50 protein-coding genes (1 of these 50 cut by a window edge) are annotated in these 57,521 nt (G+C 58.9%); 24 read left to right on the top strand and 26 right to left on the bottom strand.

All coding sequences use genetic code 11. The features are described 5' to 3' along the window. Nucleotides 1–119: 119 nt before the first annotated feature. The gene (gene rsmI / locus FKG94_RS11105; RefSeq protein WP_142904431.1) at nucleotides 120–980 is read right to left on the bottom strand and encodes a 16S rRNA (cytidine(1402)-2'-O)-methyltransferase; all 861 of its coding nucleotides are present in this window, start codon (nucleotides 978–980) and stop codon (nucleotides 120–122) included. Nucleotides 981–1,070: 90 nt separating this feature from the next. On the opposite strand from rsmI, the gene FKG94_RS11100 reads away from it, so the two are divergent. The 4 genes from FKG94_RS11100 (at nucleotide 1,071) to FKG94_RS11085 (ending at nucleotide 4,907) form a co-directional block, all read left to right on the top strand. After that, nucleotides 1,071–2,978, top strand: a complete 1,908-nt coding sequence (locus FKG94_RS11100; protein ID WP_142904302.1) for a penicillin-binding protein activator — start codon at nucleotides 1,071–1,073, stop codon at nucleotides 2,976–2,978. Between the two features lie 115 nt (nucleotides 2,979–3,093). Beyond that, nucleotides 3,094–3,567: a YraN family protein gene (locus FKG94_RS11095; RefSeq protein ID WP_142904301.1), complete on the top strand. Its 474-nt coding sequence runs from the start codon at nucleotides 3,094–3,096 to the stop codon at nucleotides 3,565–3,567. 177 nt (nucleotides 3,568–3,744) lie between these two features. Beyond that, nucleotides 3,745–4,335: an SIS domain-containing protein gene (locus FKG94_RS11090; RefSeq protein ID WP_142904300.1), complete on the top strand. Its 591-nt coding sequence runs from the start codon at nucleotides 3,745–3,747 to the stop codon at nucleotides 4,333–4,335. Continuing rightward, nucleotides 4,332–4,907 (top strand): BON domain-containing protein, encoded by a 576-nt coding sequence (locus FKG94_RS11085; RefSeq protein ID WP_142904299.1) that lies wholly within the window; start codon nucleotides 4,332–4,334, stop codon nucleotides 4,905–4,907. The genes FKG94_RS11090 and FKG94_RS11085 overlap by 4 nt, the downstream gene beginning before the upstream one ends. 118 nt (nucleotides 4,908–5,025) lie before the next feature. On the opposite strand, the gene FKG94_RS11080 is transcribed toward FKG94_RS11085, so the two are convergent. Together FKG94_RS11080 and FKG94_RS11075 are read right to left on the bottom strand one after the other, a co-directional pair. Beyond that, on the bottom strand, nucleotides 5,026–6,204 hold the full coding sequence (locus FKG94_RS11080; RefSeq protein WP_142904298.1) for an acetyl-CoA C-acyltransferase: 1,179 nt from the start codon (nucleotides 6,202–6,204) through the stop codon (nucleotides 5,026–5,028). A gap of 541 nt (nucleotides 6,205–6,745) precedes the next feature. Beyond that, nucleotides 6,746–9,571 carry a TonB-dependent receptor plug domain-containing protein gene (locus tag FKG94_RS11075; protein WP_142904297.1) on the bottom strand — a complete coding sequence of 942 codons (2,826 nt, stop codon included), beginning with the start codon at nucleotides 9,569–9,571 and terminating at the stop codon, nucleotides 6,746–6,748. Between the two features lie 657 nt (nucleotides 9,572–10,228). On the opposite strand from FKG94_RS11075, the gene FKG94_RS11070 reads away from it, so the two are divergent. The 3 genes from FKG94_RS11070 to FKG94_RS11060 all read left to right on the top strand — a co-directional run bounded on the left by FKG94_RS11070 (nucleotide 10,229) and on the right by FKG94_RS11060 (nucleotide 13,883). Beyond that, on the top strand, nucleotides 10,229–11,119 hold the full coding sequence (locus FKG94_RS11070; RefSeq protein ID WP_142904296.1) for a LysR family transcriptional regulator: 891 nt from the start codon (nucleotides 10,229–10,231) through the stop codon (nucleotides 11,117–11,119). Between the two features lie 90 nt (nucleotides 11,120–11,209). Next, the gene (locus FKG94_RS11065) at nucleotides 11,210–11,806 is read left to right on the top strand and encodes a LemA family protein (protein WP_142904295.1); all 597 of its coding nucleotides are present in this window, start codon (nucleotides 11,210–11,212) and stop codon (nucleotides 11,804–11,806) included. Between the two features lie 88 nt (nucleotides 11,807–11,894). Continuing rightward, nucleotides 11,895–13,883 (top strand): M48 family metallopeptidase, encoded by a 1,989-nt coding sequence (locus FKG94_RS11060; RefSeq protein WP_142904294.1) that lies wholly within the window; start codon nucleotides 11,895–11,897, stop codon nucleotides 13,881–13,883. Here FKG94_RS11060 and FKG94_RS11055 read toward each other — a convergent pair. From FKG94_RS11055 to FKG94_RS11010, 10 genes are all read right to left on the bottom strand, one after another. Further along, nucleotides 13,868–15,070: an alkane 1-monooxygenase gene (locus tag FKG94_RS11055; protein WP_142904293.1), complete on the bottom strand. Its 1,203-nt coding sequence runs from the start codon at nucleotides 15,068–15,070 to the stop codon at nucleotides 13,868–13,870. The two genes, FKG94_RS11060 and FKG94_RS11055, sit on opposite strands and share 16 nt — an antisense overlap. A 249-nt stretch (nucleotides 15,071–15,319) precedes the next feature. Then, nucleotides 15,320–15,937, bottom strand: coding sequence for a Yip1 family protein (locus tag FKG94_RS11050; protein ID WP_142904292.1), 618 nt, complete (start codon nucleotides 15,935–15,937; stop codon nucleotides 15,320–15,322). Between the two features lie 146 nt (nucleotides 15,938–16,083). After that, nucleotides 16,084–16,476: a ClpXP protease specificity-enhancing factor gene (locus FKG94_RS11045; RefSeq protein ID WP_142904291.1), complete on the bottom strand. Its 393-nt coding sequence runs from the start codon at nucleotides 16,474–16,476 to the stop codon at nucleotides 16,084–16,086. An 85-nt stretch (nucleotides 16,477–16,561) separates the two neighbouring features. After that, on the bottom strand, nucleotides 16,562–17,194 hold the full coding sequence (locus tag FKG94_RS11040) for a glutathione S-transferase N-terminal domain-containing protein (protein WP_142904290.1): 633 nt from the start codon (nucleotides 17,192–17,194) through the stop codon (nucleotides 16,562–16,564). A 115-nt stretch (nucleotides 17,195–17,309) separates the two neighbouring features. Then, the gene (locus FKG94_RS11035; RefSeq protein WP_142904289.1) at nucleotides 17,310–19,364 is read right to left on the bottom strand and encodes a ubiquinol-cytochrome c reductase; all 2,055 of its coding nucleotides are present in this window, start codon (nucleotides 19,362–19,364) and stop codon (nucleotides 17,310–17,312) included. Between the two features lie 2 nt (nucleotides 19,365–19,366). After that, a complete protein-coding gene (petA, locus tag FKG94_RS11030) occupies nucleotides 19,367–19,960 on the bottom strand; it encodes a ubiquinol-cytochrome c reductase iron-sulfur subunit (RefSeq protein ID WP_142904288.1) in 594 nt (197 codons plus the stop codon). Nucleotides 19,961–20,337: 377 nt separating this feature from the next. Further along, complete coding sequence (gene rpsI / locus FKG94_RS11025; RefSeq protein ID WP_142904287.1) at nucleotides 20,338–20,730, bottom strand: 30S ribosomal protein S9; 393 nt, start codon at nucleotides 20,728–20,730, stop codon at nucleotides 20,338–20,340. 13 nt (nucleotides 20,731–20,743) lie between these two features. Then, nucleotides 20,744–21,172, bottom strand: coding sequence for a 50S ribosomal protein L13 (gene rplM, locus FKG94_RS11020; RefSeq protein ID WP_142904286.1), 429 nt, complete (start codon nucleotides 21,170–21,172; stop codon nucleotides 20,744–20,746). 220 nt (nucleotides 21,173–21,392) lie between these two features. Beyond that, nucleotides 21,393–22,508, bottom strand: a complete 1,116-nt coding sequence (zapE, locus tag FKG94_RS11015; RefSeq protein WP_142904285.1) for a cell division protein ZapE — start codon at nucleotides 22,506–22,508, stop codon at nucleotides 21,393–21,395. 73 nt (nucleotides 22,509–22,581) lie between these two features. Next, complete coding sequence (locus tag FKG94_RS11010; RefSeq protein WP_246125081.1) at nucleotides 22,582–23,334, bottom strand: alpha/beta hydrolase; 753 nt, start codon at nucleotides 23,332–23,334, stop codon at nucleotides 22,582–22,584. Between the two features lie 69 nt (nucleotides 23,335–23,403). Between FKG94_RS11010 and FKG94_RS11005 the strand changes: the two genes are divergently transcribed. Beyond that, on the top strand, nucleotides 23,404–23,877 hold the full coding sequence (locus tag FKG94_RS11005; RefSeq protein ID WP_179957596.1) for a Z-ring associated ZapG family protein: 474 nt from the start codon (nucleotides 23,404–23,406) through the stop codon (nucleotides 23,875–23,877). A gap of 498 nt (nucleotides 23,878–24,375) precedes the next feature. Then, nucleotides 24,376–25,572, top strand: coding sequence for a trypsin-like peptidase domain-containing protein (locus FKG94_RS11000; protein WP_218943501.1), 1,197 nt, complete (start codon nucleotides 24,376–24,378; stop codon nucleotides 25,570–25,572). A 1-nt stretch (nucleotide 25,573) separates the two neighbouring features. On the opposite strand, the gene hisD is transcribed toward FKG94_RS11000, so the two are convergent. From hisD to FKG94_RS10975, 5 genes are all read right to left on the bottom strand, one after another. Then, nucleotides 25,574–26,884: a histidinol dehydrogenase gene (hisD, locus tag FKG94_RS10995; RefSeq protein WP_142904283.1), complete on the bottom strand. Its 1,311-nt coding sequence runs from the start codon at nucleotides 26,882–26,884 to the stop codon at nucleotides 25,574–25,576. Between the two features lie 44 nt (nucleotides 26,885–26,928). Next, the gene (gene hisG / locus FKG94_RS10990; RefSeq protein ID WP_142904282.1) at nucleotides 26,929–27,621 is read right to left on the bottom strand and encodes an ATP phosphoribosyltransferase; all 693 of its coding nucleotides are present in this window, start codon (nucleotides 27,619–27,621) and stop codon (nucleotides 26,929–26,931) included. Nucleotides 27,622–27,655: 34 nt separating this feature from the next. After that, nucleotides 27,656–28,918, bottom strand: a complete 1,263-nt coding sequence (gene murA, locus FKG94_RS10985; protein ID WP_142904281.1) for a UDP-N-acetylglucosamine 1-carboxyvinyltransferase — start codon at nucleotides 28,916–28,918, stop codon at nucleotides 27,656–27,658. A gap of 35 nt (nucleotides 28,919–28,953) precedes the next feature. After that, nucleotides 28,954–29,202 carry a BolA family protein gene (locus FKG94_RS10980; protein WP_142904280.1) on the bottom strand — a complete coding sequence of 83 codons (249 nt, stop codon included), beginning with the start codon at nucleotides 29,200–29,202 and terminating at the stop codon, nucleotides 28,954–28,956. A gap of 96 nt (nucleotides 29,203–29,298) precedes the next feature. Further along, nucleotides 29,299–30,078, bottom strand: coding sequence for an MlaC/ttg2D family ABC transporter substrate-binding protein (locus FKG94_RS10975; protein WP_179957595.1), 780 nt, complete (start codon nucleotides 30,076–30,078; stop codon nucleotides 29,299–29,301). A 468-nt stretch (nucleotides 30,079–30,546) separates the two neighbouring features. Here FKG94_RS10975 and FKG94_RS10970 point away from each other — a divergent pair, with 468 nt between their 5' ends. The 14 genes from FKG94_RS10970 to FKG94_RS10905 all read left to right on the top strand — a co-directional run bounded on the left by FKG94_RS10970 (nucleotide 30,547) and on the right by FKG94_RS10905 (nucleotide 45,935). Continuing rightward, nucleotides 30,547–31,533, top strand: a complete 987-nt coding sequence (locus FKG94_RS10970; RefSeq protein WP_142904278.1) for a calcium/sodium antiporter — start codon at nucleotides 30,547–30,549, stop codon at nucleotides 31,531–31,533. A gap of 118 nt (nucleotides 31,534–31,651) precedes the next feature. After that, a complete protein-coding gene (locus tag FKG94_RS10965; protein WP_142904277.1) occupies nucleotides 31,652–32,623 on the top strand; it encodes a KpsF/GutQ family sugar-phosphate isomerase in 972 nt (323 codons plus the stop codon). Between the two features lie 119 nt (nucleotides 32,624–32,742). Beyond that, entirely contained in the window at nucleotides 32,743–33,303 is a 561-nt protein-coding gene (gene kdsC, locus FKG94_RS10960) for a 3-deoxy-manno-octulosonate-8-phosphatase KdsC (RefSeq protein ID WP_142904276.1), read from the top strand. 2 nt (nucleotides 33,304–33,305) lie between these two features. Beyond that, nucleotides 33,306–33,896 (top strand): LPS export ABC transporter periplasmic protein LptC, encoded by a 591-nt coding sequence (lptC, locus tag FKG94_RS10955; protein WP_142904275.1) that lies wholly within the window; start codon nucleotides 33,306–33,308, stop codon nucleotides 33,894–33,896. After that, nucleotides 33,883–34,446, top strand: coding sequence for a lipopolysaccharide transport periplasmic protein LptA (gene lptA, locus FKG94_RS10950; RefSeq protein ID WP_142904274.1), 564 nt, complete (start codon nucleotides 33,883–33,885; stop codon nucleotides 34,444–34,446). Before lptC ends, lptA begins: the two co-directional genes overlap by 14 nt. Before the next feature lie 101 nt (nucleotides 34,447–34,547). Continuing rightward, on the top strand, nucleotides 34,548–35,273 hold the full coding sequence (lptB, locus tag FKG94_RS10945) for an LPS export ABC transporter ATP-binding protein (protein ID WP_142904426.1): 726 nt from the start codon (nucleotides 34,548–34,550) through the stop codon (nucleotides 35,271–35,273). A gap of 413 nt (nucleotides 35,274–35,686) precedes the next feature. Then, nucleotides 35,687–37,231 carry an RNA polymerase factor sigma-54 gene (locus FKG94_RS10940; protein WP_142904273.1) on the top strand — a complete coding sequence of 515 codons (1,545 nt, stop codon included), beginning with the start codon at nucleotides 35,687–35,689 and terminating at the stop codon, nucleotides 37,229–37,231. A 73-nt stretch (nucleotides 37,232–37,304) separates the two neighbouring features. Continuing rightward, the gene (hpf, locus tag FKG94_RS10935) at nucleotides 37,305–37,595 is read left to right on the top strand and encodes a ribosome hibernation-promoting factor, HPF/YfiA family (RefSeq protein WP_142904272.1); all 291 of its coding nucleotides are present in this window, start codon (nucleotides 37,305–37,307) and stop codon (nucleotides 37,593–37,595) included. 33 nt (nucleotides 37,596–37,628) lie between these two features. Next, nucleotides 37,629–38,081 (top strand): PTS IIA-like nitrogen regulatory protein PtsN, encoded by a 453-nt coding sequence (gene ptsN / locus FKG94_RS10930; protein ID WP_142904271.1) that lies wholly within the window; start codon nucleotides 37,629–37,631, stop codon nucleotides 38,079–38,081. A gap of 198 nt (nucleotides 38,082–38,279) precedes the next feature. Further along, nucleotides 38,280–39,146 carry an RNase adapter RapZ gene (rapZ, locus tag FKG94_RS10925; RefSeq protein ID WP_142904270.1) on the top strand — a complete coding sequence of 289 codons (867 nt, stop codon included), beginning with the start codon at nucleotides 38,280–38,282 and terminating at the stop codon, nucleotides 39,144–39,146. A 181-nt stretch (nucleotides 39,147–39,327) separates the two neighbouring features. Then, nucleotides 39,328–39,597, top strand: a complete 270-nt coding sequence (locus FKG94_RS10920; protein WP_142904269.1) for an HPr family phosphocarrier protein — start codon at nucleotides 39,328–39,330, stop codon at nucleotides 39,595–39,597. A 76-nt stretch (nucleotides 39,598–39,673) separates the two neighbouring features. Then, nucleotides 39,674–41,038, top strand: a complete 1,365-nt coding sequence (mgtE, locus tag FKG94_RS10915; protein ID WP_142904268.1) for a magnesium transporter — start codon at nucleotides 39,674–39,676, stop codon at nucleotides 41,036–41,038. A gap of 96 nt (nucleotides 41,039–41,134) precedes the next feature. After that, nucleotides 41,135–41,653 (top strand): ribosome biogenesis factor YjgA, encoded by a 519-nt coding sequence (gene yjgA, locus FKG94_RS10910; protein ID WP_142904267.1) that lies wholly within the window; start codon nucleotides 41,135–41,137, stop codon nucleotides 41,651–41,653. Between the two features lie 343 nt (nucleotides 41,654–41,996). Further along, the gene (locus FKG94_RS10905; RefSeq protein WP_142904266.1) at nucleotides 41,997–45,935 is read left to right on the top strand and encodes a leucine-rich repeat domain-containing protein; all 3,939 of its coding nucleotides are present in this window, start codon (nucleotides 41,997–41,999) and stop codon (nucleotides 45,933–45,935) included. A 55-nt stretch (nucleotides 45,936–45,990) separates the two neighbouring features. Here the strand turns inward: FKG94_RS10905 and msrB are convergent, their stop codons facing one another. The 8 genes from msrB to FKG94_RS10865 all read right to left on the bottom strand — a co-directional run bounded on the left by msrB (nucleotide 45,991) and on the right by FKG94_RS10865 (nucleotide 56,872). Then, nucleotides 45,991–46,524 (bottom strand): peptide-methionine (R)-S-oxide reductase MsrB, encoded by a 534-nt coding sequence (gene msrB, locus FKG94_RS10900; protein ID WP_142904265.1) that lies wholly within the window; start codon nucleotides 46,522–46,524, stop codon nucleotides 45,991–45,993. A 570-nt stretch (nucleotides 46,525–47,094) separates the two neighbouring features. Further along, on the bottom strand, nucleotides 47,095–47,934 hold the full coding sequence (locus tag FKG94_RS10895) for a carbon-nitrogen hydrolase family protein (protein ID WP_142904264.1): 840 nt from the start codon (nucleotides 47,932–47,934) through the stop codon (nucleotides 47,095–47,097). Further along, nucleotides 47,934–51,986, bottom strand: a complete 4,053-nt coding sequence (locus FKG94_RS10890; RefSeq protein ID WP_142904263.1) for a YhdP family protein — start codon at nucleotides 51,984–51,986, stop codon at nucleotides 47,934–47,936. Before FKG94_RS10890 ends, FKG94_RS10895 begins: the two co-directional genes overlap by 1 nt. 109 nt (nucleotides 51,987–52,095) lie before the next feature. Continuing rightward, entirely contained in the window at nucleotides 52,096–53,574 is a 1,479-nt protein-coding gene (rng, locus tag FKG94_RS10885; RefSeq protein ID WP_142904262.1) for a ribonuclease G, read from the bottom strand. Between the two features lie 52 nt (nucleotides 53,575–53,626). Next, nucleotides 53,627–54,223, bottom strand: a complete 597-nt coding sequence (locus FKG94_RS10880; RefSeq protein WP_142904261.1) for a Maf family protein — start codon at nucleotides 54,221–54,223, stop codon at nucleotides 53,627–53,629. Continuing rightward, nucleotides 54,220–54,699, bottom strand: coding sequence for a rod shape-determining protein MreD (mreD, locus tag FKG94_RS10875; protein ID WP_142904260.1), 480 nt, complete (start codon nucleotides 54,697–54,699; stop codon nucleotides 54,220–54,222). Before mreD ends, FKG94_RS10880 begins: the two co-directional genes overlap by 4 nt. 8 nt (nucleotides 54,700–54,707) lie before the next feature. Next, the gene (gene mreC, locus FKG94_RS10870; RefSeq protein WP_218943500.1) at nucleotides 54,708–55,526 is read right to left on the bottom strand and encodes a rod shape-determining protein MreC; all 819 of its coding nucleotides are present in this window, start codon (nucleotides 55,524–55,526) and stop codon (nucleotides 54,708–54,710) included. Nucleotides 55,527–55,837: 311 nt separating this feature from the next. Further along, on the bottom strand, nucleotides 55,838–56,872 hold the full coding sequence (locus FKG94_RS10865) for a rod shape-determining protein (RefSeq protein ID WP_142904422.1): 1,035 nt from the start codon (nucleotides 56,870–56,872) through the stop codon (nucleotides 55,838–55,840). A gap of 398 nt (nucleotides 56,873–57,270) precedes the next feature. On the opposite strand from FKG94_RS10865, the gene gatC reads away from it, so the two are divergent. After that, nucleotides 57,271–57,521 carry the 5' portion of an Asp-tRNA(Asn)/Glu-tRNA(Gln) amidotransferase subunit GatC gene (gene gatC, locus FKG94_RS10860; RefSeq protein WP_142904259.1) on the top strand. It continues 58 nt past the right edge of the window, so 251 of the gene's 309 nt are visible here — the first part of the coding sequence; the start codon lies at nucleotides 57,271–57,273; its stop codon lies beyond the right edge, outside the window.

Here is a 57,521-nt window from a genome sequence, read left to right as displayed (position 1 = left end):
GTTTTTGGTTTTGTTTTTTTTTTATTTTTTACCTCACACACTCTAATAAAAAAACCACCCCCCCCCCCGACCCCATACCGATACCGACCCCACACCGGACCACCCGTACCGGACCCCACTCAATCGTTACCACCTTGTGCCAGCGCCCACTGATACAGCACCTTTTTCTTTGTCCCGGTAATCTCTGCCCCCAGCGCCGCCGCCTGCTTGACCGACAACTCCGCCAGCAGCACTTCCATCACCCGTTGCGCTTCGGCATCCAGTGACTCCGGCTCGCGCTTGTAGCCTCGTACCAACAGGACAATCTCACCACGCTGCTGGTCGCGGTCGGCACCGACAAACGCAACCAACTCCGCCAGCGTGCCAGTACGGATAGTTTCATAGGTCTTGGTTAACTCCCGCGCCACCGCCGCCTCGCGCCCGGCACCGAAGCTCGCGGCCATATCCTCCAGGCAGGCCAGCACCCGGTGCGGCGCCTCGTAAAAAATCAGCGTACGCGGCTCCTGCGCCAGAGCCTGCAGCCGGTTGCGACGCTGGCCCGGCTTCGCCGGCAGAAAGCCCTCGAAGGCAAACCGGTCACAGGGCAGACCGACGGCGCTCAGGGCGGCCACCAGGGCGCAGGCCCCGGGAATCGGCACCACCGGCACCCCCGCCGCCTGCGCACCCCGCACCAGGCGAAAACCGGGGTCCGACACCAGCGGCGTGCCGGCATCGGCAATCAGTGCCAGCGTCTCCCCGTTGCGCAGCCGCTCGAGCAGCCGCTCCACCTGGCTTTCATCACTGTGATCGTGGTAGGCCAGCATCGGTGTGGATATGTGAAAATGTTCCAGCAGGCGAGCGCTGTGACGGGTATCCTCAGCAGCGATAAGATCCACCGTTTGAAGAGTTTCCACCGCTCGCGGTACCATATCCGCCAAATTGCCTATCGGGGTCGCCACCACATAGAGCACACCGCGCCGGTGCGTGGCGGTACCGGACATCGCTGTGGCACTCAAATTTGTCTTGGTCCTTGTCCCGGTCATAGACACAACCCTGTTGCTGGCGGTGGAAGCTGGTTTAGGAGACGATTTATGGACATCGCTATTCACTCTTTACGCCCGCAGCCGGCCCCTGAGCGGTCGCGCGCCACCCGGGCACTGGCGGCGGCCGCGCTCTGCCTCGCCGTCATCATCAGCGGCTGCGGCACCTCACCGCCGCAACCGGACGGCGAGCAACCGCCGATCTCCCAGGCCAGCCTCGAGGAAATCCGGCAAATGCTCGAGCAGGCGCAAAATAGCACTTCTCCGCAAAAAGAACAGATTTTTCTGCAGGCCGCCGAGCTGCTCCACAGCCTGGGCGAGACAGACTGGGCCCGCAACCTGCTCGGCTCCCTGGACGCCGGAGCCCTCGGCGACGCCGACTTTATCCTGTACACCCTGCTCTACAGCGATACCGCCATGGCCGGCGACGCCTACTTCCTGGCCCAGCGTATTTTGAAAAACCCGCGCCTGGAGCAACTGTGGCCAACCCTGGAAACAGAGGCGGCATTGACCCTGCGCCACCGCCGCGCCGACCTGTTTGCTCTGTTGGGCGAGGCCGCCGCCAGCGTGCGCGAGCGCCTGGCACTGGCAGAGCTGCTGGTCGACACCGAAGCCGGTGACAATAATCAGGACGCCATCTGGCGCACCCTGATGACCCTGCCCCTGGAACAATTACAGTACCTGAGCAGCAAAGAACACGATTCACTGCTGAAAGGCTGGTATAACCTCGCCGCACTCAGCAAGAACAACCAGACCGATCTGGAGCGCCAGTTGCTGCAGGTGGATCAGTGGATTGCCCTGTGGCCGGAACACCCGGCCAGCCTGCGCCTGCCCGGCGATCTGCAACTGTTGCGCCAACTGATCAACGAGCGGCCGCTGCAGGTGGCACTGTTACTGCCCACCGAAGGCAGATGGGGCGCTGCCGGCAAGGCGATCCGCGACGGTTTTTTTGCCGCCTACTACCAGGCCCACGGGCGCCAGAGCCAGACGCCGACGATTAGGCTCTACGACACCAGTCAGGGCGATATCAATACTATCTATGACCGCGCCGTCGCCGAGGGCGCCGAAATGGTGGTGGGTCCGCTGGTGAAAGACAACCTCGAGCAACTCAATCAACGCGAAGCGCTGCCGGTACCGACCCTGGCCATGAACCATATCGACAGCGAGGGCGTATTCGCGCTCGGGCTCTATCAGTTCGGCCTGGCGATTGAGGATGAAGCACGCCAGGCCGCCCGCCGCGCCTGGCTCGAGGGGCACCGGCAGGCAATGATCCTCGCCCCCGCCAGCCATCTGGGCGATCGCGGCGCCATGGCCTTCAACGATGAGTGGCTGCAGCTCGGGGGGCTGGTGGTGGAGGACAGCCGCTTCGCCAACCAGGCCAGCTATATCCAGGTGATCAAAAACGGCCTGCATGTCGAACAGAGCAGCCAGCGGGCCAAGCGTCTGCGCCGGCGTCTGGGTGTGGGTATACCGCTGGAATTCGAGGAGCGCCGGCGCCAGGACGTCGATATGATCTTTATGGTCGCCAACCCGCCCGAGGCACGCCAGTTGAAACCGACCCTGGCCTACTATTTCGCCGGTGACCTGCCGGTGTACGCCACCCGTCATATCTATGCCGGGGTTGCCGATAAAAAAAGCGATGGCGACCTGGAGGGCATCAAGTTCAGCACCCTGCCCTGGGTCTTTGAAACCGCGAGCCCCGAAAAGCGTGTCGTCAACCGGGCCGCCAAGCCCGCGCCCGCGTTCCAGAACCTGTACGCCATGGGCGTCGACGCCTACCGCCTCTACCCGCGCCTGAAACAGCTCGACCAGGTACCGCAGACACGCTTCTACGGCGCCACCGGCGCGCTGCGGCTGCTGGCCAACAAGAAAATAGAGCGGGAGCAAATCTGGGCGCAGATGCGCAAAGGGCTGGCCCGCCCCCTGCCGGTGGTGGTATCGGGCAACTACGTCAATTAGCACTGCCGGCAACAATTAGTATCGCGACGGCGGGCGGGAAAGGTATTCGTTGATGTTCAAACCCACTAGTTAAACGCTATCTCTAAAACAAACAACCAGGGACGGTTAACCAAAAATGTCTACCAAGCGCGACAAAGCGACCGCCGGTATGCGCGGCGACCGGGCCGAACAGCGGGCCCAGGCTTACCTTATATCCCAGGGCCTGCAACCGGTAACCCGTAACTATCGTTGTAAAGCGGGCGAAATCGATTTGATTATGCGAGACGGGGAGGTGCTGGTTTTTGTCGAGGTGCGCTTGCGGTCGGCATCGCGCTTCGGCGCGGCGGCAGCAACGGTGACGGCCAAAAAGCAGCAGAAAATCATTCGCACCGCCGCGTTTTTCCTGCAGGCTCACCGACTGACCGAAACTACCCGCTGTCGCTTCGACGTCATTGCCTTCGATGTCGTTGACTCTGCCGGCAGTCATGCCGACCAAGCCGCCCCTGACAACACCACCTGCGATCGGGACCCAATGCCAAAGGCCGAGGCGGGTATTGCGGACAGCGAGGAAACCCACTGGTTTCGCGATGCCTTCAGCGCTTACAATTAACGCCGATGCGCCGCCGCCGGCTCGTTTTTGGTATGCTGGCCTATTTCACAGTGTGGTGATGCGGTTTTCGATGCGACGGCTTGGTTAAGCGGCTTGTTTTCAACAACTCGGTTTTAACGCCGTGTGCGATTTAATACTCAGTTTTTCGGTGAATGTATGTCGGTGGAAGCAGTGACTATGAACCAGCGTGTAATTACATTGTTTCACGAGAGCATTGAGGCCAAGATGCAGGTCGGCGAAGGGCTGGCGCCCCTGATTGAGGAAGCCAGCCGCATGATCGTGCACGCCCTGCTCGACGGTAAAAAACTGCTTATCTGCGGCAATGGGGTCTCCGCCGCCAACGGCCAGGTGTTTACCTCCAGCCTGGTCAACCGGTTTGAGCAGGAGCGGCCCAGTTTACCCGCCGTGGCGCTGGGCAACGATGTTACGACTCAGACCTCGATCGCCAACGACTACAGCTTTAACGAAATCTACGCAAAACAAATTCGGGCTCTCGGGCAGGCCGGGGACCTGCTGGTAATCCTCAGCGGCAGCGGCAACCCGAGCAATCTGGTGCCGGCCATCGGTGCCGCCCACGACCGGGAAATGGCAATCATAGCTCTCACCGGTCGCGACAGTGGGAACATATCCGCACTTTTGGATGTCAACGACATTGAACTGCACGTACCCGTGGATTCACTGGCGCGCATTCACGAAATTCATCTGCTTATCATTTTTTGTTTGTGTGACTTGATTGATCACCAATTATTCGGAGTACAGGAGTCATGACCAGAACGCTATTGACCTGGGGAATAATCACCACCTGCCTGCTCGGCAGCGGCTGTGTGTCGGTGATCAACGCCACCTCGAAGGACCCCATCAAACCCGATCCGGGCAAGCGCACATTTGGCACCATGATCGATGACCAGCGGCTCGAAACCATTGCCGCAGTCAATATCAAAAAAGCGCATCCGGCGTTGAACAACGCCCATATCAACGTGACCAGCTACAACGGTGTGCTCTTGCTGACCGGGCAGGTGAAGTCGGCAGAGCTGCGCACCCTGGCCAGCGAGACGGCGGCTAAAATTCCAAAAGTCCGGCAGGTGTACAACGAGCTGCAGGTACAGGGCAAACTCTCGATTCTGGCGCGCACCAATGACAGTTGGCTCACCACCAAAGTAAAGACTAAATTGATGGCGCACCGGGATATCAGCAGCAATCGTATCAAGGTGGTTACCGAAAACGGGACGGTGTTCCTGATGGGACTGCTGTCTCACGCCGAAGCCGACCGGGCCGCCGAGGTGGCCCGCACCACCGGCGGTGTGCAGAAAGTGGTGAAAGCGATTGAATACCTTAACTGAAGTTTTGCTATTGGCACCACCTCCGGCGGCACGATGCGGGGTCGGCACGATGCGGGGTCGGCACCCCGACCCCTTCGAGGGGGCCCACTCCCCTCAGCGATGGCACCTGTATCGGAGCCTAGACCCTCTCAATCGCAATCGCAGTAGCTTCCCCACCACCAATACACAAACTTGCCATACCAGTCTTCTTACCATGGGTTTCCAGCGCGGCCAGCAGGGTGACGATAATTCGCGCCCCCGAGGCGCCCAGCGGATGACCCAGGGCGCAGGCACCACCGTGCACATTCACCTTGGCATGGGGAATATCCAACTCTTTCATCGCCGCCATAGGCACATTGGCAAACGCTTCGTTAATCTCGAACAGGTCGATATCGTTAACGGTCCAACTCACTTTATCCAGCAGTGTTTTCAACGCACCCACCGGCGCTGTGGTAAACCACTGCGGTTCATGGGCGTGCTGGGACTGGCCGCGAATCACCGCCAGCGGTTTGAGGCCGCGCTTTTGCGCCTCCGACTCACGCATCAATACCAGCGCGGCGGCGCCATCGGAAATTGAGCTGGCGTTCGCTGCCGTCACGGTGCCGTCTTTCGCAAACGCCGGTCGCAACTGCGGAATCTTGTCCGGGCGGGCATTGCCGGGCTGTTCATCGGTATCGACGGTGACCTCACCCTTGCGGGTCTTGATTGCCACCGGGGTTATCTCGCGCTTGAAGTTGCCGCCCTCAATGGCCGCCTTGGCCCGTGTCAGCGACTCTATGGCGTACTCGTCCTGGGCCTCACGGCTGAAGTCGTATTTTTTGGCGGTCGCATCGGCAAAAGTGCCCATCAAGCCGCCCTCATAGGCATCCTGGAGACCATCGAAGAACATATGGTCAACCACCTCGCCGTGGCCGAGACGGTACCCGGCTCTGGCTTTGGGCAGCATATAAGGCGCGTTGCTCATGCTCTCCATACCACCGGCGACAATCACATCCCCGTGGCCCAGCGCCAGCGCGTCGCAGGCCATCATTACGGTTTTCATCCCGGAACCGCAGACCTTGTTGACGGTGGTGCACGGGACGCTCTCCGGCAGCCCCGCCCCAAGCGCTGCCTGGCGCGCCGGCGCCTGGCCGGTGCCGGCCGGCAGCACACACCCCATCAGTACCTCATCCACATCCTGTGGCTGCACCCCGGCATCTGCCAGTGCCGCCTTGATGGCCGCAGCGCCCAGTTGCGGTGCACTCAACCCACTCAGATCACCCTGCATGCCGCCCATGGCGGTGCGGGCAATGCCTACAATTACAATCGCGTCAGTCATAGTCAGACTCCAAATACCCAATTTGTTGGCCACACCGCCGCTAAACCCACTGGACGATCCGGCCGATTATCCACTCTCTGCTGCTCGACGGCCGATAGAAGTCGACACCCGCGCTTGTTATTGTTGTGCTGAACTGGCAACTCTTCGCGTCACCGAAGCCGCGATTAACGACCGCCGGTGCTACATAATAAGAGGTTACGGTGTACGTTAACCTCGGCCGCCAAGTATACGCGAGGCAGATAACCCTTGAAACACTGCCCGCTGTAATTTCAGTGCAGACTTACGGCACCGAACCAGCACCCACAACAAATGCAGCAACAAAATCGTCCGGCTTTGCCCCAAAGCCCAACCCACCTTCCTTTGACCTTTCCTTGGACTTTTTCCCTAAGCCCTTCCCCAAACATTTCGAAGCGATAGTCATGCCAGAACGACACTGGTGCCAAACCTTACCATAGAAACAAAAAAGGCCACCCGGGGGTGGCCTGTCGCTGTGGCCTCGCACCAAGTTGGTGGGTCGGCCTCACCATATCAGTGCAGTTAATTAGAGCCTGTGCTTGAAACCTACCTTGATCATACGCCCGAAAGCATTGTGGGTCTGTGCGTCGTAGCGGAGATCGGCACGGACCTCGGGCGGGTCCTCGTCGGACAGATTTATGACCGAGGCTGAAAGAACAGTGTCGTCCTCGTTGAAGGTGAAGGTGTAGAAAAGATCGTAGGTCACATGGGAGTCGATTTCTCGATTGAAGATCGCATCCTCAAAGACCGTGCCGAGCAGCACATCACTGGCATTGTCGGTGTAGCTGTCAATATAGGACGTAATGAAACGGACGTTATGATTTTCCATATTGAAATTGACATTAAAAGCCCCTTTTAACTCGGGAATGGGCCTGACAAAAGTCGCCGCATTCAGGGAGCCGGCTGCATCAAAGCTTCCCCGGCCCTGGAACGGATCGACCTCGTATTCATTCACGTAGGTCAAGTCCAAGCCGAATGTCCAATACTCCGCAAGATTATAGACGGCGGATAAATCAATACCGTTGGTTTCGATATCAGGTCCGTTGACAAAATTGGTGGTAATCCGCGCGATACGTCCCAAACCGTCGCACTCGATCTGATCACTGAAGCCGCAGATATTACCCTCATTCTGCGCCGCTACATCAGTAATCAAGGCATTCGGATCTTCCCGCACAATCGGATCGCTGAAACTGAAGCTCCAATAATCCAGGGTTATTTCAGAAAAATCCGACGGTCTGATAATCGCACCGACATTAAAGGTGACGGCCTCTTCTGGATCCAAATCTGGGTTGCCGATGCGGTCGACGGCCTTGAATGCCAGCTCACGACCATTAAACTCAAGCGCTGTCGACTGCCCGGTGTTCTGGTTCAATGACGGCGCACGGAAGGTGGTGCTGGCCGATCCCCGCAGGGTTAACATCTCGTTGATATCCCAGCGCAGGGCAACCTTCGGATCAATGCTGTCACCGATATTACCGCCGTAGTCCTCGTACCGGAGGGCCAGTTGCAGATCGAGATTCTCCGCCAGCGGGACAGCAAGCTCGCCAAACAGGGCATATACGTCCTGATCCACGGTTGAATCGGTGCCGCCTCTAACAAAGGTGAATACACCCGGACGACCGCCACTCAACGGATTCACCACACCGGGATTCTCATCGATATCGCCCAATCCCTTGAAATCAACATCCAGCTCTTCGTCCCGGTACTGCAGGCCCACCGCATAACCAAGCGGCTCGCCATTGAACTCGCCGACCTGGCCCGTAAACACCGCTTCAAAAACCAGCAGCGAACTGGTATTGGTCTGGTCTACTTCATCGACCAGCCACTCCAATAACTCCGGCGAATTTGCCAGGGCAGCATCGAAGTTTGGCGAACCGGGTATGGCAGAACTAAACGGGTTGTAATACAAACAGCCGTTTTCGCCCGGTGTTGTGCCCGTGCAATCCGGTCCACCCAATCCGGCCAGGGCCTCAGAGTAACGGGACGTTACTGTGTCGATGGCAGTCCCATTAAATTCATTTTCGGAATACATCAAAGACGTGTTGTAGGTCATACCATTGGCAAATTCACCTTCCAGTCCGGCCAGAAACCGATAGGTCGTCTGCTCCCGGGTGCCCTCCTCAGCCGGGCCGGTCACGCCGATCGGACGGCCCAGGAAAACGGCGCCACCGCTAAAATCTGCGGTGAGAGGCGGGAGACCTGCATTAGGAGCACCGCCGGTCATAATCCCCGGATTTTCGCTGAGAAAACGCACCAACCCCGGATGATCCGGGGCAATATATCTCGACGGGTCCGTCTCTACCGCCGGCGGAAAAGAGGGCGAAGTTTTAAAATTGGGAATATCAGTGTTAGCGTAAAGGACTTCACCGTAAAAAGTCGTTGTATCCGATAGGCTATACCTCAACTCGGAGAATAACTGCAGCCGCTCCTCATCTTCGATAAGGTTGCTGAAAGGCACAAAATTGAAACCACAGCGATTTGAGGTTGAGACTACGCCACCTGCAGCTTCACAATTCGGATCCCTGACCAGCCCAGCCCTAAGACCCGGGTTAAAGCCGCGAGTCGTAGATAGAAAAGCATCCAGTTCACTGACACCATCGGCTGCGGCTGCGGCAGAAATAGGGATAAAAGAGCCCGGGTTCCCCGTCGAAGACTGCCCGAACAAGGTCAGTCCCGCCGGAGCGCCGACGGCAAAGGTGACCGGTGTCGGCAACGTATCAACTCGCGGGGTAATAATATCAAGGCGTTCGCTATTGGGAAGTTCAGTGCGTTCGTTATAGCCGATGGATGTGACCCAATTGTAGTTATCGCCGGCTACCCCCCATATCGCACCCAACTCAAAGTCACCATCGCTGCCGTCGACATCAGTGAACGACCCGCTAAACTCCAATCCTTCGAAATCACCGCGAGTATTAAAATTGGCCACTCCGGCAATCGCATCGGAACCGTAGGTGGCAGCGGCGCCATCTTTCAACACCTCGATACGCTGGATCGCCAGTGCTGGAATAGTGTTTATATCAACAAACGCCGAGCCGTCATTGGCCGGCATCGACGCCGTGACCATACGCCGGCCGTTCATCAACACCAGCGTTCGGCTCAAGCCGAGTCCGCGCAGGTTAATATTGGCCGTGCCCTGGGTATTGTTTGATGCAAATTGGTTGCTTTGATTTTCCGTTCCCGATGAAAAAGAAAAACTTTGCACAATATCAATAACGGAGGGCGTACCTCGCTGTTCCAACTCAGCCCGGTCGACGACAGATACCGGTGAGGGTGCATCCGTGGGAGTGCCTTTAATATAACTCCCGGTGACGATAACCTCTTCCAACTCTTCCGCTGCATTATTCTGAGCCAAGGCTGATGGAAGACCGACAACCGAAAAAGCCGCCGTGGCCAAGGCTATGGATTTAGGTAACTTACTGCGTACGAACGGGACATGTTTTATTAAGTCCACCACTACTTCCTCCTCGCTTTGATTATTCTTATAGCCAAATACACAACCAAACAAAGGAACTTGAAGACGGGCAATACCGCCAACCCATGCCTGGCCTGGTCAATAGCGTCTTGTCTTTTTTTATTTTATTAAAAGTCAATAAGTAGCCTAGTCCAGCTTCTCCTGCACGGCAATTGCCGGTACATAATGTGTAGTTGCTTGATTCAATATTGGCAATAGTGAACTGAGTATCGCTGGCGACAGTTGGCGCCGGATGCGGATTGGCGAGGCAGCAGGTGCTGTATGTTGGGTTTGAGGGGTGTCGTCAATAAACTCGACGATAGTGGTCTTGTTCAAATTATTTGTAGCCCTCTCTCATCGCTCTTTCATCGCTCTTTCATCGCCTTCTTCATCGCTCGATATTTCGCTCAACCTCAGCAACCGGAATCGTATGACGGCTTTACGGCTTGTTTTCATTATGTGCCCGAGTGTAATCCAAGCACCTGCACAGTTAATAGTTTATTTTGTATATGTTTTAATATAAGTCAAATTTATATTTTGGCGGAACAAAACCCTCCCATGAAACTCAATAAGGTCGATCTGAACCTGTTTGTCGCCTTCGATGCCATTTACACGGCGTCGAGCCTGAGCGGCGCCGCCGAGCGCCTGCATGTCACCCAGCCGGCCATGAGCAACACCCTCAATCGCCTGCGTGAACTGTTTGACGACCCGCTGTTTGTGCGCTCGGGCCGCGGTATGATGCCCACCCCTGGCGCACAAAATATTATCGGGCCGGTGCGCGAGGCCCTGGCAACCCTGAATACCAGCCTGCACAAACTGAAATCCTTCGACCCGGCGACGTCCGACAAGCGGTTTCGCTTCAGTATGCGCGACCTGAACGAAGCGCAGCTTTTCCCCGATTTGTTGGGCAGCCTGCAGCGCGAGGCGCCGGGTATCGTCATCGAGAGCTTTCAGGTCCCGCGCGAGGACAGCATCAAGGAACTGGCCAATGGCCGCCTCGATTTTGTCGTCGACGCGCCGGTACTGTCCGACCCGCAGTTATGCCACCAGAAGCTTACCGAAGACGAGGTAGTCTGCGTGGTGCGCGAGGACCACCCGATCACCCGCGAGACCCTCACACTGGAGAAGTACCTGACACTGCCACATATCCTGGTGACCAGTCGCCGCGACGGCCAGAGTATGCTCGACCGCGAGTTGGAGAAGATCGGCAAATTTCGCCGCATCGCCATGCGCACCCAGCACTCGCTGATGGTGCCGGAGCTGTTGCGCCGCACCGATATGTCGATGACCACCATCCACTCGTTCTCCAGATTCCATGCCACCCGCGCGCTGGCACTGCCGTTTGCGGTACCGCCGGTGGAAATGTATCTATACTGGCATAAGTCGGCCGACCTGGACCCGGCCAGTCAGTGGCTGCGCGCAAAACTGACCTCAAGTTTGAAACAGTAAAAAGCTGGTGTAGTATTCCTACATCCGTTTGACCGCGACTTTCATCACTACATTTATAACTACGTTCACACCCACGCAAGGAACTGGAACATGGATATCTCTTCAATCATCACCCTGGTCGTTCTGTTTGGGTTGATTTTTTACGTTATCAGTATTTTCAACAAACTGGTCAGCCTGAAAAACCGCTACCAGAACGGCTTTGCGCAGATTGAGGTGCAGTTGAAGCGACGCTATGATTTGATTCCCAATCTGGTGGAGACCGCCAAGGGTTATCTGAAGCACGAACGGGAGACTCTCGAGGCCGTGATCAGCGCCCGCAACGCCGCGCTGGCGGGATTGCAGGCCGCCAGCGCCGACCCCGGCAGCAAAGCGGCTATCGACCAACTCGGTGGCGCCGAGGGCATACTCAGCGGTGCGCTGGGGCGGCTCAACGTGGTTATGGAAGCCTATCCGGACCTGAAGGCCAATCAAAATATGATGCAGGTTTCCGAAGAGCTGACCAGCACGGAAAACAAGATCGCCTTCGCCCGCCAGGCCTTCAACGACGCAGTCGCCACCTACAATACCTACCGCCAGAGCTTTCCGCCGGTCATGCTGGCCGGTTTGTTTGGCCACGGCAGCGACGCCAGTCTGTTGGAGTTCGACGACAGTGCGGAGATACAGGCCGCACCCTCAGTATCGTTTTAAATACCTCGACGTCTTTGTTGAATCAGAGACTGCCACTGAATCCAGGGCCGCCGCCGGCGGCCGTTAAAATGATGGTGGGTGTTTCATCGTGAACTTCTTTCAACACCAGGATCAGGCGCGGCGCAATACGATCTGGCTGGTGGCATTGCTGGTGCTGGCGGTTGCGAGCCTGGTCGGCATTACCACGCTGCTGGCCGCCGGCCTTATGTACTATTTTCAGTTAGGCCCCGATGCCGGCGTCGCCGCTTACGAGCCGGGCACCAGTGTGTTCGCCCTCGCCGCGCGCGCCATGAGTTGGGAACTGTTCGCCTACATCAGCCTTGGTGTCGGCGCGGTAGTGGCACTCGGCAGTGCTTACAAGCTCATACAGTTGAATCGGGGCGGCCAGGCCATTGCCGAGGCCATGGGCGGACGCCTGTTGAACCTCAACACCCGCGACCTCGATGAAAAAAGAGTGCTCAATGTGGTAGAGGAAATGGCCATCGCCTCGGGCACGCCGGTGCCGCCGGTTTACCTGATCGAAGATGACAGCATCAATGCCTTTGCCGCGGGCTACCAGGCCCGGGATGCGGTGATCGGGGTCACCCGCGGTTGCGTCAAGCTGCTGACCCGCGATGAACTGCAAGGGGTTATGGCGCACGAATTCAGCCACGTGCTGCACGGTGATATGCGACTCAATATCCGCCTGGTGGGTATCCTGCACGGTATTCTGGTGATCGGTTTGCTCGGGTATCTGTTGATACGCGGCGCCGGCTACAGCAGCCTGGCGTCGAGCCGGCGCAGCACCAGCAGCGCCAGCGGGCTGTTCTTCCTCGGCCTGGCCCTGATAGTGGTGGGTTATGCCGGCACTTTTTTCGGCAACATTATCAAAGCGGCGGTGAGCCGCCAGCGGGAATTTCTCGCCGACGCCTCCGCCGTGCAGTTTACCCGTAATCCCGCCGGTATCGGCGGCGCCCTGAAGAAAATCGGCGGCCACAGTTACGGCTCACTGCTCGCCGCGCCCGCGGCGGCGGAGTTCAGCCATATGTACTTCGGGCAGGGCGTTACCACAGCGCTGGGGAGTTTGATGGCCACCCACCCGCCCCTGCCACAACGCATCAGCCGTATCGATCCCCGCTGGGACGGCGAATTCCCCGCCGTGGCAGCGCCGCCGCCTGAGGCTGGCCAAAGACCGGAGCCCGAAACAACCAGCGGTTTTGCGGATACCGCAGTTGCATCGGCATCGGCATCGGCATCGGCATCGGCGTCGGCGTCGGCGTCGGCGTCGGCGTCGGCGTCGGCAATCGAGGCTATCGGTAACCCGAGCCCGGCACATGTAGCCCGAGCCCAAACCCTGCTCGGCGAGATACCGGAAGATTTGCTGGAGGCCGCCCACGAACCCTTTGCCGCACGGGCACTGGTGTATTCCCTGTTGTTGAGTGAGGAGGCCGCACTGCGGGAGGAACAACTGCAACTGCTGCGCGAACAGGCCCACCCCGGCGTTCAAAAGCTCCTGGAAACGCTAGCGGGGCGGGTGGGCCAATTGTCGGCCAGCCTGAGGCTGCCGCTGCTGGAGCTCACCATACCCGCCTTAAAAGCGCTGTCATCAACGCAGTATCAGGTCTTCAAGCGCAATCTGGTGGCGCTGATCCGCGCCGACAACAAGGTGGAGCTGTTTGAATGGGCGCTGTATCGCATTGTGCTCAATAATACCGAAGCGTCGGGACCCGGCAGCGCGCACAAGAACCTGGCGCATACCCAGCCGGCCTGCCGGCAGTTGTTGAGCAGCCTTGCGAGGATCGGGCACAGCGACCGGCAACAGGCCCTGCAGGCCTTCGAGCGAGGGGCGCGGGAAATGGGGTTGACTCAATTGACGATGCTGGCAGACGAACCCATCCGCTTGCCGGACCTGGATCAAGCGCTGGACCAACTGCGCCAGCTCAAACCGCTGCAAAAGCCGCTGCTGCTGAAAGGCCTGGCCACCTGCGTTACCGACGACGGCACCGTAACCACGGCGGAGGCGGAACTGTTCCGCGCTGTCGCCGACTCCCTCGACTGTCCGGTGCCGCCGCTGCTGCCAGATCAGGCGCTGGCCTGAACCGGCCGCTTCCCGTTGCCATAGCGCGCGACGATCTCATCGCGCCTTTTCGGATCGATATTGACCTTGCTGAGATCGCCGTCGATATGTTTTAACTGCAACAGCGCGGGGTCCATGATCTTAAACCACAGCCAGGGGATATAGGCCACCAGAAACATGCCGTAATACCCGTTCGGCAGGCGCGGCAAATCCTCGAAATGACGCAGCGATTGATAGCGGCGCGCCGGATTGGCGTGGTGGTCGGAATGGCGCTCCAGGTGAAACAGCATCAGGTTGGTAAACTTGTGGTTGCTGTTCCAGGAATGCCAGGGTTTGGTGGTTTCATAGCGGCCGTTATCGAGTTTCTCCCGCAACAGGCCGTAGTGCTCGACGTAATTGGCGCTGGTCAACTGCAGCCAGGCCAGCACATTGTGGCCCAGTAAAAACGGCACCATAATCCAGCCGAATACCGCGATCAGCCCCAGTTGCAGGACCGCCGTAATGGCAAAGGACTGCAGTATGGAATTGTGCCAGTGCCAGACGGGCTTGTGTTCCCGTGCCAGCCGCTGGCGCTCAAGCCGCCAGGCACGCAGGTAGGCGCCGGGTATCTCGCGCACCATAAACCGGTAAAAGTTCTCCCCCATACGCGAACTGGCGGGATCGTCCGGCGTGGCCACATCGCGGTGGTGGCCGAGGTTATGCTCAATCCAGAAGTGGCCGTAGGCGGGTACGGCAAGCACTATCTTGGCCAGCCAGCGCTCGAGCTTGGTGCTCTTATGGCCCAGTTCATGACCGGTGTTGATACCGAGTCCCGAGCCGAGGCCGGCCACCACGGTGATACAGATATAGCCCACCAGGCCCAGCTCCTGGGTCCCCAGCCAGATTGCCAGACCGAGGAAACCGATAAACTGAAAAGGTACCGCCAGATAGGTCAGGTAGCGATAGTAGCGATCCTGCTCCAGCAGGGGCACGATTTCTTCCGGCGGATTATTCTCGTCTTCGCCCCACCACCAGTCGAGCAACGGCCCCACCGTGTAGCTGAACACCAGCGGCGCCAACAGCATCCACTCGTTGCCTGTCGCCGCGTGCAGGCCGATACCGACAAAGCCAAGCAAGGGGTTAAAAATCGACAGCAGCCACCAGTAGCGTTTGTTGTCTCGATAGGTGATGGTGCCTTTATCCGGCATCTCCAGGCTATAGACTGTCATGCATCCAACCTCATTGATTGCGCCGTTCGGCGATGAGTTACAGGAGGTACAGATTATCTGCCCGGGACCGGAGAGGGGTAAGTGCTGCTAGTGACACAAAAATGGTCAATATGTGACAGGCAGGCTAACAGCTAACAGCTAACAGCTAACAGCTAACAGCTAACAGCTAACAGCTAACAGCTAACAGCTAACAGCTCAGTATCACTGTGGCCGGCCGCCAGCCGTCAACTATAGCCTGTCGATGTTCACCTAATCCACGTAGACAGGCCCAAACCCGACGCCCCAGAGAATAACGGACCCGACTCGTACCACCACCAGCATCACCAGCCCGACAGTGACCACCGAGCTGGCATACATAAAAGCCCGCTCTTTAGGTATGTTCATCAAAATGGGAATGCCTTCGTAGACCAGATATACCGAATAACAGCCGGCCAGAATGGTGACGGTTGCATTCAGCCACATTTCGGGATAAACCCCGAAGATGCCGACCAGAAACACGGGGACCGTGATATACACAGCCAACGCTGTGCCTTCGTAATGCCGGGTTTTGGCATCGTCGCTGACACCATAGGTTTTTGCCATCCAGTTGATAAACTCCCCCAGCACCAACACGCCTAGCAACATGGCTATGTAAGTCAGCACACACAGGGACAGGGCACTGCCGGCGGTCAGTTTCACCGGATCACCGCCGCCGATGCTCCACCCCACCTGGGTAACACCGTAGTAAAACGACAGGCAGGGAATCAATGCCAGAATCGGCACATGACTGACAAACACTTGCAGGAAAGAATGACGCTCATTGCGAATGGCTTTCCACTCGCTGTCGGGATGCAGCAGGATACCGAGGGTATGTTCCAAAATCGCCATCTAACGACTCCTTAGGCCAGTTAAATCAGTGATTGACACCAGGGAGTATGTCGCGTAGACCGACAGCGGAACAAATAAGAATTCGAAATTAAAAAAGAATTTCTAAAAGTTTGTTGACATATAAAATGTAGGGCTGTTGTGCCGCCCTACTTAATAACCCGCAGACGGTGCTTTTTACCGCCGTCTTCCGGCGGCGGAGTTGGTACCGGCGGGTCCGGTTGGGTTTCAGCTTCAAAGATCATACCCTGGCCGTTTTCCCGGGCATAAATTCCCAGCACACCGTGACTGGGCACGCAAATATCCGTGGGAATGCCGCCAAAACGGGCGTTGAAGGATACACCGTTGTTGTCCACCAACAGGCTCATCACAGCACTGGGGGCTATATTGAGCACAATTTGCCCGTCTTTGTTGACGTACTGCTGCGGCACCTCCACACCTTCCGCATGGGCATCCACAAGGATGTAGGGGGTGCACTTGTTTTCGACGATCCACTCATAAAGGGCGCGGATCATATAGGGGCGACTCGAAGTCATAGTCATTGGCGGAACAATCTCGTCAAATCGGTCGCGGCAAGCCGGGCCCTCGCAGCTTCCCGGTATCCGTCAGCGGACCGGGCGCGCAAACTCAGGCACGCATCTCTTTTTCATACTCCGTGAGGCTTTCCCGGAAAGCATCACGCTCAAATAACCGCTCCATATAATCCATCAGCGGCTGGGTCTGCTTGGTTTTCTGCAGTTTGATTTCCATGACGTCGAGACGCCAGAGAATCGGCGCCATGCAGCAGTCGACAATGGTGAACTCTTCACTCATGAAAAACGGCATTTCAGAGAAGATCGGTGCCACCGCGAGCAGGCTGTCTTTGAGTTCTTTGCGCGCCTTGGCGATCGCCTCCTTGTTCTTGCTGTGAAACAGTATATCCACCAGCGGCGACCAGTCCCGCTCGATACGGTACATCCACAGCCGGCTCTGGGCCCGGGCCACCGGATAGACCGGCAACAGGGGCGGGTGCGGGAAGCGCTCATCCAGGTATTCCATCATGACCTTGGACTCATACAAAGACAGGTCGCGATCCACGAGCGTAGGCAGTGAATTGTAGGGATTTAAATCCGCCAATTCGTCGGGTTTGTTTTTAGCGTCTACATCTATGATATCGACAGACACCCCTTTTTCCGCCAGCACGATGCGCACGCGGTGGCTGTAGTGATCACGTCCGTCGGAAAAATAAGTCATGGATGAGCGCTTGGCCACAACACCCATTGGATTCACCTCGATTGTATAGCAGTCAGTAAATAGAAACGGGCGGCCACGTCACAAACGGACCGCCCGGCATTGGTTCGGGCCTAGGGTCTGTCTACCCTCATTGAGAGAGGCCCTAGTGTATCTCTCGCCAATACTCGCGATTCAACAAGTACGTAAACACGAACAGCACGGACAAAAACAGCAGCACGTAAATACCGATTCGCTGTCGCTCCAAGGCTATGGGTTCCGCCAGATACTCGAGGAAGTTTACCAAATCGTAGATGGCCTGATCGAATTCGTCCGCCTCCATACTGCCCTTAACGTCCCCTACCACCAGCTTGCCGCACTCCTCATCCATCAGCGGATCGCCCAGCTCATCGCGCTCAACTCTGCCGCCGGCGGCCATCAACGGCCCCGGTGCGCACTCGGGCAGGCCCTGCAGCTCCAGCATCACGTGGGGCATGCCGACATTGTCGAACACTTTGTTGTTGACCCCCAGCGGTCGCGTGTCATCGCGATAAAAATTGCGCAGATAAGTATAGAGCCATTCCGGGGAGCGCGAGCGCGCCACCAGTGTCAGGTCCGGCGGCGCGGCGCCAAACCAGCCCTTGGCCTCTTGTTCATCCATCGAAATGGTCATCAGCGAGCCGATCCGCTGATCGGTAAAGACCAGGTTGTCCATCATCAGTTCGTGGGGAATCTCGAGGTCGTCGGCGACCCGCTCGTAGCGGGAATACTCCGCCGCGTGGCAGCCCATACAATAGTTAATAAAGTATTTGGCGCCGCGCTGCAGGGACTCCTTATCCCTCAAATCCGGCACCATCTCGTCGCAGTCGATAGAGCCGCAAGCCTTTGCCGACTCCGCCCCCACAGCCTTGATCGGCACCACCACCATCACCGCAAACAGCGCCAGGGCACCCAACACCGGACCGGCACCGAGCCCCTTCATCTGTACCCGATCCGGCACCGGTTGGGTTTTCTCCCAGCGCGTCCAGAACGGCATGCCGATAAAATAGGCAAAATAGAGCAAGGTGCAGACCTGCGCCAGCACGGTGCGACCCGGTGTCGGCGCCTTCACCCCCAGGTACCCGAGAATAACGAAGGCAGCGGCGAACACCAACAGTGCGATACGGCTAAAATTGCCTTTGTAGCGCATTGACCTGACCGGACTCTTATCCAACCAGGGCAGTACAAACAGAATGGCAATGGCTGCCGCCATCGCCATAAAACCCAGGAACTTGGAGTTGAGCGGCCCGATATCGAAGGTTACCGCCCGCAGGATGGCGTAAAACGGCGTGAAGTACCAGACCGGTGCGATATGCTCCGGGGTCTTGAGGTTATTCGCTTCTTCGAAGTTGGCATATTCGAGGAAGAAACCGCCCATTTCCGGCATGAAAAACAGAATAATGCAGAAAACGAACAAAAATACCGTTATTCCCACAAGATCGTGCACGGTATAGAACGGGTGAAACGGCACTCCATCTTTGGGAATGCCATTTTCGTCCTTGTTCTTTTTGATCTCGACACCGTCGGGGTTGTTGGAACCGACTTCGTGCAACGCCAGCAGGTGCAGCACCACCAGCGCCAGTAACACGATCGGCAGCGCCACCACATGGAGAGAGAAAAAGCGGTTGAGGGTGATGCCGGAAATCAGGTAATCGCCGCGAATCCACTGCACCAGGTCCTCGCCCACCACCGGGATAGCACCGAACAGTGACACGATCACCTGGGCGCCCCAATAGGACATCTGGCCCCAGGGCAGCACATACCCCAGGAAGGCCTCCGCCATCAGCACCAGGTAGATGGTCATACCGAAAATCCACACCAGCTCCCGCGGAGCCTTGTAGGAGCCGTACAGCAATCCCCGGAACATATGGAGATAGACCACCACGAAGAAGGCCGAGGCCCCGGTGGAATGCATATAGCGCAGCAGCCAACCGTATTCCACATCCCGCATGATGTACTCGACAGAGGCAAATGCCTCTTCGGCACTGGGCACATAGCTCATTGCCAGCCAGATGCCGGTCAGCAGCTGATTGACCAGCACCAGTAGCGACAGCACGCCGAAAAAATACCAGAAGTTGAAGTTTTTGGGCGCGTAGTACTTGCCCATATGGGTATCCCAGGCCCGCTGCACCGGCAGGCGGGCGTCCACCCATTGCCACAGATCAGTCAACCATCTCGTCACAACTACGCCTCCTGATCTATGCCGATGACCACCACACTGGCACTCTCATAGGAGTGTGGCGGCACCACGAGGTTGGTGGGTGCGGGCACGCTCTGATACACGCGCCCCGCCAGATCGAATTTGGAACCGTGGCAGGGGCAGAAAAAGCCTCCCAACCACTCATCGCCGCCCAGGTCCTCGGCGCCTACATCGGGGCGATAGATGGGTGCGCACCCCAGATGCGTGCACAGCCCGACTAAAATCAGGAATTCTTCCTTGATCGAACGATGGGGATTTTTCGCATAGTCCGGCTGCTGTGGCTCCTCAGATCGGGGGTCGACGACCACGTCGTCCAGCTTGGGGATGGTGTCGAGTGCCGCCTGGGTGCGACGCACGATATAAACCGGCTTGCCGCGCCACTCCTCGGTCACCATCCCGCCCGGCTCTATGTTGCCGATGTTTACCTTAACCGGTGCACCGGCAGCTCTCGCCTTGGCGCTGGGGTTCCAGGACCCCACAAAGGGAACGGCCACACCCACCACGCCGGCCGCACCCACCACCGAGGTGGCAGCTGTCAGAAACCGGCGCCGGCCTTCGTTCGCTCCGCCATTGCTCATGACGTTTTTCTCCCATCTGCAGCTTTAACTGTCAACAAAGACTACTTAACTACTATCGGCCAAAAACCCGATAAACCCAAATTAGTCCGCACATTTGGCCGAAAAAAGTCGGGAATATCGCGCCAACCAACAGTAACTACCTGAATTAAAAAAGGATTAATGTTATTTTTCGTAAGCAAAAAACGCGCACATGTTAAAGAAATTGCCCCCGGCTTACAAGGACGCCCATCCTAACCGGGCGCAATTCACGGATTGCCCCAACACACAAAAACGCCCGGGCTGAGTCCAGCCTGGGCGTTTTTTGTACAAACACTGGTGAACCACCGGCCGTGCCGGCGGCGGCAAGCACAACTGCGCCGTGCCCACCCGACAGCAAGTTAACGCTTGGAGAACTGCGGCTTTTTGCGGGCTTTGCGCAAACCGACCTTCTTGCGCTCCACCTCACGGGCATCGCGGGTCACATAGCCGGCGCCGCGCAGGGACTGGCGCAAGGATTCGTCATACTGAATCAGCGCACGGGTCAAACCGTGGCGGATAGCCCCGGCCTGGCCGAAACTGCCGCCGCCCTTGACGGTCACTTTGATATCGAATTTATCAGTCATATCAACGACTTCAAGCGGCTGGCGCACAATCATGCGCGCCACTTCGCGGCCGAAGTACTCGTCCAGCGGGCGGTCGTTGACAATGATGTCGCCGCTACCCTGGGCGACAAAGACGCGGGCGGTAAAGGTCTTGCGGCGACCGGTACCGTAGTATTGAGTAACTGCCATTTTCAGCTCCCGATTACAGATTCAGTTCTTGCGGTTGCTGGGCAGTGTGCGGGTGCTCGCCGCCAGCGTACACTTTCAGCTTTTTGAACATCGCGCGACCCAGCGGCCCTTTCGGCAACATACCTTTCACCGCACTTTGGATGGTGCGTTCGGGTGCTTTCTCGATCAATTTCTCAAAGCTTATGGATTTCAACCCACCGGGATAGCCTGTGTGGCGGTGATAGATTTTGTCGCTTGCCTTGTTGCCGGTTACCCGCACCTTTTCGGCGTTGATAACCACAATGTAATCACCGGTATCTACGTGGGGCGTGTACTCGGGCTTGTGCTTGCCGCGCAGGCGCACGGCGATTTCTGTGGCCATCCGGCCCAGCGTCTTGCCGGCGGCATCGATAACGTACCAGTCGCGCTGGACTGATGCGGGTTTGGCACTCATAGTCTTCATGTTGTATTTGCCTGTGCTTTACGCTTTATGGAGGTACGTTCCAACTGGAGGTACATCCCACAAAAAAGAGGCGCGGATTCTACCGGTCTTGGAGTGGAATATCAAGCTTGCTGCGCCTTAATCCGGCCGCTGTTGCGGGTCTGCTGCCCAACCCCGCTGAGGACTCCGCTACCCAACCCCGTTGAGGACTCCGCTACCCAACCCCGTTGAGGACTCTTCCTTACGCCCTATGCTCGCGCCCCAGATATTCCCGACTCTGCATCTCCAGCAAGCGGCTAGTGGTCCTGGCAAATTCGAAAGTCAGCTTTTTGCCCACATAGAGCTGCTCCAGCGGCACGGCGGCGGAAAGGACCAGTTTGACGTTACGGTCATAGAACTCATCCACCATATTGACGAACCGCCGCGCCTGATCCTCGGCTTTGCGGTCCATCTGCGGCACATTGGCCACCAGTACCGCGTGATACTCCCGGGCCAGGGCGATATAGTCGTTTTGCGATCGAGGCCCGTCACACAACACCTTGAAATCGAACCAGACCACATCCTCCGCCTCAAAACGAGCGCAGAGTTCGCGGTTTTCCACCTCCAGCGCCACATTGGCGCGAATCTCCTGCCGGTCCGGCACCAGGCTCTCGAAACTCGCCAGCAGACTGGCATCGGCGGCGGCGTCGAGCGGCGAGTGATACAGCTCGGCCTGCTCCAGCGCCCGCAGGCGGTAGTCGATGCCGCCGTCGATATTGACTACCCGGGTGTGGCGCTTGAGCAGTTCGATGGCGGGCACAAAGCGCACGCGCTGCAGCCCGTCCCGATAGAGCCCGTCCGGCTCGATATTGGACGTCGCCACCAGGCAGACACCGCGCTGAAACAGCGCTTCGAGCATATTGGCGAGGATCATGGCATCGGTGATATCGGCGACAAAAAACTCGTCGAAGCAAAGCACCCAGGCCTCCCCGGCCAGGCGCTCGGCAACCTGCTGCAGCGGGTTCTTTTCCCCCTCAAGGCCGCACAATTCGCGGTGGACGCGGCGCATAAAGCGGTGAAAATGCACGCGCATTTTCTGCGGGAAGGGCAGGCTGTCGTAGAAATTGTCCATCAGATAGGTCTTGCCACGCCCGACACCGCCCCAGAAATACAGGCCCCGCACCGGCTCGGTGCGCCCGCCGACCAACCGGCGCAGGCGGTCGAGCCAGCGCGGCCGCGACGCCCGGCGCCGGTGCTCGATCACCAGCTCATCGTAAAGCTGTTGCAGGTGCTGCACAGCGCTGGCCTGGGCGGCATCGTGGCAAAACCCCTCGCGCTCGAGATCGCGCTGATAGCGTTGCAGCGGTGTGGCATTCATAGCATCGGCTCCGGCCGCCAGGCAAAAAACGCCGCACACTGTAGCGACGCCGGGGTCAATCCGCAAGCGCCGCTCAGCTGCCGCCGAGGCGCTCGAGCAGCACCCGCGCCAGTTCCGCTTTCATCGTCACCAGCGCCCCATGGAAAAAATGGCTGGCCTCATCAAAGCGCAGCAAGTCCACCGTACCGGCCAACCCCGCTGACCAGGCATGGACCCCGGCGGCGTCCACCAGTTCGTCGCGACCGCCCTGAATGACACAGACCGGCACCGGAAAGCGGCCCTCGCGGTCATAGGGGTAGCGATCGATGGCCGGTGCCACCAGCGTCAGGTGGGCCGGGGCAGCTACCCGGTAACAGGCCTGGGCGGCGATCGAGGAACCGAAGGAAAACCCGGCCAACAGCAGCCGCCGCTGCGCAAACCGCTCGCGCATCCAGGTCGCTACTGCCAGCAGATCGTCGACTTCACCTACAGCCTCGTCAAAAGTACCGGCACTGCGGCCCACGCCCCTGAAGTTAAAGGTCGCAACGGGCACCCCCAGATCGCGGTAAGCGCGACTCAGGGTAGTGACTACCTTGTTGGTCATGGTGCCGCCATGCAGCGGGTGGGGATGACAAACCACCGCCATCAGCGCCGCCTTGCTCAGCGGTGCGCCGGCTTTGGCGCCGGTGTAGCGGGCCTCGATCAGGCCGCAGGGGCCGCTGATATCGACCGCTTTGGGCGTAACGGCAAAAGCGTCGAGCGTCGTGTTCATATCACCTTCCATATTCTCGTCCACATCCTCTCTTATTTCAGGATTGGGCCGCTGGCGGCCGCAAATATTTTTCATTGCCTTATCACAAATAAGTTTATACTAAGCCATGTATATAAATTCACATGCTATCGCAAGGAGTAGGCTGTGTTTTCTTTGGGCTCTCTGGTATTGGCCGGCCTGATTGGTTTGTCGGTGGGTTGCGTGGTCGGCGCACTCTTGTCGCGTTCGCTGAACCCGCGGGAGAAACAGAACCGCGATCTGGAACAACGCCTGCAACAGGCCGAGCAACGGCTGAGTGGGTATCAGCAGGAAGTGACCGAACATTTCGCCCAGACCTCGCAATTGGTCAACAGTCTCACGCAGAGTTATCGCGAGGTCCACGAATACCTGGCCAGCAGCGCCCTGAAGCTCTCCAATCCGGATGTCAGCCGCCAGATTCTCGAAGCGGGCAAGGGCAAGCTGCCCAGCGACAACAGCACCGTCATCGATAAAGACAACTTCGAGCCGCCGCGCGACTGGGCGCCGAAGGAACCGGGCTCCAAAGGCGCACTCAGCGAAGACTACGGACTGGAGGAGGACCGCGAGGAGCTGGCCGCCGCCACTGTCAACCGGGACTGATCTGAACCTGTTCTGGTATCGCTTGCATTACTTTGCACTATTGGGTTAGTCGCGCGACAAAATTGACCGTATAATCCCTGAACTATCGATTTGGCTCCGCCAATCCGGGCAGGCGCATGACCAGCGCCCGGCTGCCGGTCAAAAGTTGGCGGCTTAGGTACAAAACTGGCTTAGGTACGAAACTGGCTTAGGTACAAAACTGAAAGTTGAAGTGAAAGAAAGTTGAAGTGAAAGCAAGTTGATTTGAAAGACAGTTGACGTAAGACAACGTTGAAGTAGTTAAAACAATTGAAATTGTTGGATTAGTTAACAGCGAAAGCTAGTTAAAAGCTAAATACGGCAAGTTTACGTCAATCGGCATAAGTTAGGCGGCAACCGGCGGCGATACCCGCTGACACAAAGCGGTTTAACGATTAAAAGCCGACCACAACAACTTTTATGGGGTGAAACGGAGTCTCTTAGGACAGCGTCCTATCGGACTGCCATTTGGAGCGTACTTTGTCTTTGACGCGACTACTACACTATGCGGGCTGGCCGGCGGCCACGGGGGCTTTACTCGCCCTGCTGGCGCTGCTGCTGTTTCCGCAGTTGCGGGGGGCATCGACCGCCACCACGGGTGCGCAGTCGTTCTCCCTCAATGGCCTGTCGCCTCTGGGCAGCCAGTGGGAGGGGCCGGTTTCCTACGCCGATGCGGTACAACGGGCCTCCCCGGCAGTCGTCAGCATCCTCACCTACAAAGAGCTGAAACGCAGCCGCCATCCGCTGTCTGACGACCCGCTGTTTCGACTTTTCTTCAACCAGTCCGATATTCCACAACAGACCCGCATGCAGGCGGCGCTCGGGTCCGGGGTGATTGTCAGCGCCAACGGCTACCTGCTTACCAACAACCATGTGATCAGCGGTGCCGAGGATATTACCGTGCTGTTACGCGACGGTCGCGAGGCCCAAGCCAGCCTGGTGGGCACCGATACCGACAGTGACCTGGCAGTACTGAAAATAGATTTAGCGGACCTCACCACGATTAACTTCGGCAACCCCGCCGCCGCCCGAGTGGGGGATGTGGTGCTCGCCATCGGCAATCCATTCGGCGTCGGGCAGACCGTCACCCAGGGTATTATCAGTGCCACCGGGCGCGACGGCGCCAATTTAAATCTGGACACCCTGGAGTCCAATTTTATTCAAACCGATGCCGCCATCAACCCGGGCAACTCCGGCGGTGCCCTGATCGACGCCTACGGCAACCTGCTCGGTATCAACACCGCCGTGCACAGCCAGCGAGGGGCCAACTCAGTGGGTATCGGCTTTGCCATCCCCGCCGGCACTGCCATGAAAGTGTTGGACGACATTATCGAGTTCGGCCACGTTGTGCGCGGCTGGCTCGGCATCGAAACACGGCAACTGACACCGCGGTTAGCGCGGTCGTTCAATCTGACGTACACCGAGGGCATTATCATTACCGCCATCTTCAACAATGGCCCGGCGCATCTGGCCGGCCTGCTGCCCGGCGACGTGATTACCCACATCAATGAGATGCCGGTGGGTGACGGCCGCCAGGGTATGTTGCAAATCACCCAGTCCCGCCCCGGCGCTTCCGTGGATATCGAGGTGCTGCGCAACGGCGTCACCCAAACCATCGAGGCGGTGATCGGCACCAAGCCGGTGCGGCAAATACCGGTGCGACCGGTAGCTGGATAGGCTATTTCTTTATCCGGTATTCCGCTGCCCGCGCGTGAGCTTCCAGTGACTCCCCCCGCGCCAGCACCGAGGCGACCTTGCCCAGTTCAGAAGCACCCGCCGCCGAGCACATGATGATGGAGCTGCGCTTCTGGAAATCGTAGACCCCCAGGGGTGAGGAGAAGCGCGCGGTGCCCGAGGTCGGCAACACATGGTTGGGGCCGGCACAATAGTCCCCCAGCGACTCGGACGTATAACGTCCCATAAAGATAGCGCCGGCGTGGCGAACCCCCGGCAACAGCGCTTCGGGGTCGGCGACCGACAGCTCGATATGTTCGGGGGCGACGCGGTTGGCGACTGCCAGCGCCTGGTCCAGATCCTCCACCAGGATCAGCGCACCACGCCGTCGCAGCGACACCTCAGCGATCGCCCGGCGTTCCAGCGTCGGCAACAGGCGCTCGATACTCGCTTCGACCCGGTCGAGGAAACCGGCATCGGGCGAGACCAGAATGGCCTGGGCATCCTCGTCGTGCTCCGCCTGGGAGAAGAGGTCCATAGCCACCCAATCGGGGTCAGTGCCGCCGTCACACACCACCAGTATCTCCGAGGGCCCGGCAAACATGTCGATATCCACCTGTCCGAACACTGCGCGCTTGGCCGTGGCGACATAAATATTGCCCGGCCCGACGATCTTGTCGACTTTGGCAAGGGTCTCGGTACCGTATGCCAGCGCGGCGACAGCCTGGGCGCCACCGATAGTCAGCAGCTTGTCGACCCCGGCCAGCGCCGCCGCCGCCAGCACCAGGTCGTTTATCACACCGCCCGGAGCGGGGCTGACCATCACCACCTCATCCACACCGGCCACCTTGGCCGGTATAGCGTTCATCAACACGGAGGACGGATAGGACGCTTTGCCCCCCGGCACATAGAGGCCCACCCGCTCCATGGGGGTAATCTGCTGGCCCAGCAGCGTACCGTCGGCCTCCCGGTACTGCCAGGACTCCTGGCGCTGGTGTTCATGATAGCTGCGCACCCGCTCGGCGGCGGTTTCCAGCGCCTGGCGCTGCGCCGGCGCAATGGCCGCCAGGGCCTGCTGCAGCCGGTCGCCATCGAGCAGCAACTGGTCGATATGGTCGGCGCCCGCCTGATCGAAGCGGTTGCTGTACTCCACCAGCGCCGCATCACCGCGCGCCCTGACCGCGGCGATAATCTCGTCCACCACCTCCACCACCCGGTGATCGGCGCCGGCCTCCCAGGCCAGCAGATCGCTCAGTTGTTGCCCGAAGTCGGGCGTGCGCGCATCAAGGCGGCGGATCGCGGTTTGATTTTCCATAGTCGAATGCCTGCCGGTAGCGGGAAACGGGATGGGTCGCGAGATTACACCGACGCGGCAACGGCGTCGAGCAGTGTGCCGATGGGTCGATACTTCATCTTCATGGACGCCTTGTTGACGATCACCCTCGAGCTGATATCGGCAATATGCTCGCGCGGCTCCAGGCCGTTGGCCCTGAGAGTGTTACCGGTATCGACAATATCGACGATCTCATCGGCCAGCGCCATGATCGGCGCCAGTTCCATGGCCCCGTAAAGCTTGATCACATCAACCTGTCTGCCCCGCGACGCATAGTAATGCTTGGCCACGTTGACGTACTTGGTGGCCACCTTGATACGCCCGGTTTTGGCCGGCGCGCCTTTGATCGCGGCAGTCATCAGCCGACACTTGGCGATCTTCAGGTCGATGGGTTCGTAGAGACCGTCGCCGCCATATTCCATCAGGGTGTCCTTGCCGGCAATACCCAGGTCGGCGGCACCGTACTGGACATAGGTGGGCACATCGATCCCCCGCAGCACCAGCAGGCGCACATTGTCCCGATTGGTCTCGAATTGCAACTTGCGGCTCCGGGTAATATCTTCGAGCGGCCGCACATCCGCCGCCGCCAGCAGCGGCAGGGTCTCCTTGAGAATCCGCCCCTTGGTCAGGGCGATGGTCAGCGTTTGCGGCCGCTTCCCGGTCTCGGTTTGGGGCCGGAGCTGGCTTTGGGTCGAATTTTGAGCGTTGGTCTGTGACATAGCTTTGCACCGGCGGCGGCAATCAATACTGCCGTCAATTGGGGACACGCCGGATATTGGCACCTAATAGTTGCAGTTTTTCCTCGATACACTCATAGCCGCGATCGATATGATAAATGCGGTCCACCACCGTTTCACCCTCTGCCATCAACCCGGCGATAACCAGGCTGGCCGAGGCCCGCAAATCGGTCGCCATAACCGGCGCACCCTTGAGCCGCTCCACCCCCTTCACAATAGCGGTGTTGCCCTCGAGGGCGATATTGGCCCCCATGCGATTGAGCTCGTGAATCTGGATCAGGCGGTTTTCAAAGATGGTTTCAATTACGGTGCCGGTGCCCTCGGATACCGCATTCATAGCGGTGAACTGAGCCTGCATATCGGTCGGAAACGCGGGGTAAGGCGCGGTTTTCAGATTGACGGCCCGGGGGCGGTTGCCCTTCATATCCAGCTCGATCCAGTCAGCGCCGGTACTCAGGTTGGCGCCGGCCTCATCGAGCTTCAGCAACACTGCCTCAAGCAGGCTTTCGCGGGTATCCTTGAGCTTGACCCGCCCGCCCACCGCCGCCGCCGCGGTCAGGTAAGTGCCGGTCTCGATGCGGTCGGGCATCACACTGTAGGTACACCCCTGGAGCCGCTCTTTGCCGTAGATTACCAGCGAGTCTGAACCGATACCCTCGATCTCCGCACCCATGGCCACCAGGCAGTTGGCCAGGTCCACCACTTCGGGTTCCCGCGCGGCGTTTTCGAGCACCGTTTTGCCGTCGGCCAGGGCCGCCGCCATCAACAGGTTTTCGGTGCCGCCTACCGTCACCGTATCCATAAAAATATGCGCGCCTTTGAGGCGGCCGCTGCTGGTGGCGCGGATATAGCCCTGATCGACCTCAATCACCGCCCCCATCGCCTCGAGTCCGCGCAGGTGAATATCCACCGGGCGGCTGCCGATAGCGCAGCCGCCGGGGAAAGAGACATTGGCCGTACCAAACCGCGCCAACATCGGCCCCAGCACCAGGATCGAGGCGCGCATGGTTTTCACCAGTTCATAGGGCGCGGTAAAGTCGTTGATACTCCCCGGGTCCACCTCTACACACATGCGCTCATCGATGGTGACTCCGACGCCCATACAACGCAGCAGTGCCAGCATAGTGGTGATGTCGTTCAAGTGCGGCAGGTTACAGATGTGCATGGGACCGTCAGCCAGCAGTGTGGCCGCCAGCACCGGCAAGCCGGAGTTTTTAGCACCGGAGATACGGATTTCACCGTCTAAACGGGAACCGCCTTTGATTATCAATTTATCCATGGCATCCGCTCACGACCAGTTACAAGAGAAAACCGTCAGGAATTGACGGTCAATTGCTGCCATTGGGCCGGTGTGTAGGTTTTCATGTTGACCGCGTGGATGGTGCCATCGGCTATCTGGGCAGACAGAACGCCGTAGATGAGTTGCTGCTTTTTCACCGGGTTCAGCCCTTCAAACGCCGGGCTGACAACCACCAGATTGACATGGCTGCCGTCGACCTCCACCTGCACCTCGGCGCTGTCTATCTGTTGTTGCAAAAGTGTCTTGATTTCTTCGGCTTGCATATACGTCGCCCTCTGCCTGTGCCGGCTGCGGGGAACATCCCCCGCAGGGTTAGTCGGAAAGGCCGCGTATTTTAAAGAATAAGTGCGCGAAACGCACTAATTTGTCGCCGACCAGTTGTCGATCACGGTATCCAGCAGAAGCGCTACCTGAGTGTTCTTGTCACCGTTCTTTTTCTTCAGCTCCTGCTGCATCGCCTGGGCGAACTGACTGCGGAATGTCTTGCCCAGGTTGACCCCGTTGATCGTCACATTGATCAGCTTCCACTCGCCGACGCAATGCTTGTCGGTCCTGCGCAGTTTTTCCCGCCGCATGGTATAGGAGACTTTGTTGAGGCCGTCCGGCCCGCGCACCTCCTGCTCCACACCCACGGTGCAGTGGTTGCTGGTGCCGGCGCCGGGGGGTACCACCGTTATGTCCTGATCATCGAACGCGGCCATCCCCCGGGCATAGGTCATGACCAGACCATTCTTGAAGGTGTCGGTAAAACGCTGGCGCTGCTCGGCGGTGGCGCTGCGGCCAAACGAACCCATAACACTGCGGGCGATGAAACGAAAGTCCACCACCGGGTCCAGCACCGCCTGCACTTCAGTGTAAAACTTTTGCGGATTGTCGCTCATGGTTTCACGGTTTCGCGAGATCACCTCAAGCATTTGATCGGTGACCTGCTGCACCACAGCGTGCGCGCTGGGGATAATCTCGATCTCCTCCGGCGTCTCGCTGCCGGTGGCCAGTTGCGGTGCCGGTAGCGTCGCCGGCGCCGGAGGCGCCGTGCCGGTCTGTGCCACCGCCGCGGTCGCGGCCAGATAAAACGCCAGTGCCAGCGGTGCGTAACAAAACTTTACAATTCTCATAATCCAACTGATCGTCCAATTCATTGGTAGCTCCATTTGCCACTACTTTGCCGTTAGAACGCCCGAGTGGGTGCAGAGTTTCATTCAGGGCTGTGAAACTCATCTCAAACCCTGCGTGCAATCTGCCGGCAACCGGACCCCGACTGCCCCAATCTGACTACAATCGGTTCCCAATCCCTGCTTACGTAACCATTTAAGTCACTTTTGAATCTCTCCGCAAACTGCTCGCGGCCGTTCTTAAAACTCCGTCTAAACGCCTTCAGGTTCTCTTCAGCATCCTTCTACAGGTACCCGGAAGGCAGCCGGCAGGTACCCGATCCGCTGGGCACTGCGCTTTATTGATCCGGCAAACCCTGCAAAGGTTACTAAAAATACTGACTTTATAACCGCGCCACTATACCATTTGCCTCCCTCGAGCTAAATGCAAGATATCGCCAAAATGCGAGAAACCAACTTTTACGCCTTTTGGCCCACCCTGGGAGCACAACAATAATGTCGGAAGTCTGGTTGGCCGGAGGCGCCGTTTTAGCCGGTTTTGTCGGGTTGGTCTGGAGCGCCGACCGGTTTGTCGCCGGCAGTGCGGCCTTTGCCCACAACTTCGGTGTCGCCAAGCTCACCATCGGCCTGACGATCGTCTCCCTCGGCACCTCGGCGCCCGAGATAGCCGTCGCCATCAGCGCCGCGCTGGAAGCGGCGGGCGATATGGCCATCGGCAACGCCATCGGTTCCAATATCGCCAACATCGGCCTGGTGCTGGCGGTGACGGCGCTGATTGCGCCACTGCCCATTCAGCGGCATCTGCTGACCCAGGAAATGCCGATCCTGCTGGTCGTTACGCTGATTGCCGGTATTATGCTCTACGACGCCAAACTGGGCCGCTGGGAGGGGATTGTGCTGCTGGCGGTTCTGTTCCCGCTGATGTATTACCTGGTCAAAGTCAAACAACGGGGCCTGTCCGACACCGAACAGATGGAAGAAAGCGAGGATATACCGGAGATGACCAACGTCGCCGCGGTGCTCTGGTTTGCGGCGGGTCTGGTCCTCCTTATCATCAGTTCCAATGTGCTGGTCTGGGGCGCCGAAACCCTGGCCCTCAGTTTTGGGGTAAGCACCCTCGTCATCGGCCTCACGGTGGTGGCGGTGGGCACCAGTCTGCCGGAGCTGGCCGCCTCGGCCATCAGTGCGCTGAAAGGCCACCACGATATTGCCCTGGGCAATATTATCGGCTCCAATATTTTCAATCTGCTGGCGGTGATGGCCATGCCCGGCATTATCGCGCCGGCCGCCATGGAAGCGGCGGTATTCTTTCGCGACTTCGCCGCCATGGCCCTGATCACGTTGCTGCTGGCACTCGCCATCGCCGGCGCCCTGTGGTTGGCGGGGCGCTCGCAGCTCGGCCGGGCCCGCCTCGGGCGCTCGGTCGGCGCCGCTTTGCTGATCGGCTATATCAGCTATTACATCGTGCTGTTCAATCCATAACGGCAGTGCCGCTGCCGGCATTGGCGAGCAGCCAAAAAAAAATGACGCTATAATCCGGCCTGGTTCGACCCGAGTCTTCTCTATCACCCACTTAGCGAAACAGGTTTACCGAACATTTATGCAGGATTCCCCTTTCATCCGCTCCGGCCGGCGCACCGTCGAGATTGAGCGCGACGCTGTGACCGCGTTGCTGCCGCGTATCGATGCGGCCTTTTGCCGCGCCTGCGAACTGATCATGCAGTGCAAAGGACGCACCATTGTTACCGGGATGGGTAAATCGGGCCATATCGCCAAAAAGATCGCCGCCACCCTTGCCAGCACCGGCACCCCGGCGTTTTTTGTGCATCCGGGAGAGGCCAGCCACGGCGACCTGGGCATGATTACCAAAAACGACGTGGTGATCGCCATTTCAAACTCGGGGACATCGGCCGAGATATTGACACTGCTGCCGCTGTTCAAGCGCATGGGTATCCCCGTGATCAGCATGACCGGTGTTGCCGACTCGCCGCTGGCGCAGACGGCCGATGTCAACCTGGACATCTCCATCACCACCGAAGCCTGCCCCCTGGGGCTGGCGCCCACATCCAGCACCACCGCCACTCTGGTAATGGGCGATGCGCTGGCGGTGGCGCTGTTGGAGGCGCGCGGCTTTACCGCGGAGGACTTTGCGTTTTCCCACCCCGGCGGCGCCCTGGGACGCAAACTGCTGCTCAAGGTGGAGGATATTATGCATGTCGGCGGCGAGGTTCCGCGGGTTCAACCGTCCACACCGCTGTCCCAGGCGCTGCTGGAAATGACCGCCAAGAGCCTCGGTATGACCAGTGTCGTCAATGCCGACGATGAATTGATCGGCGTGTTTACCGACGGCGACCTGCGCCGCTGTGTGGACGCCGGCGTCGATATCGGCAAGGCGCAGATGGCGGACATCATGACGCCCAACCCCAAGACGGTGCCCAGGCATATGCTGGCGGCGGAGGCTTTGGGCCTGATGGACGAGAAAAAAATTACCGCCCTGATCGTCGAGGACGACCGCCACCATCCGGTCGGGGTGGTGCATTTGCACGATATCCTGCGAGCCGGCGTCGTCTGATCGGCGCCAGCAAGTGCCGTGACGGCAGTTGTTATGCAGGTTTGGGGATGCTGCGGGTATGTTCCCGGTCCCCGCACTGCGGGCATAAGTTTAGGGTAACGATGTAAGGAAATGGATACATGACTGGGCACGAGAAATCGACACCGACTACCCCCACTGCTGCGACAATTGCCGAGCGCGCGCGCAACATTCGCCTGTTGCTGCTGGATGTGGACGGCGTCATGACCGACGGCAAACTCTACTTCGGCAACGACGGCACCGAACTCAAGGCGTTCAATATTCTCGACGGACACGGCATTAAAATGCTGCAGAAAACCGGCGTCAAAGTAGGGATTATCACCGGGCGCAAGAGTGAGCTGGTGGCCAGGCGGGCCGCCAACCTCGGGATCGAACTACTGGTGCAGGGGCGCGAGGACAAGCTGGCAGCCCTGCACGAATTAATCGACGATACGGCCATTACCCTGGAACAGATCGCCTTTATGGGTGACGACTACCCTGATCTGGCGGTGATACGCCGGGTCGGCCTCGGGCTGACCGTCGCCAACGCCCACCCGGTGGTGCGCCGGCACGCCGCCTGGCAAAGCGAAAACAGTGGCGGCGAGGGTGCCGTGCGCGAGGCCTGCGATATGATTATGCAAGCCCAGAACACCTTCGAGCAGGCGCTGGCGGAGTATCTCTGACCATGCCGCGCCACTGGCTGTCACTAGCCGTGTTTGCCGCCCTGACACTGGCGGTCGTCCTGCTCTGGGAGTCGCCGCCGACCGATCTGCTGGGTGCGCCGGCGGAGCCGGCGCCGGCCGCCACCTACCCCAGTATTTACCTGACTGGTGTAGAGGTAGTGCAATTTGACGAGCAAGGCACCGTCAATTACCGCTTCAACGCCGAGCGGTCGGACCACTTTCAACGCAAGCCCGGCAGACAAACCGCCGGCGACTACACCGAGATAACCACACCCTATTTCATTTTCTACAACAATGAGGGCCCGCCACGCTATGTCCGCGCCCGAGAAGGACATACCGATGCCCTGGGCCAGGTCATCACGCTGACGCAAGACGTACGCGTATGGCAAAAGAACGTCGATGAACAATTACAATCCGAACTGACGACGCCAAAACTGGTCGTAAGACCAGACGACCAATACGCCGAGACGGACAAACCTGTTAGAATGCTCGGCGCCGACGGCGAGGTAGACGCCATCGGTATGAAAGCGTATTTCGATCAGGACCGCATAGAACTGTTGTCACGAGTGCGAGGCGTGCATGAACCGAGGTAAGAACCAGGGTAACAAGCTATACCTAACCAGAGGTACGGGGTGGGTGCTGACACTGGCATTGGGCCTGGGTCTGTGCGCAGCGGGCCAGGCACTGCCAAGCGACCGCCAGCAGAAGATCACCATTCAGTCCGATCGCGCGCAGTTGGATGAAAGAAACGGCGTCACCATCTATGAGGGTGCCGTGCAGATGGACCAGGGCACGTTGCGCATTACCGCCGACAAACTTACGGTCCACAGTGTCAACAGGAAAGTCAGCCGCATTATCGCTGTCGGCCAGCCGGCGCATTTTCAGCAGCAACCGGCTCTCGACCAGCAGTTGGTGACCGCCGAGGGCAACACCATCGAATACCGGGTCGATCAGGAAGAGCTGCAACTGCTGGAAAACGCCTCGCTGGAGCAGGACGGCAGCACCATGAGCGGCGACCGCATCGACTACAATATCAAAGACGCCATTGTGGTCGCCATCGGCGACCCCACCAAGACTGAGAATCAACGCATTCAGATTGTGATCCCGCCGCAAACCCCGCCCTCGGAGTCCGACGACAACTGATGAGCGATACGACACCCGAGGTGCAGCTCTCACCACCCCAGGCCGACAGCACCGCAGCAGTGGACGCCCCCGCCGCCGATACCCGGATGTCGACCTCCGAGCTGCCTTCACTCAGCGCCATGCACCTGGCCAAAAGCTACAAAGGCCGCCAGGTCGTCATCGATGTCTCGCTGGTGGTGAGTCGGGGACAGATAGTGGGTCTGCTCGGCCCCAACGGCGCCGGCAAGACCACGTGCTTCTATATGATTGCCGGCCTGGTGCCCGCCGATCGCGGCCAGGTGATTATCAACGGACAGGATATCACCCGCCTGCCCATGCACGGCCGGGCGCGCGCCGGCCTCGGTTATTTGCCCCAGGAAGCGTCGGTATTTCGCAAACTGAGCGTGGCCGACAATATTCTGGGTATTCTGGAGACACGCCGGGATTTGCAGCGCCACCAGCGCCTGACCAAGCTCGACGAGTTATTGAATGAGTTTCACATCGACCATCTCAGGGACAGCCTCGGTATGGCGCTGTCCGGCGGCGAGCGCCGGCGCGTGGAGATCGCCCGGGCCCTGGCCACCGAACCGGGTTTTATCCTGCTCGATGAACCTTTTGCCGGCGTCGATCCCATTTCCGTGAGCGATATCAAACACATTATCCAGCATTTGAAAGAGCGCAATATCGGCGTGTTGATCACCGACCACAACGTGCGCGAAACACTGGATATTTGTGAAAAAGCCTATATCGTCAGCGAGGGTCATATTATCGCCGAGGGCGACCCGCAAACCGTGCTCAGCAACCGCAAGGTTCGCGAAGTTTATCTGGGCAATCAATTCACGTTGTAGTTCATGTTTGTAACCCTTTTTGCAGTTCACACGACAGCCTGAGATCGCAGCTGACGCGGTAGCAAGCCAGCGACTGTTGGCGGACATCTGATTACCCATAACACTGGTGCTTTATAACACCCCTGTGTTTGAGAACGGGGCACTCGAGGTCGGGTTATCGGGGTTTTTAAAAAAGCGATTGGGAAGAAAGTTGAAGGTCAGTATAGAGAATCGCCTGAGGGAGACGCCTTCCAAGACCGCGCCCGGCACCTGATTCCGGCACCGGCACTGCTTTGCGTGCCAAAGGTCTGAAATATATACCGAATTCAGGCATAAAGTTTGCTTGTCAATATTGCCTATGTGCTTCAGCCTGTCTAAACTTGGTATCTCTGATTTCATCAACACCCCAGAGATTAGCCGTCGTTGTATCACATATGAAACAGTCGCTCCAGTTAAAGATTGGACAACAGCTCACCATGACGCCGCAGTTGCAGCAGGCGATTCGCCTGCTGCAACTGTCTACCCTTGACCTGCAACAAGAAATCCAGGAGGCGTTGGATACCAATCCGATGCTGGAGGTAAACGAGGAAGAACACAGCAGCACCGCCGAGGACGCGTCCGGACTCAACGGCGAGGCACCCAAGAACGACACCGATACCAACAACGATACTGACAACCCCACCGCCGACACCACTGAACCCGGCACGGCGGCCAGCGAAGACAGCGGCGCAACCCCGGAAGACACTGCCGACGGTGACTGGAACGAGGAGATCCCAAACGACCTGCCGGTGGACACGAGCTGGGAAGATGTCTATCAGACCACTTCATCGGGCAGCAGCCTGCCGAGCGACGGCGACGACAACGATTTTGAAACCCGTCGCGGCACCACAGATTCACTTCAGGACCACCTGACCTGGCAGCTCAATCTGACCCCCATGTCGGATTCCGACCGCCTGATCGCCACGGCCATTATCGACGCCGTCGATGCCAGTGGCATGCTGACCATAACTATCGAGGAGATTTACCAGGGCCTGCAAGCCACTTTCGAAGAACTGGAATTGGATGAGGTGATGGCCGTGCTGCACCGGGTCCAACAGTTTGACCCGGTCGGCGTCGCCAGCCAGGACTTATCTGAATGCCTGCTGCTGCAATTGCGCCAACTGCCCGCGGATACACCGCTGCTGGATGCTGCCAAGCTGATTGTCAGCGACTATCTCGGCCTGCTCGGCAGCCGTGACTACAAACAGTTGATGCGCCGCGCCAAGCTCAAAGAACCCGAGTTGCGCGACGCCGTGCAACTGATTCAACGTCTCAATCCGCGCCCCGGTGACAGCATCAGCAGCGGGGATATCGAGTATGTCGTGCCGGATGTGTTCGTCTCCAAGCAGGAAGACCGCTGGAGCGTGCAACTGAACCCGGATATCGCCCCGCGCATTCGGATCAACCCGGACTACGCGTCGCTGGTGAAGCGTGCCGACACCAGCACCGACAACACTTTTTTACGCGACAACCTGCAGGAGGCCCGCTGGTTTCTGAAGAGCCTGCAAAGCCGCAATGAAACCCTGCTCAAAGTGGCCAGTTGCATTGTGGAAAAGCAACGCGGCTTTCTCGATTTCGGCGCCGAGGCCATGAAGCCCCTGGTACTGCACGATGTAGCCGAGGACGTCGGCATGCACGAATCGACAATCTCCCGCGTCACTACGCAAAAGTATATGCACACGCCACAGGGTATTTTTGAACTCAAGTATTTCTTTTCGAGTCACGTCAGTACCGACTCCGGCGGCGAGTGCTCATCCACCGCCATCCGCGCCATCATCCGCAAGCTGGTGGCGGCAGAAAATCCGAAAAAACCCTTGAGCGACAGCAAAATAACCACCTTGCTGGCAGACCAGGGTATCAAGGTCGCACGCCGCACCATCGCCAAATACCGCGAGTCACTGGGTATACCGGCCTCGAACGAACGCAAACGCTTAGTCTGACAGACAACACCGGTGGCCGGTTGGCAACCACCGGTGATGATTTCATCCGTGCCAAAGACAAGAGGAACTGCGCATGCATATCACCATCAGCGGACACCATATCGACGTTACCCCCGCGTTGAACGACTATGTCAATAACCGGCTGGAAAAGCTGAGTAGACACCACGACCGCATAACCAGTACCAATGTCATCCTCTCTGTTGATAAACTGATACAGAAAGCCGAGGCGTCGGTACATGTCAGTGGTAAAGAGTTTTTCGCCAACTCAGAGTCCGAAGATATGTATGCCGCCATCGATATGCTGGCCGACAAGCTCGATCGCCAATTGATCAAGCACAAAGAAAAACTACGCAACCATCGTTAGCAGTACCATTATTTGCAACCTAGTGGCAACCGTATGCAGATAGAGTCCATTCTCGCGCCCCGCCGCACCCAGTGCCGGGTTGCAGGCATCAGCAAAAAGCGGGTTCTCGAAGCGCTGGCCGGACTTATGAGCCGGGACCTGCCCATGCTCGGCACCCGCGACCTGTTCGGTCACCTGATCGCCAGAGAGCGTCTGGGCTCGACGGGAATCGGCAAGGGCATAGCGATTCCCCACTGCCGCATCGAAAACTGCACCGGCACCGTGGGCGGGCTGATCACGCTGGCAAAGCCGGTCGACTACGACGCCATCGACAACGAACCGGTGGATATCGTCTTTGTGCTACTGGTTCCCGAGGAGGCTCAGGAGGCGCACCTGCAGACCCTGGCGGCGTTGGCGGAGCGACTTAGCAATCGGGACTACTGCAACAGGCTGCGCCGGGCTGAGACCGATCAGGCACTGTATCAAGCGGCGCTTGAGGCCTGGTAAGAGACCAATCGGGCGGATGCCCGGTAAGTAAGCATCTATTATTGACAGACACCCGTATCAGTAGACATCCGGTAATAGACAGAAACCGGGCAAAAGGAGACTGCCGTCATACAACTGTCACCGGGGTAAACTACGGTATTTTTTTGCCGGCCCGGCTGGCATATCCGACAACAAATATAGCGACAGGAAATCGACGACATGCGTTTGGTGGTGATTTCGGGACGTTCCGGTTCAGGCAAGAGTACTGCTCTTCACGTACTCGAAGATGTAGGTTTTAACTGCGTCGACAATCTGCCCGCCAGCCTGCTGCCGGCGCTGATCGAGGAGGTCAATCAGCGGGAGCGGGCCGAGGACCTGCGCTTTGCCGTCAGTATCGATGCCCGCAACACCTGGAGCGACCTGCAAAAATTTCCTCAGCTTATCGCCGACACCAGGCAACCCGGGCTAACGGTGGAGGTGCTGTTTCTCGATGCGCGCAGCCCGACGCTGATCCAGCGTTTCAGCGAGACGCGCCGCAAACACCCGTTGAGCGATGAGTCCACCGACCTGCGCGAGGCCATTGCCACTGAGCGGCGCCTGTTGGAACCTATCGTCGATGTGGCAGACCTGGTGATCGACACCAGCAACCTGACCCTGCATCAACTGCGCGATCTGGTCAAAACACGCATCGTCGGCACCGACCCCAACGGTATGGCGGTGTTGTTCGAGTCGTTCGGGTTTAAGCGCGGCGTGCCGGTGGACGCCGATCTGGTATTCGACGTTCGCTGCCTGCCCAACCCTTACTGGAAACCCCAACTGCGCTCGCTCACCGGCTGCGATAGCGAAGTTATTGCATTCCTGGAGGAACATCCGCTGGTAGCGGATATGCAGGCCGATATCAGCGCCTATCTCAACCGCTGGCTACCCCACTTCGAGGCCAACAACCGCAGCTATATCACTATCGCCATCGGTTGCACCGGGGGCCAACACCGCTCGGTCTACCTGGTTGAACAACTGGGTAAACTGTTTTCCGAGCAGCAGGGCAATGTGTTGGTTCGCCACCGGGAACTCAACCAACAACCCTAACGTTGTCGGAACAGAAATAGTCGGAACAGAAATAGTCGGAACAGAGACAGTCGGAACAGAAACAGTCGGTGTAGAAACAGCCGTCGTAAAAACGGTCGGCGCAAAAACACAGTCGGCGCGGTCCGCTTAGCAATCGGCGCAGTCCGGTTAACAATCGGCGCGGCCCGGTTACAGGAACCACATGATCAAACAGCGTATTACCATTATCAACAAGCTGGGCCTGCACGCGCGGGCCGCTGCCAAGTTCGCCGGCGAGGCCGGCCGCTTCAGCAGCCGGATCGAAGCGGGTATGGACGGTAAAATGGTCGACGGCAAGAGCGTTATGTCGCTGATGTTGCTGGCCGCCTGCCAGGGCACCGAACTGGAACTGACTATCGACGGCCACGACGAACAGGCCGCCTGGGAGGCGCTGGCAAGCCTTATCGGCGACCGCTTCGGTGAAGGCGAGTAAACAGCGCCGGCGCCTAGAATAAACCACCGCGCCCAAGTAAACTACGGGCACCGCCACCGCCGACGATCGATCGCCCATGCAACCATCCGCCGAACAATTGCACGCCCAGACCCAGGCCCAACTCGGCGAGCTTTACGAAGCATTGGACAGCGGTACTTTCAAACAAGTCAGACGCATGCTGAACGGTCTGACACCGGTTAAGATCGCTCACCTGCTGGAATCCTCTCCCCCGCAAACCCGCCGCGCCCTGTGGCGCCTTGTCGACCGCGAGATCGAAGGCGAAGTATTGCAGGAGTTGTCTGACGATGTGCAGAGTCAGTTCCTGCGGCATATGGACACCCAGGAGGTGGTGGAAATTACCGAGGGTATGGATACCGACGATATCGCCGATATTCTGCAGCAGTTGCCCGACCAGGTCATTCAGGAAGTGCTGTCGGCCATGAGCGACCAGGACCGCCGGCGGGTGGAATCAGTGCTCACCTACGCCGAGGATACCGCCGGCGGCCTGATGAACACCGATACCATCACCGTTCGCCCGCGCCTCACGCTGGATGTCGTGCTGCGTTATCTGCGCCGTCACGACGAAATACCCGAGTCCACCGACAGCCTGATCGTGGTCAACCGCCAGGATGAGTTTTTGGGCCTGTTGCCGCTCGGCAAACTGCTCACCACCGACCCCGGCGTGACGGTGCGGGAAATTATGGATACCGAAGCCGAAGCCATTCCCGCCACCCTGGCCGACAGCGAAGTCGCCAGCCTGTTCGAGCGCCACGACTGGGTGTCGGCACCGGTGGTCGACGCCGGCGGCAAACTGCTCGGGCGCATTACCATCGACGATGTCGTCGATGTGATCCGCGAAGACGCCGATCACTCGTTGATGAGCCTGGCGGGGCTGGACGAGGAAGAAGATACGTTTGCCCCGCTGATGCGCACCACGCCGCGCCGGGCGATCTGGCTCGGTGTGAACCTGATCACCGCCATTATCGCCTCGGCGGTCATCAATATCTTCGAGGAGACCATCGATAAAGTGGTGGCGCTGGCCATCCTGATGCCGATTGTCGCCAGCATGGGCGGCGTCGCCGGCAGCCAGACCCTGACCGTGGTGATCCGCGGCATGGCCCTCGGGCAAATCGGCCGCAACAACCTGCGCTGGCTGTTGTCCCGGGAGTTCTCCGCCGGCATGATCAACGGTTTGCTCTGGGCCCTGGTCATGGGAGTGGTGGTGTCGGTATGGTTCGAGGACTACACGATCGCCGTTATTATCGCCGCCGCCATGGTTATCAATATCCTCACTGCGGCGCTGGCCGGCGCCTTGTTGCCGGTGTTGTTGAAGAGTGTCAAAGTCGACCCGGCCCTGGCCGGCGGCGTCGCCCTGACCACGGTGACCGATGTAGTGGGTTTTCTGGCCTTCCTGGGCCTGGCCACCTATTTTTACGCCTGATCAAAACGGACCGTTGCCAAGCGGCTGCGCCTGTAAGCGACGATCATCATACCCAAAGACAGCTATATTCAACGATAACCAGACCCAGCGATAACTATGTCCAGCAATAACGACGAATTCTCTGCCGAAGAGACACAACCGAAAAGTAAAACCCAGCTCAAAAAAGAAATGCAGGCTCTGCAAGACCTGGGTACCGCCCTGGTTGGCCTCAGCGACAAGCAGTTGGCGCAGATTCCGCTCGAAGGCGAGTTGGCCGAGGCCATTCACCAGGCGCGCAGGATCAGACACCGCGAGGGTAAGCGCCGGCAACTGCAGTTTATCGGCAAGCTTATGCGCAACACCGATGTCACGGCAATCGACAGTGCATATAAAGCACTGATGGAAAAAAACCATCACCACATACGCCGGCAACACCTGACAGAGCAATGGCGGGACCGACTGATCGCCGAGGGTAATCCCGCAGTGACTGTTTTTTTACAGGAATATCCCCACGGCGACAGCCAACACCTGCGCCAGTTGGTACGTGGCGCGAGCAAGGAAAAGGCGCACAATAAGCCACCCGCGCAGGCGCGCAAGCTCTTTCGCTACTTACTGGAAGTGATCGGGGAGATGTAATTTTTGTCAAGTGAAAATATTTTTTTCACTGCGCAGAAAATATTGTGGATAAAACTTCTTACCTGTTAATGCTATTGTGAAACATACATAACAGCAAAATATATTTGATCGGCCCTCAAAATTGTGATGTTATTCCGGCTCGACGTCAGTGCATCGAGCTGTAAAGCACAACGTTCGAAAACTCCTCAAATTGCTTGAAACTGTTTGCAACTGCCGGCCGCAGAGAGGCGGCAGAGAGGCGAATAACACTGATGCTATGGTGGCCCGGCAGATATCAAACAGTGTCCTCTCACACAATCAATAAGGCTTGTATCACTAGGCGAACAATAAGGAGAATGCCGCCATGTTTTCAACACAGCCAGTAAAGAACCTGCTTACTCATTTGCAACATCGTACGCTCACTGACACTCTGACCAGGATACTGGGCTGCACTGTGTTGTTCGCCGCCTGCAATGCCCAGGCGGGGGCCCGCGCCCCGCTGCCGCAATTCCCGGACCCGCAACTACAGGCGTGCTTTCAGGAGCAGGTGGTCGCGCAAGGTTGGCAGTGGGCGGAAGATGTGGATCAATTGATCTGTCCGGATCGCGGTATTGCCGCTGCCTTTGGTTTGGATCAGCTACCCAACCTGGTCAAGTTGGATTTGAGTGATAACCCACTGGCCGATCTGGGCTCGCTAGCGGGCCTGGAGCATACACTCAGAGAAGTCATTTTGAGTGGCGCCACCTTGTCGAACCTTTATGAATTGGAAAGACTGCATCGGTTGGTCCGCCTGTTATTGAACGACACCCAAATAACCGATCCTTCCTTGGACAATTATCAAATAGAACAGTCCCTCAACCGTATAGTGGGCAACAACCAGGGGCTTGCGTGGCTTGGGCTCAACGGGTTCCGTATCAGCGATCCGGTAACGCTGTTTCAGTCGCTGCCGCGCACCCTGGCGTCTCTGGCGCTGAGTCGCACCGGCTTGCAGACCCTGCCCGTGCCCCTGGTGGAGTTCCGCCAACTGCAAGCGCTCGATCTGAGCGGCAACCCCCTCGTCGATCTGGGTCCGCTGTATGAATTGGCCGACACCTTGCAAGTGCTCAACCTCAGCGACACCACTTTGGATTACCTCCCGGACCTCCTGCCGCTGCGAGCCCTGCGTCAGTTGCGGTTAAACGATATCGACTGGAGCGGCCCACCGGAGGACCCGGTGCAACAGGAATGGGTCCTGCAGCAGGTACTGGCCAATAACCCGAAACTGACGGCGGTGGGCTTCAACGGCTTTCAGCTCAGCGATCCCCTGACGCTGTTTCGGGACCTCTCCCGCGACCTGGTGTCGCTGGAGTTAAGCCGGGCCAACCTGCACACCCTGCCGGTGCCGCTGGCCGAGTTCAGCCGCCTGCAAGTGCTCGACCTGAGCGGCAACCCGATCGGCGACCTGGGTCCGCTGCACGGTCTGGAGGAGACCCTGCAGGTGCTGGACCTCAGCGATACCACCCTGCGGCACTGGCCGGACCTGCAGGGCCTGCGGGCACTGCGACAACTGCGCTTGAACAGCATCGACCTCGACGATCCCTTCGTGAATCCGCAACAACTGGAGCAACACCTGCACCAGGTGCTGATCAATAACCCGGCGCTGCACACCGTCGGTTTTAACGGCGTGCCGATCAGTGATGTCGTTACGCTGTTTAACCATCTGCCGCGCGGCCTGGTGTCGTTGGAATTAAGCCGCACCTGGCTGAACGGCGCCCCCGGCCCGCTGCCGTTGGCGCAGTTTACACACCTGCAGGTCCTCGACTTAAGCGGCAACACACTGATTCAATGGGGCCCCCTGACCGCGCTGGGACAAACGCTGCAGGTCCTGGACCTCAGCGACACCCGCGTCGATCAATGGCCGGCGTTAACCGACCTGACCGCATTGCGCCGCCTGCGCTTGAACGATATGCAGTTGCAGGACCCCTTGATCGATCCGCTGCAACTGGAACAGCAACTCAACCAAGTGTTGAACGCAAATGTTCATTTGATCGAGGTAGGCTTTAACGGTTTTACTATCAGCGATCCGGTAATGCTGTTTCAATCGCTGCCGCGCCATCTGGAATCCCTGGCGCTGAGTCGCACCGGCTTGCAGACCCTGCCCGTGCCCCTGGTGGAGTTCCGCCAACTGCAAGCGCTCGATCTGAGCGGCAACCCCCTCGTCGATCTGGGCCCGCTGTATGAATTGGCCGACACCTTGCAAGTGCTCAACCTCAGCGACACCACTTTGGATTACCTCCCGGACCTCCTGCCGCTGCGAGCCCTGCGTCAGTTGCGGTTAAACGATATCGACTGGAGCGGCCCACCGGAGGACCCGGTGCAACAGGAATGGGTCCTGCAGCAGGTACTGGCCAATAACCCGAAACTGACGGCGGTGGGCTTCAACGGCTTTCAGCTCAGCGATCCCCTGACGCTGTTTCGGGACCTCTCCCGCGACCTGGTGTCGCTGGAGTTAAGCCGGGCCAACCTGCACACCCTGCCGGTGCCGCTGGCCGAGTTCAGCCGCCTGCAAGTGCTCGACCTGAGCGGCAACCCGATCGGCGACCTGGGTCCGCTGCACGGTCTGGAGGAGACCCTGCAGGTGCTGGACCTCAGCGATACCACCCTGCGGCACTGGCCGGACCTGCAGGGCCTGCGGGCACTGCGACAACTGCGCTTGAACAGCATCGACCTCGACGATCCCTTCGTGAATCCGCAACAACTGGAGCAACACCTGCACCAGGTGCTGATCAATAACCCGGCGCTGCACACCGTCGGTTTTAACGGCGTGCCGATCAGTGATGTCGTTACGCTGTTTAACCATCTGCCGCGCGGCCTGGTGTCGTTGGAATTAAGCCGCACCTGGCTGAACGGCGCCCCCGGCCCGCTGCCGTTGGCGCAGTTTACACACCTGCAGGTCCTCGACTTAAGCGGCAACACACTGATTCAATGGGGCCCCCTGACCGCGCTGGGACAAACGCTGCAGGTCCTGGACCTCAGCGACACCCGCGTCGGTCAATGGCCGGCGTTAACCGACCTGACCGCATTGCGCCGCCTGCGCTTGAACGATATGCAGTTGCAGGACCCCTTGATCGATCCGCTGCAACTGGAGCAGCAGCTCAATCAGGTGTTGAGCGCGAATGTTCATCTGATCGAGGTAGGCTTTAACGGTTTTACTATCAGCGATCCGGTAACGCTGTTTCAGTCGCTGCCGCGCCATCTGGAATCCCTGGCGCTGAGTCGCACCGGCTTGCGGAGCCTGCCCGTGCCCCTGATGGAGTTCCGCCAACTGCAGGCGCTCGATCTGAGCGGCAACCCCCTCGTCGACCTGGGTCCGCTGTATGAATTGGCCGACACCCTGCAAGTGCTCAACCTCAGCGACACCACGTTGGATTATCTCCCGGACCTCCTGCCGCTGCGAACCCTGCGTCAGTTGCGGTTAAACGATATCGACTGGAGCGGCGCACCGGAGGACCCGGTGCAACAGGAATGGGTCCTGCAACAGGTACTGGCCAATAACCCGAAACTGACGGCGGTGGGCTTTAACGGCTTTCAGCTCAGCGATCCCCTGACGCTGTTCAGTTATCTCTCCCCCAACCTGGTATCGCTCGAGTTGGGCAACACCGGGCTGCAGGCAATACCGGTGCCGCTGGACCAGTTCAGCCGGTTGCACACCCTGGACCTCAGCGTTAATCCCCTGACAGCCATAGGCCCCCTGCAGGGTCTGGCGTATACACTCAAGCGCCTGGACTTAAGCCAGACCCGGGTCCACAGTTTGTTTGAGTTGCGGGAGTTGCGGGCACTGACGGCGTTGAATTTAAATCAAGGCCAAACACCGGTCGACGATTTATGGCTACTCAATGAAATCCTGCGCCACAACCCGGCGCTGCAACGGGTCGGCCTCAGTGATATTCAGCTCAGCGCCAACATCGACGTCCTTGTGCAGACGCTCAGCGAGCTGCCGTTGACCTGGCTGGATATCGCCAACACCGGCAGCGGCGATATCAACTGGTCGATGCCACTGGTAGAGAATCTGCATTACCTCAACGCCAGCGACAACGGCATGACGACCACCACGGGTCTGATTGCAGCGCGCCAGTTGGAGCAGTTGTACCTGGATAACAACCAGTTGGTGAATATCAGTGATCTGTTGTCCATTGCCCAATCGGAGGAAATCCGCTTAATTTCACTGTCGGGCAATGACAACCTGGCCTGCGTGGATCTGGATGCGCTGGCATCGAGCCTGCCGCCCGGTGTGGAGCTGATCCGACCGGCAAACTGTCAATAAGCTTGCCATCCCACCCCGGACCATCCGGTCAGGGGTGGGGCTGTTGCAACACAGGTTACTGTTCATCGGGTACAAACAACAGCGCCGCCGAGTTGATGCAGTAACGCAGCCCGGTGGGCGCGGGTCCATCTTCAAAGACATGCCCCAGGTGTTCGCCGCATTTGGACAACACTTCAGTCCGGCGCATACCCCAACTGAAGTCTTTCTCCAAAATCACATTGTCCTTATCCAACACCTCCCAAAAACTGGGCCAACCGGTGCCCGATTTAAACTTGTGCTCGGAGCGGAACACGGGAATCCGGCAGCCGGCTGTCACATAAGTGCCTTTGACTTTGTTGTTCAAAAGCGAGCCGGTAAACGCCCGCTCGGTACCCTTCTTCCACAAAATGCGGTACTGCTCCTTGGTCAGCAATTGCTGCCAGGTCTGCTTGGGAATCGTGTCGAGGTCCTGACCGGTCGCGATAAGCTGTTTGGCGGCAGCGGGGCTCAGCACAGTCTCCGCTTCCGACGCCTGCAGATCGTGAGTGCAGGCACTTACCCCTCCGATTACGGCAATTAACAACAATATTTTGAAAAAACGGATCATCATAACACTAGTTTCCAATACAGCCCGCAGCCTCTGCGGTAAAACCTCAAACCCTGCAGACTGAGCCATACAACCTGCACAAAACACGCTGAACAATACAATGTAAACCACAGAGTCTCACGGCACTTGCTCAAGGCCGTTTGCCCCCCGTTATCCATCCCCACCCAATCTGAAGGCCCACTCGCCTGCCAGACCGGACTGGCACTTCCTTGAGCGTATTTGCATCAGTCTACCGATTGCCGCCGCAACTAAATCGACAACTAAATCGACAACTAAATCGACAACTACATCGACAACTACATCGACCTCGATTAAGCGTGCTGAAGGGAGGTCTGGCTCTGGTTGAGGCCTTCAGAAACTCTCGACAGCAGGGATGCTGTCGCGAAGCCCTCAGGGACGAGTTTACGGCGTGTTTCTGAAGGCCTCAACCAGAGCCAGACCGGTCAATTAGCATATATTAGCTTAAGTAAGTGCCATTCGGGCCAGACCGCTCAGTTAGCGCTCTCGCGCTTAAGCGTCACTCACTAAAACATTTAGAGACTGCAGGAGAAAATAAATTCCCCGCCGCTGCGATTACAGCGGCGCTATCGAAAACCGGCGGTGGCGGTGCACCGGCATAGTGCCGCGCCGGCGGGCCACTTCACCAAAATCGATGTCGGCGATCACCACGCCCTCGCCCTGGGGCCGACGGGCCAACACGGCACCCCAGGGATCGACCACCATGGAGTCGCCCCAGGTGCGCCGCTTGCTGTCGTGTTGCCCGCCCTGGCAGGCACCTGCCATATAACACAGGTTTTCAACAGCGCGTGCCTGCATCAGTATCTGCCAGTGAGCCTTGCCGGTCACATAAGTAAAGGCCGAGGGAACCACAATCAACTCCGCCCCGTCATCCACCAGCAGGCGAAAGTACTCCGGGAAGCGCAGATCGTAGCAAACCGCCACCCCCAACCGGCCCCAGGGTGTCTCCACCACCTCCGGCCGCTTGCCCGGGGCGAAGGTGTCGGATTCCCGATAGCGGCCCTGGCCATCATTCACATCGACATCAAACAAGTGCACCTTATCGTAGCGACCCACCTCCTCGCCCTGCGCATTGATGACGAAGCTCGCCGCAAAGACCCGCTGTGGTGGCGGCTGCACGCCGGCATGGGGGGCGACGGTAGGTAGGGTTCCGCCGACTAACCAGAGTCCGAACCGTTGCGCGCACCGGCGCAAGTAAGTGCGCATCGGTCCTGTGCTATGGCGCTCCGCTTCGCCCTCCGACAACAGGTCGCGCTTGCCGAACACGGCGAAGTTTTCCGGCAGGACCGCCAGTTCGGCGCCGCCGTCTGCCGCTTCGGCAAGCAACCGTTCGGCGACGGCCAGGTTGTCCGCCAGCACCGGTGTACTGACCATCTGCAGCGCGGCAATGCGCATCAGGAACTGCCCTCGCGCTGCTCGGTTTGCGCCGGCGGTGTCTGGCCATTGGTTTCCGCTTCTTTGCGGGTATCCTCACCGGCGCGCTTGGCCGCCTTGTCGTCAAACAGGCGTTCAAACTGAAATTTCGGATCGCCCCAATCGCCGCTCATGCTGTAGCTGACACTCGCCACCTTATCGACCTGCTTCTTGAAAATTTTGCTGGCCACATAAACCCCGGCGGCGGCGGGCAGCCCCGCCGCAAAAGCCGCCAGCAAAGTAAGGTTACCGCCCACCGGCAGGGTCGCCACCAGGGTGGCATCGAGCTGTTCGTGATCGAGGTCGATAGTACCCGCCATTTGCAGTTTGCTCGACGGGGTTTTCACGCGCATCGGCTCCAGCAGATACACCGTGCCCTGATCAAACTCCATCTCGCTGCTGATTTCATCGTAGGCCATGCCGTCTTTCAACAGGTCCGAGAAATCGAGCTTCAGGCGTCGTGCCCAGGTGTCGAAGTTAAACAGCCCCAGCAGTCGCAACAATGGATTGTTGCCGGTGCCGCCGCCGCTGATAAAACGGCCCTTGGTCAGTTTACTGCGCAGTTTGCCCGACAACTCTTTGATACCCAAAGCCGCCGGCGAACCGGGCCATTCGAAGTCCATCTCGAACACCGCAGAGGTGCTCTCGATCAATTTTGGCTGCTGCCACTGCTGCAGGACCGCGCCCAAATCCGCCGCCATAAGACGCCCGCTGAACTGGCTGACGTGGCCGCCATCGCGGCGTTGCCATAACAGGCGGGCGCCGGTGTTATCCTGCATACCGCGGATGTCCGCCCCCCTGACCGAGGCGCGCAGGTCACTCACCAGTACACCGTTATCTCTGGGCCTGAGTAAAAAAGACCAGGAGCCGTAATCATCGGTGCCGATGGAAAATTCCCGGGTGGAAAAATCCACGGCGATCGCCTCGTCGAGATTCCACCCGGCCAGGGGATCGCTGCGCGTTGTTTCTGCGTCGCTTTGCGTCTCACCCTCGTCCTCGGCGGCAGGCAGCCGCAGATATTCCAGCTCCAACGCCAGCGGCCGCTCATCGCCATACCAACCGAGGTTGCCGGCCAGCGTTTGGTTGGCCAGTTTCAGGCGCCAGCCATCGGTCTGACTCTTGCCGCTTACCCGCAGGGCTTCCAGTTCGAGGTCGGACAGCCTCAGGTTACCGATCAGTAAATCGACTTCGGTAGTGATAGCCTGCGCCTGCTGTTTGGCGCCGCCCTCTTCCCCCGCTTGATCCAGCGCGGCAATCTGGCTTTCATATACCTGGTAGCGCTCAATCACTTCAGCCCATTCGTCGAAGATCACCTCCCCCGCCCGGCCGGTGAGCGCCAGGGTACCGGCCGCCGCCGGCAACACCGCTTTGCTGCCCAGTCCCACCGCGCCTTTGACAATCCGTCCCCCCGACTCCAAAAACAGGCCGTGGGCCAGTTCGCCATAGCGGACATCGTAGCGACTCTCGCCGTCGCGGATGGGGATCAGCACCTGCAGCGGGCGGGCAGTATCGGCCGGCTTGCCATAGGGCGCCGGCAGGTCCACCGCTACGCCCTGCATATTCGAGCTGACATTCAGCAGGGCGTCGTAATCCCGATCGGCGTCCCGGGGCGGTATGCGCAGCCGCGCCAGGTAGGGTAAATCGCCTTCGGTAAATAACAGCTCCGGGGTCCGGCTCCAGTGGGCGAGGGTTTCCGTGGCCACACTACCGCGCAGATCGACCACCGTATCGCGACCGCCGTCGGCATTGGCGGGATTCTCGATGGATAAACTGACCGGCTTGTCCCACAGGACACCGCTTACCTTTTGCGCCTTGATGCCATCCACTGACGAGTAGTTGATGCGACCCTGCAAGCCGGTAAAGCCCAGCTTCAGTTCGTCCATACTGAGGTCGGTATCGGCCAGGTCCACGCGCACCTGATGCAACTCGCCGGGCTCCCCCGCCACCAGCGGAATCGACAGGGTGATATCCGCACGCATATCGCCCTGCATGCGCCACTGGTCAAAACTGTCGTCAACGTAGCGGCGGATCATGCTCTCGCGCAATACCCGCAAACCGTCGGCAGCATCGCCGACAACCGTGCCCTTGACGCCGAGCAGGCTGCCCTGCCCCATCGGGTTGGGGGCCACCGCCACCAGCGTCGGGCCGAGGCGACTGCCGTAAAGTCGTGCCTCCTGCACGGCCACATCGACCTTGAGATCGTTCATATTGAGCACGGCGTCAACCTCGGTCAGCGCCGGCCAGTCGGGGTGGTAATTCAGGGTGGCGTCTTTGATATCCAGATACAGCTGCAGCGCCCGCCCGGCGCCCTTGCCCTTGGCCAGGGAACCCTGATAGATAAAGCCGCCCTGTTCAATACGGCCGCTGCCGAGGCTGCGGTCGAGCCATTCGCGCAGGGGTTCCGCCACAGTAAAGGGTACGTATTTTTTATGGTATTTGGCTTCGCTGTTCTGCAGCCCGATCACCAGCGTCATATTCGATGGCGCCGTGTCCTTTTCCCAGGGCAGGTAAATGTGAAAATAGCCATTCACCAGGCCGTCGTCGCCCCGCATGGCCAGCGGACCGCTGTTGATGTAGATGCTGTTGTTTTCAGGGCGTAACTGCCAGGCCACCTGCCCGTGGGCACTCTGGTAGGCCAGCGGCTCTGTATAAATTGTCGGGTAGTGCATGGAAAAGCCCTGGCGCGCATCCAGCTCCACCACACCGCCGCGTTTGCCGGCCTCGATATAGCCGTCAACCTGCTCCAGGGCCGGTGCACCCTGCCAGGCGGCTACCGACACCTGGCCCAGGTTGGCCTTCAAGGTGAAATCCGTGGCATCACCGCCGAGGTCCAGTTGCAGTTGCACGTGGTGCAGCGCGCCGCGGGGCTCGAGCGTCTCCAACACCTGCGCCAGGCGCCCCCGCAGATAGCCGTGGCGCGACGCCAGGGCCAGCCAGTCCGCCAACACCAGCTTATCGGTTTGCACGTTAAGCGACTGGTCCGGTCCAGCGCTCACCACCAGATTAAAATTGGGCGAGCGATTGCCCGGCCAGGCGAGTTGGGCATCCTGCAGGGCCAGGCGCCAGCCACCGGCGCCGGTCCAGCGCCCGGTCACCGCACTGGATAGGTGCTGCGGCAAATCCAGGCCGGGCTCGGTCGGTCCGTCGGGGTAGGATGTCGGTGCCCAGGGCACGCCGTCGATGTTGATCAGCCCCTGCAGATCGTAACCGCCGCCGCCGGCGGTTTCGATCCACATCTCCAGGTCCAGGGTATGACCTTCCCGCCACTGGCCGTCGGGCAGGTTTTGCCAGACCTGTCGGGCCAGCGCAGCCACGGGCTTTTCCAGCGGGAAGCTGTGGAGTTTCAGGTAGCCCCGGGCTTGAAAACTGTCTTTATCGCGCGGATCACCGCGGCCCTCGAGCACCAGCCGCGCGGTATCGGCCCGGCCGTCGAGCGTGAGCCCCGCCGTCAGGCGGTGGAAGGTACGGCTGTTCTCCAGCAGGATATGGGGCACCTCGACCTCGGTCTCGTGACCGGTGACAAATTCAAATCGCAGCATGGCGCGGTGGATTTCGATATGCCGGCCGAGCAGGAACACATCCAATGGGTCATCGATGGTGGCGGACGTATCGGCGGCAGTGGTCTGCGCGAGGCCGGCAATACCCCAGCCGCCGTCCTCCGCCTGTATAAAAGAAGCCTCAATGTCGGCCAGCGACACCTGGCCCCAGGCCAGCTCCCACTGCCACAGAGACCGCAGTAATCCCAGTTCGGCGGTCGCTTCGCGAATAGAGAGAATGGCGACGTCGTCGTCGCTGCTGAGCTGCAGGCCGCTCAGGCGCAATTGCGGGGTCAGGCCGCTCCACTGAGCCTGCAGTGCATCGATGGTGACATTGACACCCAGCGTCTCGGACAAATAGGTACTAAAGGAGTCGCGGTAGTCACCCACCAGCGGCGACAGCTCCCGTCCCAACTGCACCAGCACCGCACTCGCAATCAGCATCACGGCGAAGATACGCCAAAAGTTTTTCACCAGAATGCGAATATATTTGGGCATATTTCAGGCTTTAGACTCCAGTTACCAGTCGCTGCGGTCCGCTGCCCGGCGGGTGTTCAACCCAACCCGCCCCCCGCCGGGGAGCCACGCAACCGGATACCGCTAATGCTTAGACGGGAATTATGTCGTATTGCTCCTGACTATAAATGGATTCCACCTGAAATTGGACGGTACGACCAATAAATTCTTCCAAATCTGCGACATTCGCCGATTCCTCATCGAGCAGCCGGTCGATGACCGTCTGCGAGGCCAGCACCAGAAATTTCTCGTTGTCGTAGGTGCGCGCCTCGCGCAATATTTCACGGAATACCTCGTAACAGACGGTTTCGGACGATTTCAGCGTGCCGCGACCACCACAGACAGGACAGGGCTCACACATCACCTGCCACAGGGATTCGCGGGTGCGCTTGCGCGTCATCTCCACCAGCCCCAGCTCCGACACGCCGGTGATGCTGGTTTTGGCGTGATCTCTCTCCATCATCTTCTCCAGGGTGCGCAACACCTGGCGCCGGTGCTCGGGGTCGCGCATATCGATAAAATCGATAATGATCATGCCGCCGAGATTGCGCAGGCGCAGTTGCCGGGCGATGGCGGTGGCCGCCTCCAAATTGGTCTTGAAGATGGTTTCTTCCAGATTGCGGTGCCCGACGAAGGCACCGGTGTTGACATCGATAGTCGACATGGCCTCCGTCTGCTCGATGATCAGATAGCCGCCGGATTTCAACTGGACCTTGATTTCCAGGGCTTTTTGAATTTCATCCTCCACCCCATAGAGATCGAACAGCGGCCGCTCGCCGGGGTAGTGCTCGATGCGGTCGTGAATTTCCGGCGCATAGAGCTGGGCGAAACCGGACATTTTACCGTAGGCCTCGCGGGAATCGATTCTCACCTTTTCGATATGCGGCTTGACCAGGTCCCGCAGTGTGCGCATAAACAGCGGCAGGTCTTCGTGAATCACCATCGGCTTGTCGGCTTTCCCGATGGCGGCATCCAGATCCGCCCACAACTTGAATAAAAAGGGAATATCGGCACGCAATTCATCTTCGCTGACACCTTCAGCCACCGTGCGTACGATAAATCCACCACTGTACTCGGGTTGGTAATCGGTCACTGCCTGCTGCACCAGCAGCTTCAGCCGCTCCCGTTCCTGCTCGTCCTCGATGCGGGTGGAAATACCGATATGGCGGGTATAGGGCATATAGACCAGATAGCGGGCGGACACCGACAAATGGGTGGTGAGCCGCGCGCCCTTGGTGCCGATCGGGTCTTTGGTCACCTGTACTACCAGCGACTGTCCCTCGCGCACCAGCAGGCGGATATCCGCCACCTCGGCTTTGCGGTCTTCCATACCGTCTTCATCCAGCGGGGCAATATCGGCGGCGTGGATAAAGCCGGCCCGCTCCAGGCCGATTTCCACAAAAGCCGCCTGCATACCCGGTAACACCCGCACCACCTTGCCGAAATAGATGTTGCCGACAAACCCCTTGCGCTGGGTGCGCTCGATATACACCTCCTGCAACATGCCGTTTTCCACCAGCGCGGCGCGGGTTTCCGTGGGCGCCACATTGACCAGTATTTCTTCGCTCATAATGCCCGTCTTGTTCCTTTCACCCGTTTTGTTCCTTTCAACATGCGCCCGTTCAGCCGCCGTCACCCTGCCACCAAGTTAACCCGAACGCCTTTAACAGCGCCCAGGTCTGCTCGATCGGCAGCCCCACGACACCACTGTAACTGCCCTGGATAGACGCCACAAAGATCGCCCCCAAGCCCTGGATGGCGTAGCCCCCGGCCTTGTCTCGCGGTTCACCGGTGCGCCAGTAAGCGCTGCACTCAGCACGGCTGAGGACGCGAAACCGGACCTCGGTCACCGAAGTCCGGGTCAGTTGGCGGGCGGGCGTATACAGCGATACGGCGCTCATTACCTGGTGGGTGCGGCCGGAAAGCTGCATCAGCATGGCCAGCGCGTCGGCTTCATCCACCGGCTTCTCCAACACCCGCTCGTCACACACGACGATAGTGTCGGCCCCCAGGGTCACGGCGCGGTTACCGGCGCGAGCCTTGGCCGCAGCGAGGCGTGCCACATAGGTCTCAGGCGCTTCGCCCGGCTCGTGAATTTCCGGCACATCGACACTGACTATTTGAAAAGGGACGCCGATCTGGCGCAAAAGTTCACGCCGCCGGGGAGACTTGGAGGCCAGGTAGAGGGTCTGCGATGAGGACCTGTGCGCGTCTGTCATGTCACCCGGTAGCGCAACCGCAGCCGCTCCAGCAGCAAAATAGCCACAGGCCACAACAGCGCACTCATAAATGCCGGCGACAGAAACAACAGCGGCGGCGCCGAATACCCCAGCAGGCTGTGTACCCAGTTGCTGAAAAGTTGGTGAATGCCCACCAACACAAACACCCACGCCGATTGCTGCCAGACGGCATAACTGCGGATGCGTTGATAGGAAAGTTGGCACACATAGGCCACTAGTACGAGCGCCAGGGCGTGCTCGCCCAACACTACGCCCTCCACCACATCCTGCAGGATACCCACACACCAGGCCAACCCGGCACCAAATTGCTGTGGCATAACGGTAATCCAATAGATCACCAGCATGGCGGTGAACTCCGGCCGCAACCAGCGCAGTTCATACGGCAGGGGGAAAACGGCCAGCACCAGGCCACCGAGAAACAGCACCGCAACCAGCCAGCGATTTTGGCTGCGCACCGAGTCCACTAACCGCCGCTCCGGACACCGGTGTCCGTCTGCCGACTGAACACCAACAGCACATGACGGCTGCGGTTGAGCTGGGCTTTAGGTCTGGCATTCACGGTAACAAACGGCCGGCCGGGATCGTGCTCCACCGATTCCACCTCGGCCACCGGATAGCCCACCGGGAAGCGCTGCCCGAGTCCGGAACTGACCAACAGGTCGCCGGCGCGAATGTCGACGGTGCCGGATACATGGCGCAGCTTCAGTTGGTATAAATCGCCGACACCTTCGGCCACCGCGCGCACGCCGTTGCGGTTGACCTGCACCGGCAGGGCGTGAGTGCTGTCGGTGATCAGCAGCACCTCGCTGGAATAGGGACTCACCGCCACCACCTGCCCCATCAGGCCGAATGCATCCAGCAGTGGCTGGCCCGGATACACGCCCTGCTCAGCGCCCTTGTTGATAACGACCTTGTGGGCCAGGGGATCGGGAGAAATGCCAATCAGCTCCGCCACCAGCACCCGGTCCTGGACCATCTCGGCGGAGTTCATCAGTTGTCGCAGGCGCAGGTTTTCGGCGGTCAACGACGCCATCTGCTGCAGTTTGCGTTTAAGAATCAACAACTCCGCGTTCAGGGCGGCGTTTTCCTGTTGCAGGGATTCACGGCTGCGCAGCGCATCCTGTGACCAGCCACCGAAACGTTCGGGCAGATCGGTAAACCAGTAAAACGGAGTGGCGATAACCCCGAGCTTGGCCCGCACGGGATCGAGCCAGTCGGTATAGATATTTACCACTATCAGTAACAGCGCAGCCAGGCCAAAACCAAAAACGCGGGAGGCCATGGACGGGCCTTTGGTAAACAGCGGCTTAATAGCGGACCCTCCCCGTGCTCTGAACAACCCTGGCACGGATAATCACAACACTGATAGCTACAGTGCTAAAAACAGTACTAAAAACAGCACCGAACACCCAGAATCGAAACCCGGCACTGTCAACCCAACTCTCGACCCAACCCTCGACCCAACCCTCGACCCAACCCTCGACCCAACTATCACTCCAACTCTCACTCCAAACAAGGGCAGCCTACCACCGGGGACCACGGCACTGAATATCAGGCATCCTGCAGATGGGCGACGGTTGCAGCAGTAATCGTTTAGCTGGACAGCAGATCGATATGGAGGCGATCCATCAATTCCATAGCGCGACCGCCGCCGCGGGCCACGCAGGTGAGCGGGTCTTCGGCGATAATCACCGGCAGACCGGTCTCCTCGGTCAGCAGCCGATCCAGGTCGCGCAACAGGGCGCCGCCGCCGGTGACCACGATACCGCTCTCGGCAATATCCGAGGCGAGTTCCGGCGGCGACTGCTCCAGCGCACTTTTTACCGCCTGCACGATACCCGCCAGGGTCTCCTGCAGGGCCTCCAGAATCTCGTCGCTGTTGAGCGTAAAGCTGCGCGGCACCCCTTCTGCGAGATTGCGCCCGCGCACATCGATCTCCCGCACTTCGCTGCCGGCATAGGCACAACCGACTTCCTGCTTGATGCGCTCGGCGGTGGCATCGCCGATCACGCTGCCGTAGTTGCGCCGTACGTAGTTCACAATGGCCTCGTCAAACCGGTCGCCGCCGATACGCACGGAATCGGAGTACACCACACCGTTGAGTGAGATAATGGCAATTTCCGTAGTGCCGCCGCCGATATCCACCACCATCGACCCTTGGGCTTCCTCTACCTTCAACCCGGCGCCGATGGCTGCGGCCATGGGCTCTTCGATCAACCGCACTTCCCGCGCCCCGGCGCCCATGGCCGACTCCCGGATAGCGCGTTTTTCAACCTCCGTGGACAGGCAGGGCACGCAGATCAGGACCCTGGGGCTCGGCTGGAACCAACTGCTTTCGTGCACTTTTTTGATAAAATGCTGCAGCATCTTTTCGGTCACCTGAAAATCTGCAATAACCCCATCTTTCAACGGCCGGATCGCAGTGATATTGCCCGGGGTGCGCCCCAGCATCCGCTTGGCTTCCACACCGACCGCCTCGACAATCTTTTGGCCGTTGTGGTGGCGAATCGCCACCACCGAGGGTTCATCCAAAACGATGCCGCTGTCCCGCACGTATATCAGTGTATTGGCAGTACCCAGATCAATGGATAAATCGTTCGAAAATACGCCGCGCAGGCGCTTGGGCAATAGCATGTGTTATTTAAACCTTTTAGTAATAATGCACCTGAGGTATCCACTTAACCGGTTTTTCCGGTGTGCTGCACCGTCCCGATGGATCAGAAGATAACCTTATAAACGGGAGAAACGCTGTCTTTATAGAAGAAGCGCCGTCGAGCCGCAAATTTCGACCCGGATCGCACTTGTGCAATTTGGCACCGTTCTGCCACCGTCCCACTGTCGCCGGACCCGCCGTTGGCGGCGGGTAAACAGGCCGACATTTACGTGCTTTTGCGGCCGGCCTCCTAAACTGACGAACTCTATCAATGGCGGGGATTTAGAGCAAGGCACAAATATGATAAGTTTAGCGCCCCGGACGCCGCGGCGGCGGGAATTGGCATTCACCCACCCAGTATTCGGAGACCCCTGTGGAGCGTGCAGACATTGAAAAGCTGGCCGAGCTGGCGCGTATCGAAATCACCGACGCCACCATCGATGAAGTCACCCGCAGTATTACCGAGGTATTGCAGCTTGTGGATCAGCTCCAGACTGCCGATACCCAGGGGGTTGAGCCCATGGCGCACCCACTGGATGCGGTACAGCGCCTGCGCAGCGACACCGTTACCGAGACCGATCAGCACGCGGCGTTTCAAAACCTGGCACCCGCCGCCGAGGCGGG

This window comes from Exilibacterium tricleocarpae (assembly GCF_007004655.1).
Taxonomy (GTDB): domain Bacteria; phylum Pseudomonadota; class Gammaproteobacteria; order Pseudomonadales; family Cellvibrionaceae; genus Exilibacterium; species Exilibacterium tricleocarpae.
Note: the sequence above shows the minus strand (reverse complement) of the source record. Positions and strands in the feature narration are given on the sequence as shown.

Coding starts and splice junctions, on each gene's coding strand:
- rsmI (WP_142904431.1), bottom strand. CDS start 980: ATGTCCGGTACCGCCACGCACCGGCGCGGTGTGCTCTATGTGGTGGCG.
- FKG94_RS11100 (WP_142904302.1), top strand. CDS start 1,071: ATGGACATCGCTATTCACTCTTTACGCCCGCAGCCGGCCCCTGAGCGG.
- FKG94_RS11095 (WP_142904301.1), top strand. CDS start 3,094: ATGTCTACCAAGCGCGACAAAGCGACCGCCGGTATGCGCGGCGACCGG.
- FKG94_RS11090 (WP_142904300.1), top strand. CDS start 3,745: ATGAACCAGCGTGTAATTACATTGTTTCACGAGAGCATTGAGGCCAAG.
- FKG94_RS11085 (WP_142904299.1), top strand. CDS start 4,332: ATGACCAGAACGCTATTGACCTGGGGAATAATCACCACCTGCCTGCTC.
- FKG94_RS11080 (WP_142904298.1), bottom strand. CDS start 6,204: ATGACTGACGCGATTGTAATTGTAGGCATTGCCCGCACCGCCATGGGC.
- FKG94_RS11070 (WP_142904296.1), top strand. CDS start 10,229: ATGAAACTCAATAAGGTCGATCTGAACCTGTTTGTCGCCTTCGATGCC.
- FKG94_RS11065 (WP_142904295.1), top strand. CDS start 11,210: ATGGATATCTCTTCAATCATCACCCTGGTCGTTCTGTTTGGGTTGATT.
- FKG94_RS11055 (WP_142904293.1), bottom strand. CDS start 15,070: ATGACAGTCTATAGCCTGGAGATGCCGGATAAAGGCACCATCACCTAT.
- FKG94_RS11050 (WP_142904292.1), bottom strand. CDS start 15,937: ATGGCGATTTTGGAACATACCCTCGGTATCCTGCTGCATCCCGACAGC.
- FKG94_RS11045 (WP_142904291.1), bottom strand. CDS start 16,476: ATGACTATGACTTCGAGTCGCCCCTATATGATCCGCGCCCTTTATGAG.
- FKG94_RS11040 (WP_142904290.1), bottom strand. CDS start 17,194: ATGGGTGTTGTGGCCAAGCGCTCATCCATGACTTATTTTTCCGACGGA.
- petA (WP_142904288.1), bottom strand. CDS start 19,960: ATGAGCAATGGCGGAGCGAACGAAGGCCGGCGCCGGTTTCTGACAGCT.
- rpsI (WP_142904287.1), bottom strand. CDS start 20,730: ATGGCAGTTACTCAATACTACGGTACCGGTCGCCGCAAGACCTTTACC.
- rplM (WP_142904286.1), bottom strand. CDS start 21,172: ATGAAGACTATGAGTGCCAAACCCGCATCAGTCCAGCGCGACTGGTAC.
- zapE (WP_142904285.1), bottom strand. CDS start 22,508: ATGAATGCCACACCGCTGCAACGCTATCAGCGCGATCTCGAGCGCGAG.
- FKG94_RS11010 (WP_246125081.1), bottom strand. CDS start 23,334: ATGAAAAATATTTGCGGCCGCCAGCGGCCCAATCCTGAAATAAGAGAG.
- hisD (WP_142904283.1), bottom strand. CDS start 26,884: ATGGAAAATCAAACCGCGATCCGCCGCCTTGATGCGCGCACGCCCGAC.
- hisG (WP_142904282.1), bottom strand. CDS start 27,621: ATGTCACAGACCAACGCTCAAAATTCGACCCAAAGCCAGCTCCGGCCC.
- murA (WP_142904281.1), bottom strand. CDS start 28,918: ATGGATAAATTGATAATCAAAGGCGGTTCCCGTTTAGACGGTGAAATC.
- FKG94_RS10980 (WP_142904280.1), bottom strand. CDS start 29,202: ATGCAAGCCGAAGAAATCAAGACACTTTTGCAACAACAGATAGACAGC.
- FKG94_RS10975 (WP_179957595.1), bottom strand. CDS start 30,078: ATGAATTGGACGATCAGTTGGATTATGAGAATTGTAAAGTTTTGTTAC.
- FKG94_RS10970 (WP_142904278.1), top strand. CDS start 30,547: ATGTCGGAAGTCTGGTTGGCCGGAGGCGCCGTTTTAGCCGGTTTTGTC.
- FKG94_RS10965 (WP_142904277.1), top strand. CDS start 31,652: ATGCAGGATTCCCCTTTCATCCGCTCCGGCCGGCGCACCGTCGAGATT.
- kdsC (WP_142904276.1), top strand. CDS start 32,743: ATGACTGGGCACGAGAAATCGACACCGACTACCCCCACTGCTGCGACA.
- lptC (WP_142904275.1), top strand. CDS start 33,306: ATGCCGCGCCACTGGCTGTCACTAGCCGTGTTTGCCGCCCTGACACTG.
- lptA (WP_142904274.1), top strand. CDS start 33,883: ATGAACCGAGGTAAGAACCAGGGTAACAAGCTATACCTAACCAGAGGT.
- FKG94_RS10940 (WP_142904273.1), top strand. CDS start 35,687: ATGAAACAGTCGCTCCAGTTAAAGATTGGACAACAGCTCACCATGACG.
- hpf (WP_142904272.1), top strand. CDS start 37,305: ATGCATATCACCATCAGCGGACACCATATCGACGTTACCCCCGCGTTG.
- ptsN (WP_142904271.1), top strand. CDS start 37,629: ATGCAGATAGAGTCCATTCTCGCGCCCCGCCGCACCCAGTGCCGGGTT.
- rapZ (WP_142904270.1), top strand. CDS start 38,280: ATGCGTTTGGTGGTGATTTCGGGACGTTCCGGTTCAGGCAAGAGTACT.
- FKG94_RS10920 (WP_142904269.1), top strand. CDS start 39,328: ATGATCAAACAGCGTATTACCATTATCAACAAGCTGGGCCTGCACGCG.
- mgtE (WP_142904268.1), top strand. CDS start 39,674: ATGCAACCATCCGCCGAACAATTGCACGCCCAGACCCAGGCCCAACTC.
- yjgA (WP_142904267.1), top strand. CDS start 41,135: ATGTCCAGCAATAACGACGAATTCTCTGCCGAAGAGACACAACCGAAA.
- FKG94_RS10905 (WP_142904266.1), top strand. CDS start 41,997: ATGTTTTCAACACAGCCAGTAAAGAACCTGCTTACTCATTTGCAACAT.
- msrB (WP_142904265.1), bottom strand. CDS start 46,524: ATGATGATCCGTTTTTTCAAAATATTGTTGTTAATTGCCGTAATCGGA.
- FKG94_RS10895 (WP_142904264.1), bottom strand. CDS start 47,934: ATGCGCATTGCCGCGCTGCAGATGGTCAGTACACCGGTGCTGGCGGAC.
- FKG94_RS10890 (WP_142904263.1), bottom strand. CDS start 51,986: ATGCCCAAATATATTCGCATTCTGGTGAAAAACTTTTGGCGTATCTTC.
- rng (WP_142904262.1), bottom strand. CDS start 53,574: ATGAGCGAAGAAATACTGGTCAATGTGGCGCCCACGGAAACCCGCGCC.
- FKG94_RS10880 (WP_142904261.1), bottom strand. CDS start 54,223: ATGACAGACGCGCACAGGTCCTCATCGCAGACCCTCTACCTGGCCTCC.
- mreC (WP_218943500.1), bottom strand. CDS start 55,526: ATGGCCTCCCGCGTTTTTGGTTTTGGCCTGGCTGCGCTGTTACTGATA.